The sequence below is a fragment of the Bacillus sp. THAF10 genome (assembly GCF_009363695.1).
GTDB lineage: Bacteria > Bacillota > Bacilli > Bacillales > Bacillaceae_I > Sutcliffiella_A.
Genome location: NZ_CP045403.1, coordinates 3,028,098 through 3,085,768, shown reverse-complemented (window position 1 = coordinate 3,085,768; position 57,671 = coordinate 3,028,098). Strand labels below are relative to the sequence as shown.

46 protein-coding genes, 1 pseudogene and 1 other annotated feature (1 of these 48 only partly in view) are annotated in these 57,671 nt (G+C 37.9%); of the genes and pseudogenes, 31 read left to right on the top strand and 16 right to left on the bottom strand.

Annotated elements, in window-relative coordinates; genetic code table 11:
• Both pulA and FIU87_RS15980 read left to right on the top strand, forming a co-directional pair.
• A protein-coding gene (gene pulA, locus FIU87_RS15985) for a type I pullulanase (protein ID WP_152445504.1) crosses the window boundary here: on the top strand, nt 1-349 show its end. The gene continues 1,793 nt to the left of window position 1, outside the view; the window shows 349 of its 2,142 coding nt (coding positions 1,794-2,142); its start codon lies off the left edge, out of view; it ends in the stop codon at nt 347-349.
• 147 nt (nt 350-496) lie between these two features.
• Nucleotides 497-1,297, top strand: a complete 801-nt coding sequence (locus FIU87_RS15980) for a phosphotransferase family protein (RefSeq protein WP_172971082.1) — start codon at nt 497-499, stop codon at nt 1,295-1,297.
• Here FIU87_RS15980 and FIU87_RS15975 read toward each other — a convergent pair.
• Nucleotides 1,292-1,570 (bottom strand): YtzH-like family protein, encoded by a 279-nt coding sequence (locus FIU87_RS15975; RefSeq protein ID WP_152445503.1) that lies wholly within the window; start codon nt 1,568-1,570, stop codon nt 1,292-1,294. The two genes, FIU87_RS15980 and FIU87_RS15975, sit on opposite strands and share 6 nt — an antisense overlap.
• A 132-nt stretch (nt 1,571-1,702) precedes the next feature.
• Here FIU87_RS15975 and trmB point away from each other — a divergent pair, with 132 nt between their 5' ends.
• Both trmB and FIU87_RS15965 read left to right on the top strand, forming a co-directional pair.
• Nucleotides 1,703-2,344 carry a tRNA (guanosine(46)-N7)-methyltransferase TrmB gene (gene trmB / locus FIU87_RS15970; RefSeq protein WP_152445502.1) on the top strand — a complete coding sequence of 214 codons (642 nt, stop codon included), beginning with the start codon at nt 1,703-1,705 and terminating at the stop codon, nt 2,342-2,344.
• An 89-nt stretch (nt 2,345-2,433) separates the two neighbouring features.
• Nucleotides 2,434-3,282, top strand: coding sequence for a YtnP family quorum-quenching lactonase (locus FIU87_RS15965; protein WP_152446615.1), 849 nt, complete (start codon nt 2,434-2,436; stop codon nt 3,280-3,282).
• Between the two features lie 49 nt (nt 3,283-3,331).
• Here FIU87_RS15965 and FIU87_RS15960 read toward each other — a convergent pair whose 3' ends face one another.
• Nucleotides 3,332-3,673, bottom strand: a complete 342-nt coding sequence (locus FIU87_RS15960) for a PepSY domain-containing protein (protein WP_367643892.1) — start codon at nt 3,671-3,673, stop codon at nt 3,332-3,334.
• 197 nt (nt 3,674-3,870) lie between these two features.
• On the opposite strand from FIU87_RS15960, the gene FIU87_RS15955 reads away from it, so the two are divergent.
• Together FIU87_RS15955 and FIU87_RS15950 are read left to right on the top strand one after the other, a co-directional pair.
• Nucleotides 3,871-4,941: a M42 family metallopeptidase gene (locus FIU87_RS15955; RefSeq protein WP_152445501.1), complete on the top strand. Its 1,071-nt coding sequence runs from the start codon at nt 3,871-3,873 to the stop codon at nt 4,939-4,941.
• A gap of 61 nt (nt 4,942-5,002) precedes the next feature.
• Nucleotides 5,003-5,527 (top strand): DUF84 family protein, encoded by a 525-nt coding sequence (locus tag FIU87_RS15950; protein ID WP_152445500.1) that lies wholly within the window; start codon nt 5,003-5,005, stop codon nt 5,525-5,527.
• Nucleotides 5,528-5,550: 23 nt separating this feature from the next.
• Here FIU87_RS15950 and FIU87_RS15945 read toward each other — a convergent pair whose 3' ends face one another.
• A complete protein-coding gene (locus FIU87_RS15945) occupies nt 5,551-5,991 on the bottom strand; it encodes a YtoQ family protein (RefSeq protein ID WP_152446613.1) in 441 nt (146 codons plus the stop codon).
• Nucleotides 5,992-6,156: 165 nt separating this feature from the next.
• On the opposite strand from FIU87_RS15945, the gene FIU87_RS15940 reads away from it, so the two are divergent.
• Nucleotides 6,157-6,678, top strand: coding sequence for a hypothetical protein (locus tag FIU87_RS15940; RefSeq protein ID WP_152445499.1), 522 nt, complete (start codon nt 6,157-6,159; stop codon nt 6,676-6,678).
• Nucleotides 6,679-6,714: 36 nt separating this feature from the next.
• On the opposite strand, the gene FIU87_RS15935 is transcribed toward FIU87_RS15940, so the two are convergent.
• Entirely contained in the window at nt 6,715-8,871 is a 2,157-nt protein-coding gene (locus FIU87_RS15935) for a methyl-accepting chemotaxis protein (protein WP_152445498.1), read from the bottom strand.
• 216 nt (nt 8,872-9,087) lie between these two features.
• Here FIU87_RS15935 and FIU87_RS15930 point away from each other — a divergent pair, with 216 nt between their 5' ends.
• Both FIU87_RS15930 and FIU87_RS15925 read left to right on the top strand, forming a co-directional pair.
• Nucleotides 9,088-10,101: a PTS sugar transporter subunit IIC gene (locus tag FIU87_RS15930; protein ID WP_152445497.1), complete on the top strand. Its 1,014-nt coding sequence runs from the start codon at nt 9,088-9,090 to the stop codon at nt 10,099-10,101.
• A 4-nt stretch (nt 10,102-10,105) separates the two neighbouring features.
• On the top strand, nt 10,106-10,420 hold the full coding sequence (locus tag FIU87_RS15925) for a thioredoxin family protein (RefSeq protein WP_152445496.1): 315 nt from the start codon (nt 10,106-10,108) through the stop codon (nt 10,418-10,420).
• Between the two features lie 283 nt (nt 10,421-10,703).
• Here the strand turns inward: FIU87_RS15925 and FIU87_RS15920 are convergent, their stop codons facing one another.
• A complete protein-coding gene (locus FIU87_RS15920) occupies nt 10,704-15,110 on the bottom strand; it encodes a S8 family peptidase (protein WP_152445495.1) in 4,407 nt (1,468 codons plus the stop codon).
• A 662-nt stretch (nt 15,111-15,772) separates the two neighbouring features.
• On the opposite strand from FIU87_RS15920, the gene FIU87_RS15915 reads away from it, so the two are divergent.
• From FIU87_RS15915 to murC, 4 genes are all read left to right on the top strand, one after another.
• On the top strand, nt 15,773-16,573 hold the full coding sequence (locus tag FIU87_RS15915) for a DUF1444 domain-containing protein (RefSeq protein WP_172971172.1): 801 nt from the start codon (nt 15,773-15,775) through the stop codon (nt 16,571-16,573).
• Nucleotides 16,574-16,731: 158 nt separating this feature from the next.
• Nucleotides 16,732-19,233: a DNA translocase FtsK gene (locus tag FIU87_RS15910; protein ID WP_253905444.1), complete on the top strand. Its 2,502-nt coding sequence runs from the start codon at nt 16,732-16,734 to the stop codon at nt 19,231-19,233.
• A gap of 325 nt (nt 19,234-19,558) precedes the next feature.
• Nucleotides 19,559-20,644 carry a nicotinate phosphoribosyltransferase gene (locus FIU87_RS15905; protein WP_152445493.1) on the top strand — a complete coding sequence of 362 codons (1,086 nt, stop codon included), beginning with the start codon at nt 19,559-19,561 and terminating at the stop codon, nt 20,642-20,644.
• A 338-nt stretch (nt 20,645-20,982) separates the two neighbouring features.
• Nucleotides 20,983-22,287, top strand: coding sequence for a UDP-N-acetylmuramate--L-alanine ligase (gene murC / locus FIU87_RS15900; protein ID WP_152445492.1), 1,305 nt, complete (start codon nt 20,983-20,985; stop codon nt 22,285-22,287).
• 36 nt (nt 22,288-22,323) lie between these two features.
• Here murC and FIU87_RS15895 read toward each other — a convergent pair whose 3' ends face one another.
• The gene (locus FIU87_RS15895) at nt 22,324-23,439 is read right to left on the bottom strand and encodes an aminopeptidase (protein WP_152445491.1); all 1,116 of its coding nucleotides are present in this window, start codon (nt 23,437-23,439) and stop codon (nt 22,324-22,326) included.
• A gap of 214 nt (nt 23,440-23,653) precedes the next feature.
• Here FIU87_RS15895 and FIU87_RS15890 point away from each other — a divergent pair, with 214 nt between their 5' ends.
• The 3 genes from FIU87_RS15890 to ytxJ all read left to right on the top strand — a co-directional run bounded on the left by FIU87_RS15890 (nt 23,654) and on the right by ytxJ (nt 25,087).
• Complete coding sequence (locus tag FIU87_RS15890) at nt 23,654-24,088, top strand: DUF948 domain-containing protein (protein WP_152445490.1); 435 nt, start codon at nt 23,654-23,656, stop codon at nt 24,086-24,088.
• Nucleotides 24,089-24,101: 13 nt separating this feature from the next.
• Nucleotides 24,102-24,581 (top strand): YtxH domain-containing protein, encoded by a 480-nt coding sequence (locus FIU87_RS15885; RefSeq protein ID WP_152445489.1) that lies wholly within the window; start codon nt 24,102-24,104, stop codon nt 24,579-24,581.
• Between the two features lie 179 nt (nt 24,582-24,760).
• Nucleotides 24,761-25,087 (top strand): bacillithiol system redox-active protein YtxJ, encoded by a 327-nt coding sequence (ytxJ, locus tag FIU87_RS15880; RefSeq protein ID WP_152445488.1) that lies wholly within the window; start codon nt 24,761-24,763, stop codon nt 25,085-25,087.
• Nucleotides 25,088-25,155: 68 nt separating this feature from the next.
• Here the strand turns inward: ytxJ and pilM are convergent, their stop codons facing one another.
• Nucleotides 25,156-27,318: a cell division protein FtsA gene (pilM, locus tag FIU87_RS15875; protein ID WP_152445487.1), complete on the bottom strand. Its 2,163-nt coding sequence runs from the start codon at nt 27,316-27,318 to the stop codon at nt 25,156-25,158.
• A gap of 158 nt (nt 27,319-27,476) precedes the next feature.
• Between pilM and FIU87_RS15870 the strand changes: the two genes are divergently transcribed.
• The 4 genes from FIU87_RS15870 to motS all read left to right on the top strand — a co-directional run bounded on the left by FIU87_RS15870 (nt 27,477) and on the right by motS (nt 31,821).
• Complete coding sequence (locus FIU87_RS15870) at nt 27,477-28,553, top strand: bifunctional 3-deoxy-7-phosphoheptulonate synthase/chorismate mutase (RefSeq protein WP_152445486.1); 1,077 nt, start codon at nt 27,477-27,479, stop codon at nt 28,551-28,553.
• Nucleotides 28,554-28,979: 426 nt separating this feature from the next.
• A complete protein-coding gene (gene ccpA, locus FIU87_RS15865; RefSeq protein WP_152445485.1) occupies nt 28,980-29,978 on the top strand; it encodes a catabolite control protein A in 999 nt (332 codons plus the stop codon).
• 272 nt (nt 29,979-30,250) lie between these two features.
• On the top strand, nt 30,251-31,066 hold the full coding sequence (motP, locus tag FIU87_RS15860; protein ID WP_152445484.1) for a flagellar motor protein MotP: 816 nt from the start codon (nt 30,251-30,253) through the stop codon (nt 31,064-31,066).
• Entirely contained in the window at nt 31,066-31,821 is a 756-nt protein-coding gene (motS, locus tag FIU87_RS15855; RefSeq protein ID WP_152446611.1) for a flagellar motor protein MotS, read from the top strand. Before motP ends, motS begins: the two co-directional genes overlap by 1 nt.
• 44 nt (nt 31,822-31,865) lie before the next feature.
• Here motS and FIU87_RS15850 read toward each other — a convergent pair whose 3' ends face one another.
• From FIU87_RS15850 to FIU87_RS15840, 3 genes are read right to left on the bottom strand one after another with little or no spacing between them, the layout of a single operon-like run.
• Nucleotides 31,866-33,044 carry an acetoin utilization protein AcuC gene (locus FIU87_RS15850; protein WP_301538675.1) on the bottom strand — a complete coding sequence of 393 codons (1,179 nt, stop codon included), beginning with the start codon at nt 33,042-33,044 and terminating at the stop codon, nt 31,866-31,868.
• A complete protein-coding gene (locus tag FIU87_RS15845) occupies nt 33,038-33,682 on the bottom strand; it encodes an acetoin utilization AcuB family protein (RefSeq protein ID WP_152445482.1) in 645 nt (214 codons plus the stop codon). Before FIU87_RS15845 ends, FIU87_RS15850 begins: the two co-directional genes overlap by 7 nt.
• Before the next feature lie 43 nt (nt 33,683-33,725).
• Nucleotides 33,726-34,358, bottom strand: coding sequence for a GNAT family N-acetyltransferase (locus FIU87_RS15840; protein WP_152445481.1), 633 nt, complete (start codon nt 34,356-34,358; stop codon nt 33,726-33,728).
• Nucleotides 34,359-34,537: 179 nt separating this feature from the next.
• Between FIU87_RS15840 and acsA the strand changes: the two genes are divergently transcribed.
• A complete protein-coding gene (gene acsA / locus FIU87_RS15835; protein WP_152445480.1) occupies nt 34,538-36,256 on the top strand; it encodes an acetate--CoA ligase in 1,719 nt (572 codons plus the stop codon).
• A 69-nt stretch (nt 36,257-36,325) separates the two neighbouring features.
• On the opposite strand, the gene FIU87_RS15830 is transcribed toward acsA, so the two are convergent.
• The gene (locus FIU87_RS15830) at nt 36,326-39,274 is read right to left on the bottom strand and encodes a transglycosylase domain-containing protein (protein WP_152445479.1); all 2,949 of its coding nucleotides are present in this window, start codon (nt 39,272-39,274) and stop codon (nt 36,326-36,328) included.
• 154 nt (nt 39,275-39,428) lie between these two features.
• Nucleotides 39,429-39,655: a binding site (T-box leader), on the top strand.
• A gap of 53 nt (nt 39,656-39,708) precedes the next feature.
• Between FIU87_RS15830 and tyrS the strand changes: the two genes are divergently transcribed.
• Together tyrS and FIU87_RS15820 are read left to right on the top strand one after the other, a co-directional pair.
• Nucleotides 39,709-40,968, top strand: a complete 1,260-nt coding sequence (gene tyrS / locus FIU87_RS15825) for a tyrosine--tRNA ligase (protein WP_152445478.1) — start codon at nt 39,709-39,711, stop codon at nt 40,966-40,968.
• Between the two features lie 319 nt (nt 40,969-41,287).
• Nucleotides 41,288-41,956 carry a GNAT family N-acetyltransferase gene (locus FIU87_RS15820; protein ID WP_152445477.1) on the top strand — a complete coding sequence of 223 codons (669 nt, stop codon included), beginning with the start codon at nt 41,288-41,290 and terminating at the stop codon, nt 41,954-41,956.
• 403 nt (nt 41,957-42,359) lie between these two features.
• Here FIU87_RS15820 and FIU87_RS15815 read toward each other — a convergent pair whose 3' ends face one another.
• Complete coding sequence (locus FIU87_RS15815; protein ID WP_152445476.1) at nt 42,360-42,815, bottom strand: hypothetical protein; 456 nt, start codon at nt 42,813-42,815, stop codon at nt 42,360-42,362.
• Nucleotides 42,816-42,899: 84 nt separating this feature from the next.
• Nucleotides 42,900-43,946, bottom strand: a complete 1,047-nt coding sequence (locus FIU87_RS15810) for an amidase domain-containing protein (protein ID WP_152445475.1) — start codon at nt 43,944-43,946, stop codon at nt 42,900-42,902.
• Between the two features lie 493 nt (nt 43,947-44,439).
• Here FIU87_RS15810 and FIU87_RS15805 point away from each other — a divergent pair.
• From FIU87_RS15805 to FIU87_RS15790, 4 genes and pseudogenes are all read left to right on the top strand, one after another.
• A pseudogene (locus FIU87_RS15805) lies at nt 44,440-45,024 on the top strand (phosphomethylpyrimidine synthase ThiC); the annotation flags it as partial.
• Between the two features lie 581 nt (nt 45,025-45,605).
• Nucleotides 45,606-46,316 (top strand): DUF5986 family protein, encoded by a 711-nt coding sequence (locus FIU87_RS15800; RefSeq protein ID WP_152445474.1) that lies wholly within the window; start codon nt 45,606-45,608, stop codon nt 46,314-46,316.
• Between the two features lie 16 nt (nt 46,317-46,332).
• Nucleotides 46,333-47,496 (top strand): XRE family transcriptional regulator, encoded by a 1,164-nt coding sequence (locus FIU87_RS15795; protein ID WP_152445473.1) that lies wholly within the window; start codon nt 46,333-46,335, stop codon nt 47,494-47,496.
• 397 nt (nt 47,497-47,893) lie between these two features.
• Entirely contained in the window at nt 47,894-49,714 is a 1,821-nt protein-coding gene (locus FIU87_RS15790) for a hypothetical protein (RefSeq protein ID WP_152445472.1), read from the top strand.
• 179 nt (nt 49,715-49,893) lie between these two features.
• On the opposite strand, the gene FIU87_RS15785 is transcribed toward FIU87_RS15790, so the two are convergent.
• Together FIU87_RS15785 and FIU87_RS21675 are read right to left on the bottom strand one after the other, a co-directional pair.
• Nucleotides 49,894-50,097: a hypothetical protein gene (locus FIU87_RS15785; protein ID WP_152445471.1), complete on the bottom strand. Its 204-nt coding sequence runs from the start codon at nt 50,095-50,097 to the stop codon at nt 49,894-49,896.
• A 30-nt stretch (nt 50,098-50,127) separates the two neighbouring features.
• Nucleotides 50,128-50,268: a helix-turn-helix transcriptional regulator gene (locus FIU87_RS21675; RefSeq protein ID WP_152445470.1), complete on the bottom strand. Its 141-nt coding sequence runs from the start codon at nt 50,266-50,268 to the stop codon at nt 50,128-50,130.
• Between the two features lie 1,028 nt (nt 50,269-51,296).
• Here FIU87_RS21675 and FIU87_RS15775 point away from each other — a divergent pair.
• A complete protein-coding gene (locus FIU87_RS15775; RefSeq protein WP_152445469.1) occupies nt 51,297-52,208 on the top strand; it encodes a restriction endonuclease in 912 nt (303 codons plus the stop codon).
• Between the two features lie 432 nt (nt 52,209-52,640).
• Here FIU87_RS15775 and rpsD read toward each other — a convergent pair whose 3' ends face one another.
• Entirely contained in the window at nt 52,641-53,243 is a 603-nt protein-coding gene (gene rpsD / locus FIU87_RS15770) for a 30S ribosomal protein S4 (protein WP_152446610.1), read from the bottom strand.
• A gap of 304 nt (nt 53,244-53,547) precedes the next feature.
• Here rpsD and FIU87_RS15765 point away from each other — a divergent pair, with 304 nt between their 5' ends.
• The 3 genes from FIU87_RS15765 to megL all read left to right on the top strand — a co-directional run bounded on the left by FIU87_RS15765 (nt 53,548) and on the right by megL (nt 57,446).
• A complete protein-coding gene (locus tag FIU87_RS15765; RefSeq protein WP_152445468.1) occupies nt 53,548-54,150 on the top strand; it encodes a hypothetical protein in 603 nt (200 codons plus the stop codon).
• 71 nt (nt 54,151-54,221) lie between these two features.
• Nucleotides 54,222-55,991 carry a diguanylate cyclase domain-containing protein gene (locus FIU87_RS15760; protein WP_253905442.1) on the top strand — a complete coding sequence of 590 codons (1,770 nt, stop codon included), beginning with the start codon at nt 54,222-54,224 and terminating at the stop codon, nt 55,989-55,991.
• A 267-nt stretch (nt 55,992-56,258) separates the two neighbouring features.
• Nucleotides 56,259-57,446 carry a methionine gamma-lyase gene (megL, locus tag FIU87_RS15755; RefSeq protein WP_152445467.1) on the top strand — a complete coding sequence of 396 codons (1,188 nt, stop codon included), beginning with the start codon at nt 56,259-56,261 and terminating at the stop codon, nt 57,444-57,446.
• Nucleotides 57,447-57,671: the final 225 nt, after the last annotated feature.

The following is a 57,671-nucleotide window of genomic DNA, read 5'->3' as shown; positions in this document are numbered from 1 at the left end:
TACTTATTCTGACAACGTGAATTACATTAAGGGGTTAATACAGCTCAGAAAAACTCATCAAGCTTTTAGATTTGCAACAGCAAAAGAGATTCAGAGTCATGTTTGTTTTCCATATGAAACAGGCGCATTGCTACAGTATCATCTAAAAGATGTTCAGGAATATGGAAAATGGAAGGATATTTTAGTCATTTTTCATAATGGACTGCAACAAGAAAGTGTTCCTTTATCCAAAAAAGGTGAATGGGAAATGCTCGTAAATGCTACAAGTTCTGGTGTGAAAACCATCTCGAAAGTATCAGAAAAACTGTTAGTAGAGCCACTTAGTACAACGGTTCTTGTGCAATACTAATTGTTACACAAAGACTTGATTTAATATGCAAATAACGATAAAATTTAAAAGATAGCTATTGTGAATTGTTCAATAGCTGTTTTTTTGCTTAAAAATTGGAGCGCTTGCGCTGTTTTTAATATTTGATAACGAAAAGTTGTGTTGAAATTGAAGGTGAAATGGTTGGAACATTTATTAGGTGATGAGTGGAAAATAAGTCCTGCTGGTGGTTTGACGGGTGACGCATATTTCGCTCAAAACGAAGGGAAAAAGCTATTCCTAAAACGAAATTCATCGCCTTTTCTGGCTGTCTTATCAGCGGAGGGAATTGTCCCAAAGCTTGTTTGGACAAAACGCTTAGAAAATGGGGATGTTATTACTGCTCAGCACTGGATTAGTGCAAGAGAACTAAAACCTAATGATATGAACATGGAAGCTGTAGCTCAGCTGCTGCATAAAATCCATCACTCTAAAGAGCTGCTTGATATGCTAACACGACTAGGCAAGGAGCCTGTAGAGCCCTCGGCTATTTTGGATGACATTCGAAATGGTATGCCTCTAGAGTTATTATCCTTAGAGGTCATTCAAAAATCACTGGATTTCTTAACCAAGGAAATGGTCAATGTCGGGTATCGTGAGAAAGTGGTTTGCCATAGTGATCTTAACCATAATAATTGGCTGCTTTCTGACAATCAGCAATTATTTTTAATTGATTGGGATGGGGCGGTTATCGCAGACCCTGCTATAGATTTATGTATGTTATTGTACTGGTATATCCCAGAACATGAGTGGGATGACTGGCTCTCCACCTATGGGATACCATTGACAGACGATTTACGTCATAGAATGCATTGGTATGTAATTGCACAGACCATCCTGTCCATTCAATGGTATCACCATAAGAATATTGAAAAAGAAAAACAAAATTGGCTCAATTATCTTGAGAGACTTTTGCCAGTAGAGCTATGAGTATTGATCCATACTTTCGATCCAATTCGAAAATTGGGCTTGGTGTTGCTGATTGACTTCGTGGTCATTGGCGGAATTAATACCTGCCTGGCTATAAGTGTAAATGTCTTGTAGAATATTTTTTACATTTTGATCAATATGATTATTGACCATTAATGATTTAACCACCCGTTCAAGTTGCTCATATTCTGCAACAGAACCGCAGCAATCTATTTGATGATCCGCCAAAATATCCTTTAAAAGATGTATTTGATCATGATAATTTAACGGCATTTTTCAGCACTCCTTTATTTATTATATGACTAGCCTTTGTTTTTTTATCATTCTTATACACGGGAAAAGAATCGGTCATAATGGCCGATTCTTTTATGTGAAAAAACTGACAACGTATGAGGTGACATGTAAATGAGATTTAGAAATAAGCCCTGGGCGGCAGACTATATTGCTGAACATTCCTATTACTGCATAGAGAAACCTGAAAACCAAAAAGGAAAGTGGCACAGCTTATTTGGTAACAACAATCCTATCCACATTGAAGTAGGAACTGGAAAAGGGACCTTTATTACCGAGATGGCCAAAGCAAATCCTGATATTAATTATATAGGCATTGAACTGTTTGAAAGTGTCATCGTGAAAGCAATTGAAAGAGCAGTGGAAGCAGATATTCCAAATATTAAATTACTTCACGTAAACGCACAAAAGTTAATGGATTATTTTGAAACTGGGGAAGTAGAGAGAGTTTACCTAAACTTTTCTGATCCATGGCCAAAAACACGTCATGCAAAAAGAAGACTAACCTACAAAACGTTTCTAGATTTGTACAAATCAGTGCTTGTCCCAAAAGGGGAAATTCATTTTAAAACCGACAACAGAGGGCTATTCGAATTTTCTCTCATGAGCTTTTCTGAGTATGGTTTGCTGTTAAAATATGTTAGCTTAGATTTGCATAACAGTGGATATGAAGGCAATATCATGACAGAATATGAAGAAAAATTTTCTAGTAAGGGCTTTCCTATTTATCGTTGTGAAGTGCAATATCAAAACTAAGCAGAAACTGCTCCTAACCCAGGGGCAGTTTTTTTTGGTACAATGAAGTGAAGCTAGTCTACAAAACAAAGGGAGAATGGAGAGATGAAATGGAAACGTTAGCGTTTGGGAACTGGAAACTAACCTGGCTTAATGGTGGCGTGACACATCTTGATGGAGGGGCGATGTTTGGAGTAGTTCCGAAAGCCTTATGGTCAAGAAAATATCCTGTCAATGACCTCAACCAAATAGAGCTGCGGACTGACCCCATTCTAATACAAACAGAAACGCAAAATGTTCTAGTTGAGTCAGGTATCGGAAAAGGCAAGCTTTCAGAAAAACAAAAGCGGAACTATGGGGCAACGGAAGAGTCAAGGGTAGAAGAGGATTTGAAAAAATTAGGACTTACACCAGAAGATATTGATACCATTGTAATGACACATCTTCATTTTGATCATGTTTGTGGATTAACAAGATTTGATCAGGAAAAGGGTCAATACGTATCTGTTTTTCCTAATGCCAGCATCCATGTTTCCGAAATAGAGTGGAATGAAATGAGAAATCCTAATATTCGATCAAGAAATACATATTGGGAAATGAATTGGCAGGGAATCGAAGACCAGGTTAAAACGTTTACTTCTGAAACGACAATTATAGAAGGCATGAAGATGATACATACCGGTGGCCACAGTGACGGCCATAGTATATTAGAATTAACGCAAGGAGATGAACTCCTATTGCATATGGCTGACTTGATGCCAACGCATGCGCATCTCCCATCATTGTGGGTGCTCGCCTATGATGATTATCCAATGACCTCCATTGAGGCAAAAGAAAAGTGGATTAAGGAAGGTATCAAGCGCAATGCTTGGTTTACTTTTTATCATGATGCTCATTACCGGGCTGTAAAATGGAGCGAATCTAATGAATTCATGGAAAAGGTAGAACGAAGAAGATAAAAAAAGCCTAGCACAGTTTTTTTCTGTGCTAAGGCTACTGTTTTTTTGTCTACTTTATCTGGTTTACATCCAAGATTACACCTGTATCTTTATCCACAATAAATTCGTATTGTTCTAAAACGTTATCTATTCTTCTGGAAATTCCGCCTCTGTATACAGAATAGGATAGTTCGTTTTTAAGTATAGTCTCTGGGACCATTTGAATCCAAGAACCGTCTACTGGTCCTTTCTTTTTGAAAGCTTCCTTAGCAATTTTAAGCGCTTTCTCAGGTTTTATGGATGGTTGTTTTGTCACTTCTGTTATAAATAACGCAGCTGCGGCACCTATTCCCGCTCCAATCAATAATGCTTTCCACTTCATGTCAGCATCACCCTTTCCATCAATTAACATGATAAATTCATTATTTCACTACTAGTTAATACGATTTCACCTTCTACCTAATAGTATAACTTGTTATCAGAATAAATGTCATGCCAAAGCTGGAAACGAATGAGAAAGTTCGATACAATATAATTATAATATTTCGATAATCTAAACGATATCGAGCATTCATACATAGGAACCACAAGAAAAAGGAGATGACTTTATTGAATCAGGAAACATTGTCACTTTTTAAAACATTAACAGAACTACAAGGTGCACCAGGATTTGAGCATGATGTCCGCCGTTTTATGCGATCTGAACTGGAAAAGTATGCGGACGAAATCGTTCAAGACCGACTTGGTGGCGTTTTTGGTGTGAAAAAAGGGGATGAAACTGGCCCAACTGTCATGGTAGCTGGACATATGGATGAAGTTGGTTTTATGGTCACCTCTATCACGGAAAACGGCATGCTACGTTTTCAACCTTTAGGAGGCTGGTGGAATCAAGTTTTACTTGCACAGCGCGTACAGGTGATGACGGATAATGGTCCAGTTATTGGGGTCATCGGTTCTATCCCACCTCATCTATTAGATGAAGCAAAGCGAGCCAAACCAATGGATATCAAGAACATGCTTATTGACATCGGTGCAGATGATAAAGAAGATGCGTTAAGAATAGGCATTAAGCCTGGTCAGCAAATCGTTCCTATTTGTCCATTCACTCCAATGGCAAACGAGAAAAAAATTCTGGCAAAATCATGGGACAACCGATATGGCTGTGGTCTTTCCATCGAATTGTTAAAAGAGCTTCAAGGGGAAACACTACCGAACATTCTATATTCTGGAGCTACAGTTCAAGAAGAGGTTGGTTTGCGTGGAGCGCAAGCAGCAGCCAATATGATAAAGCCAGATATTTTCTTCGCCTTAGACGCTTCACCTGCCAATGATATGACAGGGGATAAAAAAGAATTCGGTCATCTAGGAAAGGGAGCATTGCTTCGTATTTATGACCGTTCCATGATTACGCATACTGGGATGAGGGATTTTGTTTTAGATACAGCGGAATCTAATCAAATTCCATATCAGTATTTTATTTCTCAAGGGGGAACAGATGCAGGGCGTGTACATACGTCAAATGACGGCGTTCCTTCAGCAGTAGTAGGTATTTGCTCACGCTATATTCATACACATGCTTCAATCGTTCATGTTGATGATTATGCAGCAGCGAAAGAGCTCATCGTAAGACTTGTAAAATCAGCCGATCAATCGACGGTGGATTCCATTAGAAATCGATAATACTAAGAGCAAAGTGATGAGTTCACCACTCATCACTTTGTTATTTAAAGGAGTACATGCAATGAAGATTGTAGTAGGATCTTTAAATCCAGCAAAATATAAAGCAGTGCAAAAAAGTATACAGGACCTTCAAATGAAGGCAGAGACAAGTTTTCGTGATGTTGATTCAGGTGTAAGCCAGCAGCCAAGGAGCGATGATGAAACAATAACCGGTGCATTATATAGAGCAAGGCAAGCCTTAGAATCAGATGAACATGCAGACCTTGCCATTGGTTTAGAGGGTGGTGTAATATTTCCAGCCTCTCACAATCAGGTAATGGTGTGTAATTGGGGTGCCATTGTAGACAGAACGGGCAATGAATTTATCGCAGGAGGGGCAAGAATACCTTTGCCACCTTCATTTAAAGATCCGCTTTTAGACGGAGTAGAGCTTGGGGTGCTAATGGATGAATATTGCCAACGAAAAGATGTTAGAAAGCACGAGGGAGCAGTAGGAGTTTTTACAGCAGGTGCAATAACCAGGCTTGACATGTTTAAGCATGTTACTGATTTATTACTGGGACAATGGCAATATCATAAAAAATAGCAGGCGAAGATGGCCTGCTATTTTTATTCAAGAATATAGGTTAAGACCTTCAAAGCTTGATTCACTGTTTCCACTGTGACATTCGCTTTGTTTGATAGCTCTTTTAAAGGATGATGCAATGTTTGGGGTCGAATCAAAATTAGTGGCTTTTGTAAGGAAATAGCTGCACTTGCGTCCATCGCAGTATTCCATTGTTTGTACTTTTCTCCAAACAACGCAATAACAAGATCTGATTTTTTCATAAGCAATTCTGTACGAAGATTATTGATTTGTGAAGCAGCCTCGTCCTTTGCAATAGCGTTTGGCTGGGTACCAAGTACCATTTCCCCAATATGATCAGAACGATTATGGTCTGTCATAGGACTGACGAACTCTAAGGGAAGATCTAATGATTTCGCTTTATCCATTAACTCTTCTCTCCAGTTCGTATGAATTTCTCCTGCAAGATATACAGTAAATTTCATCATAATCCCTCCAAATAGTACCTCTTGTTATTTCACTAGTATTTAGTCTATCATAAAAAGGATAATAAAGTGATAATTCTAAATAATGCATGTACATAAGAATAAATTATCGGTATGATAGGATTAGTGGTTTTTAGTTCTAAGGTACTAAAAGGAGTGGAAGAGTTGAATTTAGGAAGAGTCTTTATATTTATTATTTCTTTATCCGTTATGGTTGGTTGTTCCGTTTCAGAGGAAGAAGCTTTAGAGAAATCAAAAGAGACCTTTGAACAGGTTTTCCAGGGTGAAACAGTAGAAGCAACAGAAGATACAGAGATGTTTACATATCATCTCCCTGAAAAATTTGAGGTTGAATCAGCTTCTAATAACAATGTCGTTTTACTACATAAAGAGCAGCATTATCTTCTTTTTGTTAATCCAATGGAGGCAAAAGATTCAGATGTTGTTTATGAATCTACCAAATCAAATTATAGTGAGCTGCAACTAGATCATACGTTTTCTCATAATGGCAGACTGGGATATGTATTGGTTGCTCCACTTGAAGAGGAAGAAAATATGAAACACGAAGTAACGGTAGGAATTGGCGGTGTAAAAATGACTACCGTCACAGAAACGAATAACCTAGAAAACAGTACAAAATATATGATGGAGATTGTTTCTTCTGTAAAAGTGAAGGATCAACAATAAAAAAGCTGGACCAGAATTTCCTGGTCCAGCTTTATTTTATTTCTTTTTTTCCTGATCTTCAAAGGATTCTTGTTCTTCTAAACCAATAGCGGCTTCTTCATAAGCATTTCTTTCATCATTCGGATAGTCTGTGAGACTGCTTTCTTCAGTCAGGCTTTCGTTTTCCATTTCTGTTTCTTCCTTCTCTAATTCCAGAGAGGTTTCTTCAAGGTTATCTTCTTCGACAATAAATTGGCTTACTTCTTCTTGAAGCTCTGTAGCAATATTGGAAAGCGAAATGGCGGCTTCATTTACCTGTTCAATAGCGACGATTTGATGCTCACTTGATGCACTAACCTGTTCAGAAGTAGCCGCTGCTTGTTCTGAGATGTAATGTACGTCTGATAGTTTTTCTTCCAATTGTTTGTTTGAGCTGGTTACTTGGATGATGGCATCTTGGACATCTGCTACTCTATTATTGATCTCAAGAACATTTCCTGCAATGTTTTCAAAGGATGTTTTTGTTTTATCGACAGATTGTTGCTGAAGATCACGGTACTCGTTAAATTGAAGCGCGTCCTCAGAGAGCTTGCTCATTTGTGATCCCATTTCAGTTACCAATTTTTTAATCGACAGTGCTTCATGCTTAGAACGTTCAGCAAGTTTTCTTACTTCTTGGGCAACAACTGCAAAGCCGCGACCTGCCTCACCAGCTCTTGCTGATTCAATGGCAGCATTGAGGGCTAGCAAATCAGTATTCTCGGCAATTTCCTGAATGGTTGCAACGATAGAATGAATTTGCTGTGATTGTTTCGTTGCCTGCTGCACACGTTCTGTCAAATGATTGGCAAGCTCTAGGAATTGTTCTGAAGATTGATGAAGATCTTTGACTACCGTTAATCCATCTTCTCCCATTATCCTAGTGTTGTCGGCTTTCGTTTTAATGGTCAAGCTTAACTGCTGAGCAAGCTCAACGGCATCTTTTACTTTTTTCAGAATATCGGTACTTTCATCTAAATGTAAGGCTTGTTCACTGGAGCCAATGGCCACTTGTTTAATGGCTTCATTTACTTCTGTTGATTGTGCAGTGGTTTCTTCAGATATAGCAGCTAGGTTTTGAGAAGAAGCTTGCAACTTGTCTGTTGCGTCCATCACCTTTAAAAGAGAAATCTGCATCTTTTCTGCCATATAGTTGAAGGTAACTGCCAAGTCTGCCATTTCATCTTTCGTAGAAATTGGCACGCGATACGCAAAGTTTCCTTCTCCAATCTTTGTTGCTCCATCTTTTAAAGACCGAATAGACGAGGCGATTTTTCGATTTAAGAAATATCCAGTTGTGCTCAAGAATATGAGTAGAAGCACACTAATAATCAGCGTTAAAAGCATGATAGTTTGAAGCTTAGAGTTGGATTCTGCTTGAAGATTAGCTTGCAGCTCAGTTACAGAACTTTCTACTTGATTGACACTTTCCTCCACTTCTGTACTAATGGTACCGAAATTTCTCACGAAACCATAAGAAGCATTGTAATTATTATATAAAGACTCCATTGCTTGCACATAAGGATTGTAGAGATCTATCAGCCCGCTTTTTTGAGAATCCGTTAATTCCGATTCCTCTATTTGTGTTTTGAAAAGTTTGGCTGTTTTCTCAAAATCACGGTATCTTGCATCCTGTTTTGTAGCGAGATATTGTTGTTCAAAAAGGCGAAGATTTAAAATGGTATTGTTTAAATCCTCATCACTCGAACCTCTCACATTGATTACAAGATTTTTCACATGACTATTCAATTGCCCTTGAAGACCTGTAAATTCTGTGTATCCAATTTCTTTATAAAGTTCTTCAAGTGGGACATACTCATTTAAGTAGTTGGAGGCTGCTGTTTCTATTTGGCTAAATTGGCTGACCAATTCTTCGTATTCAGCAAACTCACTTTGCAGGTCTTTTGATTCCTCCATAATTTTTGCTAAATTTTCTTTTATAACAGTCGATGATTCATCACTAGGAATTCGCAAAAATTCTTGTTCATTTTTTCTTGTATCCGAAAATAAGAACTTTATTTCTTTGCTTCCATTCACAGCTTCATACAATGCAGCTTCCTGTTCTTTGGCATTTGACTGTGTAAGATAAAAGAAAAAATTAAATAAAAGCACAATAACAAGTCCAATAATGGCTGCTAACAAAATAAATCTAACTCTACCCCTGATTGTTTTCATAGGACCCCCCCTAAAAAGCGAAAAACGTTCGAATTTTGTATAATTTACTAAAAATCTGACATTTTAAGTTATTATAGACATAATTCTACATGTTTCTCAATAAAGTTTTTACAAATTTTTCTCCAGATAAAAGAATCTACTAGTATATATCGTCTATTTTTCGCTATTATTAAATTGTAAACGCGACAAAATTTTAAAGAAGAAAGAGAGAGGATTATGAAAGCTTTTTTTGAAAAAAAAGGTGTTTCTTTATCGTTAAAGGTGTATCTAATAGATGGTTTGAGTTATATGGCATTAGGTCTTTTTTCTTCCCTTATTATTGGTCTGATTATAAAAACATTGGGAGACCAGCTAGGCTTTGCCTTTTTTACAGATATGGGAATTCTTGCGATGGGGCTAATGGGACCAGCAATAGGTGCAGCAGTTGCCTATGGCTTAAAGGCCCCGCCACTGGTTCTTTTTGCGACAGTCATTGCTGGGGCAGCGGGTGCACAGCTTGGAGGACCTGCAGGTAGTTTTGTAGCTGCGCTTTTCGCAACAGAGATTGGGAAACTCGTCTCAAAAGAAACGAAGATAGATATTCTTGTGACTCCGTTTGTTACTATTTTTGTTGGTTTTTTGGTTGCTACGTTTATTGGTCCACCGATTAATACTGGAATGAATTCTCTGGGCTCTATCATTATGTGGGCTACGGAGCAACAGCCAATAATCATGGGAATCTTGGTAGCTGTTTTAATGGGATGGGCGTTAACAGCTCCCATTTCAAGTGCGGCGATTGCCATGATGCTCGGGCTAGAAGGAGTTGCTGCAGGTGCTGCTACTATTGGATGTGCAGCCCAAATGGTTGGGTTTGCAGTGAGTAGCTATCGTGAAAACAAAGTATCTGGATTGTTAGCTTTAGGAATAGGGACATCGATGCTACAAGTGCCAAATGTGATAAGAAACCCATGGATTATTGTCCCTCCAACAGTTGCAGGAGTTTTGTTTGCTCCGCTTGGTACCACTCTGTTTCAAATGACCAATGTGAAGGAAGGAGCAGGTATGGGAACTAGTGGATTTGTCGGGCAAATTATGACCTTTGCCGCTATGGGTTTCTCTGTTTCTGTTTTGCTGAAAATCTTATTGCTTCACATTGTTGGGCCTGCTGTGGTAAGTTTAGCGATATCGGAATGGTTAAGAAAAAAATCACTTATCAAAGCTGGCGATATGAAAATAAATATTGGAGGTTAGGGTAATGGAAAAATTACAATCTTTGGAGCAATTTGAGGCATTGAAAGCAGAAGGGAATGTAGTGTTTATGTTCTCTGCGGACTGGTGTCCGGACTGTCGTGTTATCGAGCCTGTGTTGCCTGAAATTATGGAAAAGTTTAAAGAGTACACATTCATTTATGTGGACAGAGATAAATTCATTGACCTTTGTGCAGAATTGAGTGTCTTCGGAATTCCTAGCTTTGTTGGCTATCGAAATGGTGAAGAGGCAGGAAGATTTGTAAGCAAGGATCGTAAAACACAAGATGAAATTGAGGCGTTTGTTGCGTCACTTGGTTAATTTTTGTTTTTGGGAAAGCCGGTCATCTGTGGGGTGGCTGGTTTTTTTTGTGGTGATTTTTGGTGGAGTGGGGGAAAAGGGAGGCGATTGCGAAATTTGTGGTTTTGTGTCGAATGGCCTTTATCTTGCCTCAAGTGGACGATAAAATGAAAAAGTCGCTCATAAAATCAAAAGTTTGACGATAAATTAATTCCACTCCCATAAATGCAAGGTCCACCACATCAACACCCAAAAAAAAACAGGCAATCACCCGAAAGTGACTGCCCCTTCACAAAAACTCTACTTAGTTTTTCTTCTTTTTTGGCTTTTTAGGCTTCTTTTTCCCTTTTCCATTATCCTCTTCTGGTTCATTAATATACAGTTTCCCATCTGCGATAGCGCGCGTTACATTTTCAAAGTCATCGACTACCTTTACTTCAATTTCCGCTCCACTTGCGACCACGCTTGAAGTGGCCGTCCAGTAACCAACATAGTAACCAGGAGATTGTTCCATTAAAGGAAGCTCAACAGCGTTACTTACATTGTAATTCACATCGTTTCCTTGCATCATGGTCGCTGTATTTGTCAGCGGCATGCGGATGGAGAATGTTGCACGTAAGTCTTCTTCACTATTAAACTCAATCTTCACTGATTCACCGGCACGTAAATGCTTATCCTCTGTTGGTTGAAGATTAGAAATTTCTGGTGCGTTATATTTAGCATAAATCGTCACATTTTCACGCACTCGATTTCCTGCTAAATCTACTGCCACAACGCGAATGTTATTTTCCCCATTCTCAAGCATGACACGGTGAGAATAAGTGCCATCCGTTACCGTTGCTTTTTGACCATTAACTTTTACAAACTTAAGGTTTGCATCTGCAACCGTTCCAGTAACCGTTACTGTTTCACGATTGGTTTTGGATTTATCAGCTGGGCTTGTAATCGCAAGCTCAGGAGCGTCTTGATCAAGGACAATGGTTACTGGAACAGATTCCTCAGTTTCGCCAGTTTCTGTTGAAGATTTAGCAGTTAGGACGTTTTCGCCTTCACCAAGCTCAATGTCTACTGTAAATGTTCCTTCGTCCGTGGCTGTAGCAGTGGCAACTTCCTCTCCATTGTTTAACACATGAACGGTTGTAGTAGGAGACGCGTTCCCTTCTACTGTGACTGAAGATTCATTTGTGTAAGAACCATCAGCAGGAGAAGTGATTGTTGGTGGTGTTACTTCAAAGTTCACAAGTGCTCGGATCATATAGTTGCCTTCTTCTTCTGGAGATGGTGACCATGCTCCGCCAACGTATTGCCAGCTGCGTCCAGCAAATTCTCCATCTTCATCCGTTCCAAGACCAGGTGTATTCGGGTTAGGGTGAGACTGGATGTAAACCATATAGAAGTCTTGTTCTACAATGATCCCATGTGCAGCCAAATCAACAGTTGTCCATTCTCCTGTACGAAGTGCCGTTCCGTCAAATGGACCAGCAAGCTTCGAACCAGGTGCTCCGTCTGTGCCAGTAGCATCCCAAACCTCTACTTGAAAGTCTGTTCCACCAGGATCTGGCCATGATGTATCCCAGAAGCGGAACAATCCGCCAGTGACGAGGGCACTATTTTGACCTTCTGGTAGCGACATTTTCACTGCCCACCCGTTACCTGCGTCAAAGAAGGCACGTGCATTTTCAGCGGTACCATCGTCATATCCTAGTTCACCTGGATATCCAATGAATGGGCGTAATTCAAGGTCAAGCTCGGTAGTTTCATCCCCAGTAATGCTAACTTCTACATTTTCGCTGTAATACGAAGGCGCCATCACACGAAGCGTGTAGTCTCCTTCATATGCTGTGATGGAGAAGTTTCCATTTTCATCTGTAGTAACAGGAGCAATGGCCGCATCTTCGACTAACATTAAGGTTGCGTTTGACACAGGCTCACCTGTTGCGCTGTTAAGGACCGTACCTGTTAATGTCCCTTGTGCGATTTCTTCTAGCACAAAGTTTGCAACTGCTTCCCCGTCTGGTGCAATTTCCACTGTTTGCTCAGCTGGGTGGAACCCATAAGCTTCTGCTTTTACCGTAAATGTTCCTGCTGCATGTAAAAGCTCATATTGCCCATTTGCAGGGTTCGTGTTTGCAGAGCGGTTTGTTTCTACAACGGTAACTTGTGCATGTAATGGGAGGACCGCTGGATTTACATCCTCTGTCACTGCTTCTGCTTTTTCAGGAGTGGCAATAGGATGAATTTTATCCGGATTTACTTTCTCTTCTTTTACTGCTACTTTCTCTTCTTTTTCCACTTCCAATTGAGTGGAAGCAGACTCACTCGCATTAGATTCAGCAGATAATGCGACATCATCAAGATACCAGCCTGATCGAACAACACTTCCATCTGTTGTTACGTTAAAGCCGATGTAGATACGTTGACCAGCGTACTCTGATAAGTCTACTTCTCTTGCCGTCCAGTTTTCGCTGATTCCGTCAAAGCGGAGAAGCTGTGTCCAGTTTTCTTGGTCAGTGGAAACAAATACATGAGCAAAGTCATACCGTGTTTCAAGGTTGAACCAGTTCATGAATTGTAAATATGCTGCACTATCAGCTGGCAGGTCGATAGGAGGCATCACAAGAGTCATGTTTGCACGGTTTCCGTAGTTGCCTTCTAGGTTAGTAGCATATACTTTTTCACCAGAGTTGGCACCGTTTGGCCCACTTGTAGGGGCCCCCCATTGCCAAGTATTCTCTGCACCAAAGGAGTACCAACCAATTGGGTCTGTTTCAAAATCGGTAGAGTATCCAATGGTGATTCCTGGTTGAACGCTTACTTCATACGTATCTGTGGATACATCATTTCCACCAAAGTCCACTATGCGCCAGCGATACGATACAGAAGGCTCTGCAATGTCGTCGCCAGGTATAGTTGCAGTGTAAGTTGCATCATTGTAAGATCCAGAAGCACGCTCTGCGTCAAGGTTTACCCAATCACCAGTAGTGTTTTGGTATTGAAGGGTGACAGACGAGATACTCACGTTGTCTTGAACATGAATGCTTAATGGAAGACTCATGCCAGAATAAGTTTCTGCTGGAGCAGAATGTTCATACGTAGGAGCATCGTTATCTTCACCGTCTTTCGCTACTTGCCCTTTTATTTTTCCTAGCCCGGAGATAATGGAGGATACTGCATCAAACGCATTGATGATTCCATGTCCATATCCGTTGTTTGGAGATTCAGGGAAGTTTGTATCCGTTCTTGGAGTTGCAGTTGTCATTAAAATTTCTTCAATGTCAGCAACGGTTAAGTTAGCGTTAACCTGCTTTAATAGTGCTACAACCCCAGCCACATGCGGACTTGCCATCGAGGTTCCACTTGCAGCACCATAGCTGCTTCCAGGAAAGGAAGATCGAATACCAACGCCTGGTGCAGAAACTTCGGGCTTCGTTTCATCATAAGGAGAAGGACCTTGCAAAGAAAAGCTAGCCAGATTCATGTTTACATCGGTTGCCCCTGTTGCAAAGGACTCTGGATAGTTACCAGGTGTGGATACAGATCCAGGACCGCCTGGGTTTCCGATTCTTGTATTTCCAGCTGCAAAAGCAGGGAAGATGTCAGCAGCAACCCAAGCTTGCACCATCGGACGATACCACTCGTCTAATCCAGGTCCACCACCCCAAGAGTTGTTGACAACATCTGGCGCCATCGCTGGATTAGGTGTTCCGTTTGCATCTTTTGGAGCAAGTATCCATTCCCCAGCTGCTAGTAAGGCTACATCGGTCCCGCCTGAAGGGGTAAATGCTTTAACACCGATCCATTTAGCACCAGGTGCAACTCCAACCTGGTTCGATCCATTAGGCTCAGAACCAACCATCGTACCAGTTACGTGCGTTCCATGTCCGTCATCATCATATGGAGTAGATTGGTTTGCTGGGGTAGCATCAAACCAGTTGTACTCATGACTTGCACTACCATTTCCTGCATTGTAGCCGCGATATTTTTCCATTAATGCTGGATGATCCCACTGCACACCAGTATCAATGCTGGCCACCACAGTTCCTTGACCATCCACACCCATTTCCCAAGCCTGTGGAGCACCAATTTGGGCTACACCCCACTCGATATTTGCAAGTCCAGCAGCTGGTTTTTCCTCCACTGCAACTCCAGTGGTGTTAGCTGCTTCTGCTGAAGGGTCTAGCTGACGTGTTTCATTTGGTAATAGTTTTTCAATTTCAGGGAATTTCGCAAGTTCTTCCATTACTTCTTTTGTAGCTGTAACGGCCATCCCGTTTACTACATAGAAGGACTGGATGTCTTTTGCTTTCCCTTCTGCTTGTACCTTTTCAAGATATTCTTTTACATTTCCCTGCGTTTCAATGGCAGTTGCCCTTAATTCGGAGACAACAGCGTTGCGTTTCATAAGTTTTTGTTGACCTGCAGAGGCTTTTTGGATTTTCGCTGACTTTTCAGCTTTGGCCGCTACTGCCAGCGTATCCACTTGGTCCTTAAATTTAATTAGGAATGTAACTTTTTCATCATTCTTACTAAATTGTGTAGTTAATCTTTCAGGTATTTTATTTGCCATCACTTCTTTTGATTCCCCTAAAGAGATGGATGCTTTTTTTCCTTGTGCTGCTGCATTTTGCGGAATAAAGCTTGGGACGATCAGTAACAAACACATAATGATACTAAACACTTTAGCAAAATTACGATTTCTTTTCCTGGTCATTTCATATCCCCCTTTAAAATAAATGTCAAAAAACCGATGAACGCTCCCCCTTTCGTTAAAGTTCCTCTACTAAACTAGTAGGTATTTAACTTATGTAAGGATATCTCGGTGACAAGTTCAGATTAATAAAGCGTGTAGAAGAATGATGTCGAAATTGACAGAAAAGTATCAGAAAATTCAAAAAATAATCCAATAGATTCAGACATAAATTTTCATCTAGTCTTTTGGTAGAGGTTGGATAATAAATAGTAAAACAAAGTAATAATGTTAAAAAATTCTATTTATAAGCAAGGATAGAGGATATATTTACCATTAATAACGTACAAAAAAATAGATGGGAGGAAATTCCCATTACTGACTTTAAAACAAGTAATCCAAATAAAAACATGTGTTTGTACCTAGAGACTGTATTCCTAAAAGAATAAAGGAGGTAAAGAGGACGGTTGTTTTTTATCAAAAAAAGGAGAATGGTCAGTGCTTAAGAAGGTATCGGAAAAAAGTACAGGAGAAATATCCTAGTTGGAGACAAATGTTTGTGGATAGCCTTGGAGATATTTGTCAAGCTTAGGATACAAGAATCTCGACTATTACACTCTTTTGTCGTTTTGTTGTACAATAAAGATTGATTAATACAGAGAAAGGAATTGTTTCTCATGGAAAATATGACAGTACTGAAAATGAAACGCATTCTAGAAGAAAAGCTTTCCCATCCTAACTGGACGTTGACATATGATCGCGATAAAGAGTCCTTAAGAATAGAAGATAAAGATACGCATAAAGGTATTACTATTGCTCTTCAAGGGGTAGTTTCTAAATATGAACAAACAAATGACATAAAGGCTGTCGATGAGTATGTATATTACATCAAAGAGGCTTTAACGAGCATGAAGATGCCTATTCGGTTAAACGGAGCGGAGAGGCTTATTTATCCTGTGATTAGGTCCACGTCGTTTCCAAAAGCAAGCAACGATATTCCGCTTGTATATGATGAGCATACTGCAGAAACTCGAATTTACTATGCAGTAGACCTTGGAAAATCATATAAGCTAATTGATGAAAAGCTCTTAGAAAGGGAAGGACTTTCTAAAAATACAGTTAAAGAAATGGCAATGTTTAATGTTCGGTCTCTTACTGAAAATGTAAAAGAAGATCATGTTGCCGGGAACATATTCTATTTTGTTCGTTCCAACGATGGCTATGATGCTAGCAGAATTCTTAATGATTCATTTCTTGATTCTTTTAAAAAGAAAATTACCGGATCTATGACCGTAGCAGTCCCACACCAAGATGTGTTAATTATCGCTGACATTCAGAATGAAGTCGGTTATGACATATTGGCTGAATTAACAATGAGCTTCTTCGTAAATGGAAAAATTCCTATAACCGCATTATCCTTTCTATATGAAGAAGGGGAGCTTGAGCCAATCTTTATTTTAGGAAAAGATAATAAAAAGCAGCAATAAAGGGCTGGCAAAAAAAAGCCCAAAGTTTCGAATTATCTTCTAAAGTACTTGAACATGTAAGTAGGACAACCTTATGATACCACTAGTTTTCTAGTGGTTTTTTGCAACCAGTCTGATTTAGAGCAAAAAGCTAAAAAGGTAGAAAGAGTGTGATAGCGGTGAATTGGATAAAAAAACTGTTTAATCAGATTGAGGGAGAAGAAAAAGTCATAGAGCTTAAAAGGGAGCAGGAAAGAGGAACAAGTGGTAAGGATCCTCATGCTAAAGTTGCTTATCAATATCCTACAGGGAAATTCCGTTTTCCTCTCATCCCAGATGAAGAGCAACAAAGGCAGCAAGCTAGACGAACAAAAAGGGAAAAAGCACAGCGAAGTCCAGAGCCGGATGTTACTTTAAATGACGAAGAAAAAAAGGAAAACAACATAAATGAAGATCCTCCACAGAAAAAAGATGAGGGTGCAAAATGGCAAAAGGAAAAAAAGTTTGAAAAGGTTACAAAAGTAGACAGTCAGCCCTTTCATCCAACAGAGGTACCATCGCCAATTTATGGAAATAATCCTCGTCCGCCAAAGAAACTAGAGGGTTATGTGCCTGAAATTGAACTAACAGAAGAATTTGAATTTGCACGAACAGAACGAGATGACACAAGCTCGCAAGAAGAAGTAATGGTAAATGAAGAAGTAATGGATATATCTCCTTTAGAGGAGAAAGCGGAGATATCCGATATTCAACCGGATGAAACTGATGTTCAAGAAGAAGTTGTTATACAGGGAGAAGCTGTAATACAAGAAGAAGCTGTAATACAAGAAGAAGCTGTAATACAAGAAGATGCTGTAATACAAGAAGAAGCTGTAATACAAGAAGAAGCTGTTATACGGGAAGAAGCTGTAATACAAGAAGAACCTGTTATACAGGAAGAAGCTGTAATACAAGAAGAACCGATGAAACAAGACGAATCTATTAATCAGGAAGGCTATCTTTCCGCCAAAGAAGCAGCAGCTACTGCAGAAACAGACATCAAACAAGAACAAAATGAAAAGCCAAAAAGAAAACGACAGCATGTTCCGTTTAATGTAATAATGCTGAAGCAAGATAAACGTTCCCTAGAGCAGAGAAGGCAAAGAGATTCACAGCTTTCGCAAACATCTGATTACTCTCAAAAACAACCTAGCGCAAAGGTACAAAATATTCAAGAGCCAGTAGAGCATCTAGAAGAACAAGTGTCGTTGGATGGAGAACCACAACCCTATTATCAAACACCACCTCTTCACTTTTTAACATTACCACCGCAGCATTCCGAGAATGATCAGGAATGGGTATTGGAACAAAAGAGGCTTCTTGATGAAACACTTCACCATTTTAAAGTAGGTGCGAGAGTGGTGAAAGCAACGCAAGGACCATCTGTCACACAATTTGAGGTGCAGCCAGAACCAGGGGTGAAAGTGAATAAAATTACGAACCTTAGTGATGATATAAAACTAAGCTTGTCTGCAAGAGATATTCGGATGGAGGCGCCGATACCAGGGAAGAACACCATTGGGATAGAAGTGCCTAACCGAGTAAGTAAGCCAGTTTTTATCCGTGAAATAATTCAGGATCCAATGTTTATCCAACATAGTTCTCCACTTACCGTTGCTATGGGACTTGATATTTCAGGTAAGCCGGTTGTGCTTGATTTGCAAAAAATGCCACATGGATTAATTGCAGGTGCCACAGGATCTGGTAAGAGTGTGTGTGTCAATTCCATCATTATGAGTTTGCTATATAAAAGTACACCAGATGAAGTTAAGCTACTATTGATTGATCCTAAAATGGTAGAGCTGACGCCATACAATCATATTCCTCATCTTGTGAGCCCTGTGATTACAGATGTCAAAGCAGCCACCGCCGCATTAAAATGGGCAGTGGAGGAGATGGAGAGAAGGTATGAACTTTTCGTTCATGCCGGAGTTAGAGATATCACCAAATTTAATGAGCTTGCTAAAAAGCATCACCAAGAAACGCTCCCTTATATGGTCATCATCATAGATGAACTGGCTGATTTAATGATGGTAGCACCAAGCGATGTGGAAGAAGCGATATGCCGTATCGCCCAAAAAGCTCGTGCTTGTGGTATGCATCTGTTAATTGCCACACAGCGACCATCAGTAGATGTCATCACAGGGCTAATTAAAGCAAACATTCCTACACGTATTGCTTTTTCCGTTTCATCCCAAGTGGATTCTCGAACCATTATTGATATTGGGGGAGCTGAGAGATTACTAGGAAGAGGAGATATGTTGCTGCTCGAAAACGGAGCCCCCAAGCCGATTAGAGTGCAAGGGAACTTTGTAGCCGATGAGGAAATTGAAAGAGCTGTTGCACATGTCAGGCAGGAACAAAAGCCAAACTATCTTTTTGAACAAAGTGAGCTGTTAAAAGAAAACACAAGCAATGAGGAAGACGAATTGTTTGTGGAAGCCTGTCAATTTGTCATTGAACAAGGTGGTGCTTCTACCTCTAGCTTACAAAGAAAATTTCGGATAGGCTATAATCGTGCAGCCCGCCTAATGGAAATGATGGAGAACCAAGGTGTCATCTCCGCATCAAAGGGAAGCAAACCAAGGGATGTACTCGTCTCAGAAGAAGACTTCATGGAATGGAAGGATTCTGACTATTGAGCCTAGTATCAGGAAATGTTGTAAATGGATAGATTCTTCTATTATTATAAATACTAGAAAGCAACTAATGCATATTGTTATTAAAGGATTCATTTTTTTAGATGATGGTGGAAAGTGAGTAGTTTCTAGCTGTTGATTGAGCAAAAGACGTAGACGCTTCTCTGGAATGAAGCGGTAATCTTGAGACCCAACAGGCGAAGCCGAGGAGTCTCAAGGTCGCCTCGCGGAAAGCCTACCCTTTGGCGGAAATCAATAGCTGCATATAACAAAGCTTTAAATGAAAATAATAACTGGTTATACAGGGCTATAAGGAGCTTTATGTAGAATGAAAGAAATTGAATTGAAACTACAAGGGAAAATTAATAGGCTGACAAACAATACCTTCAAGTTTGATGAACGTGTAAAAGAAGGCTGGTTTTCAGCTGTCTATTTTTTAAAAACAAGGGAAATCGTAAAAGAATTTAAGCCAGACAATATTGTTACCATGCAATTTTTTCAAAAGGACCATGCGGTTTTGTGTGGGACAGATGAAGTAATAGCCTTAATAAAAGCCTTTGCTGATAATCCCGATGAACTTGAAATTTATTCATTAAAAGATGGAGATAAAATTGCGCCATTTGAAACGGTGATGACCATTACAGGTCCTTATCAGAGCTTTGGTTACCTTGAAGGAGTAATTGATGGCATACTGGCCAGAAGAACATCCGTTGCTACGAATGTCTATAATGTCGTGAAAGCAGCGGGGCAAAAGCCTGTTATTTTTATGGGAGATCGAGATGATCACTATACACAGCAGGCCGGAGATGGTTATGCAGCTCATATTGGAGGTTCTACTGCACAAGCCACTCATGCTATGAATGAATGGTGGGGAAAAAAAGGGATGGGTACGATGCCTCACGCATTAATCCAGCTTTTCAATGGAGATGTAGTGGAAGCATCCAAAGCATATCATTCCAAATTCCCTGAGGATGACCTGGTAGTGTTAGTTGATTACAATAATGATGTCATAACGGATGCCCTGCGTGTTGCAAGAGAATTTGGTGACAAACTAAAGGGTGTTCGTGTGGACACTTCCCGGACGATGATTGATCAATATTTTATTCGTAACCAGGATGTGTTAGGAACCTTTGATCCAAGGGGCGTAAATGCTCCACTTGTGTTTGCACTTCGTGAGGCCCTTGATAAAGAAGGCTACCAGCATGTGAAAATTGTGGTAAGTGGAGGCTTCAGTGAGCAGCGAATTAAAGAGTTTGAGGAACAAAATGTCCCAGTTAATATTTATGGAGTTGGCGGAAGCTTATTGAAAATTCATATTGGTTTTACAGGAGACAATGTAGTGCTCAATGGTGAATTGCAAGCCAAGGCTGGCAGAAGATACAGATTTAACGAACGACTTGAAAAGGTAGAGTAGGAACGTATATACATTATAAAAAGATGGGAAACTGATAGTACTTTTCCTGCTATCAGTTTTTCTTTTTGCCTTGTTTATCTTCTCATGAGGTGGAGGAAAACACGGATAAATGCTATAATAGGTCGATGCATGCAAATAGTGCATGAAAGAGAAAAGTACATATGGTTTGTATGTAGGTAATTAGGGGAATTAGCAATTTTAGACGCATATCATATAATGGCAATATCAAATTATGATAGGGCGATGACTGACACAAAATAACTATAAAAACATTCGTTTATCCTAATATTTAGTGGAAGAAGCCGAATGTTTTAGAGATAAATGTTGGAGGTTTTTTCATGACCATTTATCATTTCGTTGGTATAAAAGGTTCAGGAATGAGCGCACTTGCAGGCATTTTAGATGATATGCACTATCAAGTTCAAGGCTCAGATATTGAAAAGAGATTCTTTACCCAAAAAGGACTAGAAGAAAAGGGCATCACCATTCTTCCTTTTGCTAAAGAAAATGTGAAAGACAATATGACTGTTATTGCAGGTAATGCTTTTCCTGATACGCATGAGGAAATCGTAGCTGCAAGAGAGCTCAATATTCCCGTGATCCGTTATCCACAATTTCTCGGACAATTTATGGATAAATACACTAGTATTGCCGTAACAGGTGCCCATGGGAAAACATCAACAACCGGGCTATTGGCTCATGTTGTACAGGGTGCGAAACCCACCTCCTATCTTATAGGTGATGGTACAGGGAAGGGTGTGGAAGGAAGCGAGTATTTCGTGTTTGAAGCATGTGAATATAAGCGTCATTTCTTGTCCTATTTCCCGGATTACACCATTATGACCAATATCGATTTTGATCATCCTGATTATTTTGGGAGTATTGATGATGTGTTTTCTGCTTTTCAAGAGATGGCATTGCAGGTTAAAAAGGGAATTATAGCGTTCGGTGATGATGAATACCTCCAAAAAATCCAAGCAAAGGTACCTGTAATATACTATGGTTTTGGAGAGGAAAATGACTTCCAGGCCCGTCATGTAGAGAAATCTACCGAAGGAACGACTTTTGATGTATTCGTTCGTAACAATTATTATGCTACCTTTAAAATTAATGGCTATGGAGATCACAACATTATGAATGCCTTGGCTGTAATTGCTTTATGCCACTATGAGGAGATTTCCGTTGATGTAATCCAACAGCAGCTTTTAACCTTTGAAGGAGTAAAGCGACGTTTTTCTGAAAAAGTAGTGGGATCTCAAGTATTAATAGATGACTACGCTCATCATCCAACGGAGATTCGCGCTACCATTGACGCTGCCAAACAAAAATATCCTGATCGAGAAGTGGTAGCCGTGTTCCAACCACATACCTTCACTAGAACGCAAACCTTCTTGAATGAATTTGCAGAAAGTCTTAGTGGGGCAGACTGTGTGTATCTTTGTGACATATTTGGCTCAGCGCGGGAGAACCAAGGTAAACTGACAATCAATGATTTGTTAAACAAAATTCCTCAGGCGAATATCTTAACGGAGGAAGGTACAGAAGTGCTCGCCAAGCATGAAAGTAGCGTTATTATTTTCATGGGTGCTGGAGATATTACAAAGTTCCAAGAAGCATATGAAAATTCCAAACAAGTTCAATAAAATAGAGCCTCCCAGCTGTGGGAGGCTCTTAATCATTTATTTAAGATTTTCAGGATTTAAAGCTTCTAATTCTGAAACAACAAATTTACCGTCTTTTCGAATTAAGACATCGTCAAAATATATTTCTCCTCCACCATACTCTGGGCGTTGAATCATCACCATATCCCAGTGAATATCAGAGCTATTTCCATTCCAAGTATCCTCATAAGCTTGTCCTGGTGTGAAGTGGAAGCTGCCATCGATTTTTTCATCGAACAAAATATCTTGCATTGGATGTTGAATGTAAGGATTTACGCCAATCGCAAACTCCCCAATATAGCGCGCGCCTTCATCTGTATCAAAAATCTTATTGATTCGTTCAGAATCGTTTGCAGTAGCCTCGACAATTTTTCCATCACGGAAAGTGAGCTTAACATTTTCATAGGTAAATCCTTGGTAAGGAGATGGCGTGTTATACGTAATAGTTCCATTTACAGAGTCCTTAACAGGAGCTGTGTATACTTCTCCATCAGGAATGTTCATTTCACCTGCACATTTGACAGATGGAATGTCTTTAATAGAAAACGTTAAATCTGTTCCCTCTCCTGTAATACGAACCTTGTCTGTTCTGTTCATAAGCTCGACAAGCGCATCCATTGCATTACTCATTTTCGCATAATCCAAATTACAAACATCAAAATAGAAATTCTCAAAGCCTTCTGTGCTCATTTTTGCAAGCTGTGCCATAGAGGCGTTAGGATAGCGAAGTACCACCCATTTTGTTTTAGGAACTCGAATATCTCTGTGCACTTTCTTTCCTACCGTGCTGCCTTGAATTTTTTGTTTTTCATCAGGTACATCTGACAGTTCATTGATATTGTCACCTGAACGAAGTCCAATGTATGCATCCATTTTGCTCATCACATTTGCTTCAAAATCAGCAATCATATTGAATTGTTCTTCTTGTGCTCCAAGAAGCAACGAACGATCTACTTGAACATCTTTTAAGGATACAAATGGATATCCACCAGCTTTGTAGGCTTCTTCTACTAGCGCAGTAACAAGTTCTCTTTGTAGTCCAAAGTTTTCAATAAGGACTTTTTCCCCTTTTTGAAGACGAACAGAATAGTTGATTAAATTTTTTGCAAGTGTTTGAATACGAGGATCTTTCATGTTTCTTCCCCCTAATAGTTTATTATGTACTAGTATTATTGTAACCGATTACGCAGATTTTGTTGAATTTTAAGGGACGATTATTTACAAAAAAATTAACTTTTTTGAAGGGATTTCTTTTTTGTCCTAGAATAAAAGTGTATAGTATGTTTAAACTTTACAATGAAGGGTAAAGTGTTTATAAGTCATGGAACAGCAGGAGGTGTCACTTTTTTTGGTGGAATTGCTTTATGTTAGTGCAATTATTGTAGCTATTGCTTTTTTAATACTAGTCATATTCGTTTCGAAAACTCTACGATCTGTGCAAGGCACACTTGATCAAGTAGCCGGCACACTCGGGAGCATTGAAAAGCAAATGCAGGGGATTACATCCGAGACAGAGCAGATATTACATAAAACCAATGTATTAATGGATGACATTCAAGATAAGTCTCAGCAGCTTAATACAGTTGTAACTGCAGTCAAGGATGTTGGTACTTCCATTCAAGGATTTAATCATTCCGTTACACGTTTATCTAATAATGTGTCACAGCAATTAGATCAAAATCAAGACAAAGTATCACAGGTTGTCCAATGGTCTAATGTGGCGATGGAGCTTGTGGATAAATGGAATGAAAGAAAAAAGAAAAATAACATTAACAAAGTTTGAGGAGGAATCGGGAATGAGCAAAGAAGAGATGAACAAAGATGGCATTAACACAAAAGATTTTCTTATTGGAACACTGATTGGTGGAATTGTGGGAGCTACAACAGCACTTTTCCTAGCTCCAAAATCCGGTAGAGAACTTCGCGAAGATATTACAGATCAAGCTACTCAGCTGAAAGAAAAAACGGATAATTGGAAGCTTCAGGCAACTGAATTCTCCAACGATTTAGCTGAAACGGCAAGAGATAAAACAAATCAACTTTCAAAAGCGATTACTGATCAAACGCAACAGGTGATGGATAGAGTAAAACAAATGCGTGCAAAGAACGAAGATGTTTCTCTTGAATTGCAGGAGCAGGTTCAGGACATCATTTCTGAAGCGGCAACTGCGATTGAATCTGGTTCTGAGGATATGACAGATGAAGTGAGACAAAAGCTTGAAGATACAAAAGCGGCATTAGAGGACGTAGAAAAAAAGCTATCTGAAAACGAATAACTTGAGAGTGAAACGGCGAAGTGGTATGATTGCTTCGCCGTTTCATTATGATGGCGTAGTAAAAATAGCTGGTTTCTACAATATGAATCTTGCTGTTGATTGTAGCAAAGGCGTAGACTCCTGCGGGACGAAGCTATTTGCGGAATTCATCAGCGTAGTTTATCAGAAGGGTGAAAATTATGGCGAAAATTAATATCAACACAATGGAAGAGTTTCAGAAACTGAATAGTGAAAAGGATGTTTTCTTATTCTTTAAAAACAGCACTACCTGTCCTATTTCACAGGCTGCATTTGAGGAATTTGACCATTTTGCAGCCGACGAAAGTGAGATTCCTTGCTATTATTTAAATGTGCAGGAAGCAAGACCTCTATCTAACCAGATTGCAGAAGAGTATGCCATTAAGCATGAATCTCCACAAGCACTGTTTTTCAAAAATGGAAAAGTGGTGTGGAATGCTTCACACTGGAAAATTACCTACTCTGCATTACAAGAGAATGTAAAATAAGGCTGTTTTTGAAAACTTTGTTGCTTAAGCAACAATCTTTTAGAAACCAGCTTAAAAAAAGAACGTGCTCAAGAGGGCACGTTCTTTTTTTGCCAATGAATCTCTAGCACATCTCCATTTTCAATGAAATCGTAAAAGGAAGCTTCCTCGCCGTTCTTTTTCAATTCAAATATCCCTGCTCCTTTTGGCTTTTCAATATCTACAAAACGGAAAATGTCCTGGAAGATAAACGGTTCTTTCCTCTTGACCATAACCTGTAAATGGTCACCCTTTTCAATGAAATCGTCCTCTGATAATTTTGTCCCATTTCGGTAAAATTCAAGAAGCATCTTTTCAAGGACTACCTTTTTCTGATGATAAGTGACGCTTATTTCTTGTTTTATCTCGTATTGTTTATGAATGGCAAGCATTTTTACGGAAGGGGTTTGGTGCGTGATCACTTCTATTTCGTCATTATTTTCAAAAGAACTCATAATCGGAACGGTTACGCCATTCTTTTTCACCTGTAAAGAGAAATGATCGATGATTGCCTTCTCACCATTAATATAGACATAAAAAGGTTCTAAATCTCCTTCTACAAACCCAGAATCTGTTTGAAGGAGCACCTCCTTTATAGAGGTCGGGATTGTATAGCGGACGCTATCACGATCAGAAAGAACAGTGTCTAAACTTGCGATGTTGTCATTTACCAGAATGGAAGGAGATAATTCTACTTTCTCATCGTTTAAGACCATGGTTTTTGTTTCAGGTTGGTCCGATCCTATCATTTGTGCTACTGTTACGGATGGAGAATCTCCATCTTTCCCTTTCTGTACGATAATCTCGTCTCCATTTTTGATGGAATCAAGGCTTTGAGCAGCAATGCCGTTCTTAAATAGTAAAGGTGCTTCTCCAAAAGTACCTGGTACTGTAATATTTTTTCCATTTAGGTTGACCATTAATGCTAAACCAGGCTTTCCTACAAGCTTATGAATGTTTACCCCAGCTGCGAGTAAGCTGTCTCCGACGGTTAATTTTTTCACATCAAATAATCGTACTGGAACCTCATTGACCGTAACGGATACATATTCAATTGGTTTTTGTTTACTTGCGATGGCTATTCCAATCGGGGTGATGAATTCAGGCCCTTTCAGTGGCACCTCGGACGGCTGAAGGGAGGTGATTGCGTCTACACCGCGAATGGCTACCCGGTTTTCTGGAAGGCCAAGCTTAGCTGCTATTGTTGCGGGAAGGGTAGGGGTAAGACTACCTCCACCTACAAGCATGACAGCTTTAGGTGACTTGTTATTGTTTTGTTTGAAGATTTCTCCAGTAATCGCAGTAGCTAGTTTTTCTATAGATGGTGATATCTCATTGACCATCTCTTCTCTATGTAGTGTTTGTTCAAAACCAAGAATATCGGTAAATCTGATTTCATCTTCTGTCATTAACTGTCTTTTTACCTTTTCAGCCTGTGGAAAATCTAGCAGATAAGCATCACTTAATGCTTCTGTTATTTCATCTCCAGCATTTGGCACCATCCCGTATGCTGTGATGGTACCATCTAAGGATATGGCTATATCAGATGTACCTGCTCCTATATCGACCAATGCAAGATTCAATCTTCTCATGGAAGGTGGAATCAGAACATTTATGGCAGCGATTGGCTCTAGTGTTAATGCTTCCAATTGAAGATTTGCACGTTGTAGAGCTGAAATTAATGATTCTACGACGATCTTTGGAAGAAAGGTCGATATCACTTCTACTGAGGCTTGTTCACCACGTTGGTCAAGCAGACTCCCAATTTCATCTTCATCCAAATAATAACGTAGAACAGAGTAGCCCACACAAAAGTATTGATCTGCATGTATGCTGTCTTTTTCATTGGTCAATAACTTTCTTTGTGCCTCTTGTACTGCAGAGAGCTCCAGCAAGAAAATATCCTCTTCATTGAATAATGTTTTTCCTTTAATATTTTGTACAGCAAACGCTGTTTGGGTTTTTAATGCTCGTCCAGCAGCAGCAACACATACTTTTGATAAGGGGCCATGCTTTTTCTCTAATTCTTTTTTTACATATGTGATGACCTTTGAGACTGCAAAAATATCATGAATTTGTCCATCTAGCATCGCTCTTTCATCATGCTCTTTGACGACAAAATCAATGATACGAAACTGCTGCTGTTCTTCTTCTAGCAAAAGCCCAACAACAGATCTTGTTCCTATATCAAGTGCAAAAATCAAATTGTTCACCTTCCTTATCAAACATCATATAATACTTTATCACTTAAAAGCGTTTAATTAATAAAGAGAAAATCCGTGACTTTCTAGAAAGCTTCGTATATAATAACTAATTAATAGAAATGTACCATAACTCGGTACAGTTATAAATATAGAAAGGATGAAAAGATATGAGTCATAACGAACTAGATGCCTTGCGAAGACAAGTCGAAGAATTAAATCTACAACTATTGGAAGTAATCAACAAACGTGGTGAGCTCGTCAAGGAGATTGGCAAGCTTAAGGAAGCGCAAGGTGTAAATCGATATGACCCAGTCCGTGAACGTAAAATGCTAGATTTAATCACGGAGCATAACGATGGACCTTTCGAGACTTCTACTTTACAGCACTTATTCAAAGAAATTTTCAAAGCAGGCCTTGAACTTCAAAAGGATGATCATAGAAAAGCATTATTGGTTTCAAGAAAGAAAAAGCCGGAAAATACGATTGTCAATGTAAAAGGGGTAAAAATAGGCGATGGCTCTCAGAATTTCATCGTTGGTCCTTGCGCAGTAGAGAGCTATGAACAGGTTGCTCAGGTTGCTCAGGCTGCAAAAGCACAAGGAATCAAACTTCTTCGCGGAGGTGCGTTCAAACCAAGAACCTCTCCTTACGATTTCCAAGGCCTTGGCCTAGAAGGATTAAAGATTCTTAAAAAGGTTGGCGACGAATTTGACATGGCAATCATCAGTGAAATCGTCAACCCAGCAGATATTGAGGTAGCGTGTGAGTATGTCGATGTAATTCAAATTGGCGCAAGAAACATGCAGAATTTCGAATTACTAAAAGCTGCAGGAGCTGTTAAAAAGCCTGTCCTGTTAAAACGTGGATTAGCAGCAACGATTGACGAATTCATCAATGCTGCAGAATACATTATCTCTCAAGGAAACGACCAGATTATCCTTTGTGAGCGAGGAATTAGAACCTACGAAAAAGCAACAAGAAATACGTTAGATATTTCAGCAGTTCCAATTCTGAAAAAAGAAACACATTTACCTGTATTTGTGGATGTCACTCACTCTACAGGAAGAAAAGACTTGTTATTACCAACAGCCAAAGCTGCACTTGCCATTGATGCGGATGGTGTCATGGCGGAGGTTCATCCGGATCCAGCAGTTGCGCTATCCGATTCAGCTCAACAAATGGACATCGAAGAATTCAATGCATTCATTACAGAACTACGCAGTCATTACGCATACAAAGCTTAAGCTTACTCATCAAAGACGAGCGCAACATCGCTCGTCTTTTATCTGTTTTCAGCCTCTAACAGTAGGCTCTTTTCTAAAAGATTGTTTGCTAAAAACCAAAGAGAAAGTCGGCTTTAGGACTTTTTCCAATCAGTATGCGAATAAAAATTTCCACATGTTTAGATCGTCCTCCACGATAAGAGCACGACAGCAACGTTGATAACGGGAGTCTTAACAATACCAAGTAGCAACAATATATACGAAAACAGTCTTTCATAAAATAGTTAGATTTAGTAAAAGATATAGTAACGAGTATAGTAAATTCGTTGCTTGAATGAAAAGAATGACGTATGATTATTAGATAAATCCGTTATTTTGCTAATTTAACACATGAAAGCGATTGCCCTACATAGATGGATAGTGAAAAGACGAAGGAGAGTGTTCCAAATGAATGTAACAATTTATGATGTTGCCAGAGAAGCGAATGTTTCCATGGCCACGGTTTCCCGTGTAGTGAATGGAAACCCTAATGTAAAGCCAACCACGCGTAAGAAAGTTTTAGAAGCCATAGAGCGACTTGGTTATCGTCCAAATGCGGTGGCAAGAGGACTTGCAAGTAAAAAAACAACCACAGTTGGGGTAATTATCCCTGACATCTCAAGCATTTTCTATGCGGAGCTTGCACGAGGTATTGAGGATATTGCTACGATGTATAAATACAATATCATTTTAAGTAACTCGGATCAGAATGTGGACAAAGAGCTGCATTTATTAAATACCATGCTTGGTAAACAAGTAGATGGAATTGTTTTCATGAGTGGAAATATTACCGAAGAACTAGCTGCGGAATTCGAAAGGTCGCCAGTTCCGATAGTCTTAGCGGCATCTGTTGAAAAAAACAACAAGGTTCCATCTGTTACTATTGATTATGTACAGGCTTCCCTTGACGCTGTAACAGCATTGATTGAAAAGGGACATAAAAGAGTAGGATATGTTTCTGGACTATTTGATGAGCCTATCAATGGTGAAATGAAGCTAGCTGGGTATAAAAAAGCTTTAGACAATGCAGGTCTTGCGTATGATGAAGAGCTTGTTGTGGAAGGTGATTATACCTATGATTCCGGAATGGAAGCAATAGAGAAGCTAATCAGCTTGGATGATAAACCAACAGCAGTATTTGTAGGAACAGATGAAATGGCGCTTGGAGTAATTCATGGAGCGCAAGATAATGGCGTGTCTATTCCAGAGGACATTGAAGTCATTGGTTTTGACAATACGCGCCTTGCGACCATGGTGCGACCACAGCTTACCACTGTAGTACAGCCAATGTACGATATTGGCGCGGTTGCGATGAGATTACTGACAAAATACATGAACAAAGAGAAAGTTGAAGATCACACGGTCGTACTTCCCCACAGAATTGAATTTAGACGCTCAACAAAATAAAAAAGCTGTCGATATAGATAGTAAAAGAGGACAAAATGCAAATTCTTTGTCCTCTTTTTTTATTAAAAGGGCTCTTTTCTAAAACAGATAGTTGATAATAATCAGCATTATGCTAGCTGTAGATTGGAGCAAAAGGCGGATACTCTCGCGGAAATAAAGCGGCAAGGAAACCACACAGGCGAAGCCTTAGAGGCTCATGGCCGCCCCTTCAGGACGCGAAAATCTACAGCAATTTATCAAAGACTATTTCAAAGTTAGTCAGGGGAGAAAGTATGAAAAAGAAGGATCTATTAACACCAATCGGACTTGTCTTAGGCTTTGCAATGATTATGTTTGGAATAATTAATAACTCTGGAATCATGGGAGCGACTAGCTTTATTGACTTCCCTTCACTTTTAATTGTGCTTGGAGGAACAATAGGTGCATTACTCATTACCTTTAACATGAAAGAAATGCAAGTTCTCCCAGGTGTTATGAAACAAGTATTTTCAAAGCAGGAAAATGAACTGTCTGAATTAATTCACACCTTTGTCAAACTCTCAGACAGAGCCCGCAGAGAAGGGTTGCTAGCTCTTGAGGCAGAGCTTGATGATGTAAATAATGATTTTCTAAAAAAAGGTGTCCTCCTTGCAGTAGATGGAGTGGAACCAGAAGTAATCAATGATATTATGAATGCTGAAATTGCCGCTATGGAAGAACGACATAGAAAAGGCCGCAGTATTTTGGAAAAGGCTGGAGATTATGCTCCTTCATGGGGGATGATCGGAACGTTAATTGGACTTGTGCTCATGCTAAAAAACTTAAATGATCCATCCACACTTGGACCAAATATGGCCATTGCCATTTTAACAACCTTGTATGGAACGCTTTTGGCAAATCTAGTATTTATTCCGATGGCTAACAAGCTAGGAAATAAAACGGAACGAGAAGTATTTATCAAGCAAATAATTATTGAAGGAGTAATTGGCGTACAATCTGGCCAGAACCCAAAAATATTGGAGGAGAAGCTTTCAGCCTTTCTTTCTAATCAGGATCGTGAAAAAAGTGAAGAAGAAGTGGCAGAAGCACTAGAGGAGAATTTCCAATGATGCAACGCAGAAAGCACGAGGAGGATAAAGGTGCACCAAAATGGATGGTGACATTTTCCGATTTGTTCATGCTTGTTCTTGTTTTCTTTATCCTGCTTTTTTCCATGTCGCAAATTGATTTGGTAAAATTCAAAGCAGTAGCGGAGTCTTTTAAACAAGTGAACTTCTTAGACTATCACCCATCAGCTGTTCCTTTTGAGCATCCCACTGATTTTTCTGTAGAAACAGAAACCACCAACAACCAAAAGGAAGAGACAGTCTCCATGGATGCAGCAGAAAGTGAAAAAAAACTACAGGAGCTGTTATCCGAAGTTCAGGACTTCCTAGAAGCAAACGATTTAGAGGACGTTGTGGTTGCTAACCGAACAGAACGGGGGATTGTATTGGTGTTGGAGGAAAAAGTGCTTTTTGAGACAGCGGAAGCAAGAATTCTTCCCATTGCTCATCCTTTCCTTGATAAGGTAGGAATGCTACTAGCAAAATTACCTAATCTCGTTAAAATTGAAGGGCATACAGATAATCGCCCGATCTCAACAGAAAAATATCCTTCCAACTGGGAACTATCAGCTGCCCGAGCAAGCAGTGTCATCCGTTATCTAATAGAAGAGCATAGTCTCGATCCTGAAAGATTCGTGGCAGTTGGCTATGGAGATACTAGACCTATTGTCCAGAACTCATCTAATGAAAATTATCAAAAAAATAGAAGAGTAGAAATTGTTATTTCAGATCCGCAGTATGAGGAAAAATTAAATTAAAGGCAAAATAAAACCAGTTCAGGATACCTTGAACTGGTTTTATTTTAGCCAATATGTGTGTTGCCATTTCTTAAATGACTGATCGGATAGAGTGCTTTTAATAACACTTGTTTGTTTTTTTCTGAGATTTCTTGTTTTCTCGGGATAGGCTGATAGATATCCTCTCTGTCCTCCCAAGTTTGCGGAAGTTCCACTGGAGATTGCGCTTTCCATGAACTGAGCCAAGTTTCTGGTAATGCCCCTAGTACGTTATTTTTGTCCATCATCTCTAACCAGATGTGTGACCAGGCTCTAGGAACCACTCGCCAAATATCATAGCCACCGCCACCCACACCAATCCAACGCCCTCTACAATATTGATGGGCTATTTTGTGGGCAAGTTTTGGAATCTCCCGAAAGATTCTAATTGAACTCGACAAATGTGTCAGAGGATCGTAATGATGGGCATCTGCACCGTTTTGCGTGATAATTACATCAGGCTTAAAAAATGCCGCAATCTCTGTTAATGCTTGTTCGTAAACTTCAAGAAAGGAATCATCCTCTGTAAAAGCGTCAATAGGAATATTAAAGGAATACCCATACCCCTCTCCTTGGCCACGTTCATTGATATTGCCCGTTCCAGGGAATAAATATCGTCCTGTCTCATGAATGGAAAGCGTACAAACATCTGGATCCTCATAAAATGCCCATTGAACACCATCACCATGATGAGCATCTGTATCAACATACAGGACACGGGCATTGTATTTTTCCTGTAAATATTTGATAGCTACTGCCGTATCATTATAAATACAAAAACCCGAAGCCTTGCCACGAAACCCATGGTGTAGCCCTCCACCTAAATTTAGGGCATGCTCCGACCTACCTGTCATCACCTCATCTACGGCCGTGAGTGTGCCTCCAACAAGTAAGGCACTAGCCTCGTGCATGTTCTCAAATATCGGTGTATCTTCTGTTCCAAGTCCGTAACTGCTTGCCTTTTCTTTTGGCAGCATTCCTTTTCCAGCAAGCTTAACAGCCTCCACATAACGAGAATCATGAATGAGTGATAATTCCTCATCAGTAGCCATTCTCGGAGGGACAATATCCTTTAACGAAAGGTGACCGCTTTTTTGCAGCAAATCCATTGTAAGTTTCACTCGTAATTGATTAAAGGGATGATTTTCACTAAATTTATAAGTTTGAAAGTCATCCGAATAAATGAAAGCTGCTTTTTTCATGATGTCACTCCAGGAAGGTTTGGCCATAAAACTTCATATCCGTTCCCTTGAAGGTCCTGAATGACACTTGTGGGATTCATGGTTTGGACTCGGAATACCAGAATCTTATACTGCTCATCTTGATGAGGGTAGACAAGTACACTGAGAATGTTTAATTTTCGTTTGCTTAAAATGGCGGTTACCTCTGCAAGCTTACCGGAGATGTTTTCTACCTTCACCTCAAACTGAGATGCAGGCTGATTCGCTCCTGTTAATTGTACAAATGTATAAAGCAGATCCGTTTCGGTGACTATCCCGACAAGCTTGGAGTCTTGAATAATAGGAAGACAGCTTATCTTGTAATCATAAAAAGTTGCTGCAACCTCCTCCACAAAATCTAAAGGATGACCTGTCAAAAGATTGGTTTTCATGACCCTAGAGAGTGGCTGCTTCATATCCTCCTGTGCGCTATTTCCATAAAGCGCTGCCTGAAGACCATTCCGGATATCTCTATCAGATACAATTCCGACCAACTGCTGTTTGTCATTCACAATAGGAATGTGACGAATACTTTTTTCTTCCATTAATAACAGAGCTTGCTCAACCGTATCAGAAGGAAGAAGGGTTAGGACATTTTTTTTCATTATTCTTTCCACAATCATACTCATTCCTCCTTATCTGAAGAATTGTGTAATATAGTATATGCTAGTACATAAAACGGTTGTGAAAGCGGAGTTGATCAAATTTTTGAATAGAATCAGGGTCTATATTTTTTCCGATTCTTGCCATCAAGCAATTGGCAGGGTGTGAGCTGATTTCTGGGTCGTCTGTTGCGTAATATTCCAGCCCTCCAGCATTCATCATTTTTTCCATCACTTTGCGATACTCCCAAACATTCAAACCGGTACCTTTTAAATCCCAATGCCAATAATATTCCGTTGTTATAACAATATAATTCTCCATCATCGTATCCATCATAGAAACTTTTAAGAGAGATTTTCCAACGGAGCTACCTCTATAATCCGGAATGACTTCAATTGCCCCCAACTCAATAAGGTTTGCCATTTTTCCTTCTGACCATCTTTCCATCGGATCTGGATACAGATAGGTGACATAACCAACAATGGTATCTTCATTTCTTGCAATGATGATTCTGCCTTCAGGAAGACCTGCAATTTCAATCAAGGCTTTCCGTTGCTGTTCAGGAGGTCTAAATGCAACAAGGTCTTTATGAAAATCATAGCCTGCCAGCACTTCAGGTGTTACAGGACCTTCAATAAACAAGCGTCCATTTCTAGTTTTTAATTCCTTCGCATTATACGTTTTTCGATGTTCCATTTTAGCTCCACCTACTTTTACCTACAAGAATATATTAAAACGCTTTCATGGTGCTTCACTACTAGTCTACTAAAAATCAGAAAAATAATCATGTTTTACAGAGAATTTTTAAAAAATTGAGAAAAAATATTTTCTGTACTATAATAGAAGCGTAGAAAAGAGATAAGGGGTGTTTGTGCATGAAAGTGGAAGCGTTACCAGTAACGAAGGGGAACTACAATCTAGAAGACTATGAACAAACCTATCAGAATTTCAATTGGGCAGATGTGGAAACAAACTTCAGCTTTGCCCAGACAGGAAGAGTGAATGTAGCGCACGAAGCTATTGACCGTCACGCAGAGTCATCACGAAAAAACAAAGTGGCACTTTACTATCGTGATCCTGAGCGTGAGGAAAAGTATACGTATAAAGAAATGAAGGATCTGTCCAATAAGGCAGGAAACATATTAAAGCAAACCTGTGATGTAGAAAAAGGAGATCGTGTGTTTATCTTTATGCCGCGATCACCAGAATTGTATTTTGCAGCACTTGGAGCTATTAAGCTAGGTGCAATTATAGGCCCTTTATTTGAAGCGTTTATGGAAGGTGCTGTAAAAGACAGACTAGAAGACAGTGAAGCAAAGGTAATTATTACAACACCTGAGCTTTTAAAGCGAATTCCTTTAGATCAACTCCCATCACTAAAGCATGTGGTGTTAGTTGGAGAAAACATCACCGAAGAGGGACCATTCATTGATTTTAATAACAGGATGAAATCTGCCAGTAAAAAGCTACAGGTGGAATGGGTTGAAAAAACGGATGGACTTGTACTTCACTATACTAGTGGTTCAACAGGAAAGCCAAAGGGTGTGCTTCATGTTCACAACGCCATGATGCAGCATTATCAAACGGCTAAATGGGTGCTTGACCTGAAAGAGGAAGATGTATACTGGTGCACTGCAGATCCTGGCTGGGTAACTGGAACTGCCTATGGAATCTTTGGTCCATGGCTAGTAGGTGCTTCCAATGTTATTGTAGGTGGTCGTTTCCGTCCAGAAGCATGGTATGAGACGATTGAAGACTTCGGTGTATCTGTATGGTACAGTGCTCCAACGGCCTTCCGAATGCTAATGGGTGCAGGGGATGAAGTAGTAAAGAAATATGACCTGTCCTCCTTACGTCATATTCTCAGTGTTGGAGAGCCATTAAATCCTGAAGTTATTCGCTGGGGCGTGAAGGTATTTAATCTGCGAGTGCATGACACTTGGTGGATGACAGAAACCGGAGCACAGTTAATTTGTAACTATCCTTGCATGGAGATTAAACCAGGCTCCATGGGGAAACCAATCCCAGGTGTGGAAGCTGCTATTGTAGACGATCAAGGAAATGAATTACCGCCATACCGAATGGGGAACTTGGCAATCAAAAAAGGCTGGCCATCGATGATGCACACTATTTGGAACAATGAGGCGAAGTATGAATCATACTTCATGCCAGGTGACTGGTATGTTTCTGGTGATTCTGCCTACATGGATGAGGAAGGCTATTTCTGGTTCCAAGGCCGTATTGATGATGTAATTATGACATCTGGGGAGCGGGTTGGACCGTTTGAAGTGGAAAGTAAGCTTGTAGAGCATCCAGCCGTAGCAGAGGCAGGAGTAATCGGAAAGCCCGATCCTGTTCGCGGAGAAATCATAAAAGCGTTTGTGGCACTCCGTGACGGTCACACGGCAAGTGATGAATTGAAAGAGGAAATTCGTCAATTCGTGAAACGCGGTCTTGCAGCACATGCAGCCCCACGAGAAATTGAATTCCGTGACAAGCTTCCTAAAACCCGCAGTGGAAAAATCATGCGTCGCGTTTTAAAGGCTTGGGAGCTTGATTTACCTACAGGTGATTTATCAACAATGGAAGACTAAAAAAATAAAGGCACGCAGCCCTGTTTAGAGGGCCGCGTGCCTTTTTGATTTAGCTAGGGGAGAAACGGATTAATCTCCGCCGTTATCTCCACCATCATTTCCACTGTCGTCTCCACCGTTATCTCCGCTATCATCTGGTGGAGGATCTGTAGAGTTGTCATCTCCATTGCCATCACCGCCACCATTGTCTCCACCATTTGTAGGTGGTTTTGGCTTTGGTTTCGGCTTCGGCTTTTCTTCTTTTTTGTCTGGTTCCCCTCGTTTTACAGTAGAGGAAGGAGCTGATTGTTTTCCGCTTGCATTCACAGCAGTAACATAGAAAACACCGCTATTTTGCGAAATCTTTGTATTTAAATCTTTTCCAGCCTGCACTGCTGCAATTTTACTTGGAGTGCTAGAGCTGTTTTTTGCATAATACACATAGTAGCCAATAACATCTTTTTCAGAGCTTGCCGCCCATTTCAAGGTAGAGCCACTCAAGCTTACACCGTTTACTTTACCTGGTGCTGAGTTGTTAGCAGGGAGTGGGTCTTCAGAGAGGACTGTTAATCCTTTGAAGATATCCTTATCCATATGTTCTGCAAGCTCTTCTAAGCTGTCAACCTGTAATTTTTTCAGAAAATCAGGTTTTACCATTGGTCCTTCTTTTATGAACTCAGAAGGGGTTGAACTTAGAGGTGCGTATGCTACTTCGCCTATTTGTACATATTTTCCGGTTGTTAAACTGTCATCCACTTTTGTTGGAGCATATTTGGCGTTGAAAAGGTCTTCTCCAACTAGTCCAGCTTTACTGCAAAGATCAGATGGAAGCATCCCAGAAAGCTTACAATAGCTACGGCGGACAATTCCACCTGGCATTTGGAAATTATTAGAGGGTCCAATTAACTCAGGGTTAATGTCATGGGCACCATTTAAAAGCTGAGCCCACAGTAACTGACTTCTTTGTGTTGGAGTACGACCATTAATAGTTTTCAATACATGTCGCTCATCGTAACCCATCCATAGTCCAAATGTAATATTAGGGTTGGTACCCATCATCCAAATATCATGGGTATCTTGTGTAGTACCTGTTTTTCCAGCCCAGTCTGCACTAAATTGTAAATAGTCTCTTGCTGGACCTGCTGTACCTCTTTTGAAAGTATCACGCATCGTATCAATCATCAGGTAAGCAGTTTGTGGGGAATAAATCTCCACAGGTTCTACTTTATGTTCATAAATTACTTTCCCGTCTTTTGTTTTAATACTTTCAATTAGATATGGCTTTATATAATTTCCACCGTTTGCAAAAGTCGCATAGCCAGCTGTATTTTCTTCTACACTAACTCCTATAGCAGGTGATCCTAAGACAGCTGACTTATTTTCCGCATCTTCAGCTGTAAGTTTGGTAAAGTTTTGTTTGAATAGAAAATCCATTGGGCGACGAGGAAGAATTTCCATGTACCCTCGAATAGCAGCTAAGTTATGAGATAGTGCGACCGATTGTCGAACAGTCTGCAATCCATTGAATTTATTATTCCAGTTCATTGGAGACCAATCTTCTTGTCCAGGAATTTTAACAGTCAGTGGAAGGTCAGCGAGTACACTTCCTGGTTGTAATGTTCCATATTCATAGGCAGGTGCATATCCAAGTAAAGGCTTCATCGTAGATCCGTTATGACGCCAAGTATTGGTGGAGAAATTTAGGTCTTTCAGCTTAAAATCTCTTCCGCCAACAAAACTGATTATGGCACCGGTCTTATTGTCCATTAACAATGCACCGACCTGTTCAGCATTTCTAGCAACCAATTTTTTTGTATCTGGGTCTATTTCTTCTTCATATGAGTAAACTCTGGTGCCATCAAAATACTTAAATTCGTCCGTGATTTGGCGCATTTTAGAATAAATTTCTTTATTAATAGTAGTTTGAATAACATATCCGTTTTGCCTTAAAGCGAGATCTGCTAGGTTTTTGTATTCACTATACAATTCCTCGTTTGTTTCCAATTCCTCTAGTTCATAGCCATCTTCTATTGCTAACTGCTCAGCAATAATCTCTTGTGCACGTTCTTCAATTTCAAATGTTACGTATGGAAATTCATCAATTGCACTGTTTGTAGGCTTTGTTAAATCCTTTGTAATATCGTATGCAAGAGCTTCCTTGTACTGTTTGCTATCAATATGCCCCATTTCATGCATTCTGTTAAGAACATATTTCATTCTTGATAATCCAGGTTCTAACCCTTCCGCAGTTTTTACTTCTGCAGAGCGAGTGAAAGGAGTGTAAGCAAAAGGACTTTGAGGTAATCCGGCAATAAATGCCGCCTGTGGTATGTTTAGCTCACTAATATCCACTCCAAATATTCCTTCAGCTGCTGTTTGTGCTCCAGCTATATTCCTGCCGTTTGCATCTCTTCCAAACGGAGAAACATTCAAATATGCTTCCAGTATCTCTTCTTTCGAAAAGTAATTTTCTAGTCGAAGTGCAAGCAGGATTTCTTTTGCTTTACGATCAAAAGAAACTTCATTGGTTAAGACCTGGTTCTTAATTAGCTGTTGTGTTAACGTACTACCACCTGTTTGGTTAGCAGAGTTAGTGACTTCTTGAACAATGGCACGAAGAATTGCTTTTGGAACTACTCCTTCATGCTCATAGAAGTATTCATCTTCTGTGGAGATGAGGGCATTGATTAAATGCTCAGATACATCCTTGAGTGATGTCTCTTCTCGTAGCAGGTCTGCTCGGTACTTCCCTAAGTACACATTATCTGCAAAATACATTTCTGTAGATTCTTCGTAGTTGTAAATGTTCTTTCTCATATCATCAACAGAACGAATCGGTTCTTCTCTAACAAGCGCTGCAAAATATCCAGCTCCCGCTCCACCTGCAAAGGATGCTCCTATTAGTCCGATAACAAGAAAGATCAGAATTAAATTCCACACTACTAAATATGTAATGTTGGCGCCTTTTTTCGTCTTATTATTCACTAATAACTGAAAAAAGGACTGTGTTTTCTCTTTAAACTTGTCGTAGTTTGACATATTTTCTACCCCCCGGCAAATCATACTAATTATAGCATATTGAGTTTTTAGTGAGAGATAAATTTTTAAGCTTGCCAAAATTTTCTTCCAAAAATAATTGACAAGCAATTTGAAATTGTGGTAAAAAGATTCTATATTTAATTTTGTATGTATAGCATGTGCAAAGACAGGAATTAGTAGTACGTTAAGGCATGTTTTCAGAGAACTGATGGTTGGTGAAAATCAGTACACCTTATAGTATGAATTACCTCCTAGAGCATCCATTGGGAAAAGTCCGTTGACTTAGTAGCAGTGGACGGTGAAAACCGTTACTTTTTTGAGTGGGAAGGCAATATTTTGCTTTCCAATTAGGGTGGTACCGCGTATAAACTCGTCCCTTCTTTTTAGGAGGGATGGGTTTTTTTGTTTATTTTAGAATTAAAGGAGAATGAAGGATGAATTTATTAGAGGATTTACAATTTAGAGGACTTATTAATCAAGTAACAGATGAAGAAGGCTTACAAAAGCTTTTAAGCGAAGAAAAAGTAAAACTGTACTCAGGTTTTGACCCAACAGGAGATAGCCTGCATATTGGACACTTGTTGCCAATTTTAACGTTAGTGCGTTTTCAACAGGATGGCCATCATCCGATTGCTTTAGTAGGTGGAGCGACTGGACTTATCGGAGATCCGAGTGGAAAAAAGGCGGAGCGTACGTTAAACACAGAAGATATCGTTGTCGAATGGTCCAACCGTATTAAGGATCAGCTTTCAAGATTCCTAAACTTTGAAGCAAAAGAAAACCCAGCGCAGATTGCCAACAATCATGATTGGATCGGTGAAATGAATGTCATCAGCTTTTTACGTGATGTTGGGAAAAACTTTGGAATCAACTATATGATGGCAAAGGATTCTGTGCAATCTCGTATTGAGTCTGGAATTTCCTACACGGAATTTAGTTATATGATATTGCAGTCCTTAGATTTCCTTCACCTATACCAAGAGCAAAACTGTAAGCTTCAAATTGGTGGGAGCGACCAGTGGGGCAATATCACTGCAGGGTTAGAGCTTATTCGTAAATCTGAAGAAAATGCCAAAGCATTTGGATTAACGATTCCGCTTGTGACAAAAGCAGATGGATCGAAATTTGGAAAAACAGAAGGTGGAGCGGTATGGTTAGACCGAGAAAAAACGTCTCCTTACGAGTTCTATCAGTTCTGGATTAACGCAGATGATCGCGATGTTGTGAAATACTTAAAGTACTTTACCTTCTTATCTCATGATGAAATTGTGGCTTTGGAGGCAGAATTACAAGATGCACCAGAAAAGCGTTCTGCACATAAACGTCTTGCAGAAGAAGTAACAAAAATGGTACACGGAGAAGCTGCACTTGATCAGGCGATTCGTATTTCAAAAGCTCTTTTTAGCGGCTCTATTTCCGAATTAACTGCAGATGAAATAAAGCAAGGCTTTGCAGATGTTCCGTCGTTTACGGTAGAAAACGAAGAACAACTTGCATTAGTAGAGCTACTAGTAGCCAGCAAAATTGCACCTTCTAAGCGTCAAGCGCGTGAGGACATCACAAACGGTGCTATTTCCATTAATGGTGAAAAAGTTCAGGACGTTGCCTATGTGTTAGTTGAAAATGACCGTATTGAAGGTCAATTCACAGTGGTAAGAAGAGGGAAGAAGAAATACTTTTTAATTAAATACTAATAATTAGATTGGTCGCCATGTTTTGTGGCGGCCGTTTTTTATAACTCACCAGGAAAACAGAAAAGCTTTTAAGGAAAAAAGCAAAACTTCGATGCAAAAGTGCTCACCTTTCGAGATATTAGCAAAACCTTTGATGCAAAAGTGCACAACTTTCGAGACATTTACATAACCTTCAAAGCAAAAAGGCACCCCTTTAGAGATTAAACATTTTCCACTCAAAGGTAATCGATCACACTAAACCAATTCATCACATATTTTCAGAAAATATGGTAATCTTTAAATAATTCAACTCAATATGCTGATTTAAGGAGGGATAGTGTTGTATCGAAAAGACCTTTATGTTTTTGATCAAGATCAGCCGAAAAAAGCCGTTATTAGAAACTATGGAACACAGGATTTTAAGGACTTAATTCTCGTCCAGCAGGAGAGCTTCCCACCGCCATTTCCATCTGATCTATGGTGGAACGAGGAACAACTGCAAAACCACGTGACATTGTTTCCAGAAGGAGCCTTGTGCGTGGAAATAGACGGCAAAATTGCTGGCTCCATGACGGGGCTGCTCGTAAATCATGATCCGCACAAACCAGATCACACCTGGGAAGAAATCACAGACAATGGCTATATTCGTAACCACCAGCCCCAAGGCAACACTTTATATGTAGTAGACATTAGCGTAAGCCCAAGTTTCAGAAAGCTTGGGCTTGGGAAATGGCTTATGCAATCTATGTATGAGGTAGTCATTCAACTCCAGCTTGACCGTTTACTTGGGGGCGGTAGAATGCCGGGCTATCACAAACATGCCGAAACGATGTCTGCTCAAACGTATTTGGAAAAGGTACTTAACGGCGAGATAAAAGACCCAGTCATCACTTTTCTCCTACGCTGTGGCCGCACCCCGGTTAAAATAATCGAAAATTACCTTGAAGACGAAGACTCTAAGAACTACGGTACCCTTATGGAATGGAAGAATCCCTTTAAAGAAAAATAAACATACAAAAAAACAGGACGGAATATATCCGTCCTGTTTTAAGGTTAGTTTCTTTATAAAATTCTTCTCATAGAATACATGATGGTATTTTCAGTCATTGGTGTCCAGGTTGATAGGAGATAAAAATATAATCATCTTTGTTTTAACTTTTGGCTAAGGATAACTTCAATCTCAACTGGCTCAAGGAAATTTAAAAACTGTTAGTATTGTCGATTACTTCGGTTAATCAAGACTCATCTTTTGCTAATCGTGTTAAGTTGGCCAAACTACACGGAGTTAAGTACTACATTGGTACTACAGCACAGAATACAAATTTTTTGAATAAGTTGCGCAAGTAATAAAAAGCCCTTCCTTAGCCTAAAGGGAGTATATTCTACTATCTAGAGAAAATCTAACAGTGATTTTAATTTGATAGTGTATAAAATATTCGTGGAATAACAAAAAAGCTGTTCTTGTATTTCAATTGAATCTCTTCGTTAAAGGTTTCACCATTCACTTCCCAAAAAATCACCAGTTTATATTCAGAACCCTTAATGGGAGGTTCACCTATTGAAGCAAATGAATGAATACCCTTAGAAGCCATATTAATTGACTTATTATCCTCTAGAGTAGACATTATTTGGCCATCTTTAATAAATTCATATTTTGTGATTTTACCTTCTTGCTGTTCCCAAGTTAGGTCTCCTCTCCAAATTTCTTTTACAGATTTATCTGGAATGTATGAGGCAGTCCAATTTGTAGCACCCGTATTACCCTCACCTCTTAATTCTCCATATTGAGAATACGAATATAAACCCCAGGCTAAAACAATTATAAAAATAACAGAAACAGTCAATAATATTTTCTTTATTTTTTTCATATTAACCATCCTCGCCTACTGTGTAAATAATCTAATTATAAATATAATCATAATTGAAACTTTTGTAATGAGGAAATAGTAGTATCATCTAAATTTGATAACTCTGAATGATTGCGCGCTTATATCTGTGAGCGGTTTATCATAAGTATCGTTGGTATTTCCTGCGAGATAAATTGTTCCGTTAGCTTTTCTATTCACTATCATTGAATGGAACCACCTTCCATCCGATGCTCTTTTAAGTTGAACAACATCTCCTACTAAGGAGTTGCTGACAATAGTAGATTTAGTGCTTGATATTGTCACATTTTTTGTTTTACTCCAATATGAGTAAAAGTCAACTACCCTAATCCAAGATGTAGCTTCATGATAATGGTATCGGCAACTATTAGATCCTACACACTCGTGTGTACGGTCTGAATACCAATATGAAGTAGTATCATAAATATGTCTAGGTAAAGGAGATAGTTTTTTCTCACTCATTCCACCAGCGTGAATAGCTTGTGATACAAAGTTTGTACAATTTAATGTGTGACTATCGTATTGAGAATTACGTTTTTTGTACCAGTCATAAGCATAACTAGCAGCAGCGGCACCATTCCAACCAGAACCACCTATGTCTTGTATTCCAATTTTCCCCCCATTATTTACATTTTCCATTAGTTTGATGGGTTGAATACTAGTTTCTCTAAAACTTTTTATATCTTCTTCGATTTGGTTTTCTTCTTGAGCTATTTCATGTTTTATTTCTTTTAAGGTACTATCTAATTTATCACCAAGATCAAAATTCTCGATTTCATCCAATACTTCAGGATTTGTTATAGCTGCTGTTTGTAACTTCTCTAACTCATAAATGTACTCAGCAGCATAATACAAAATCTGTTCATAATTAGGATGGTTAGCTAAAATAGGATCTGCATCTTCTATTAGTAATGACATTAAATATTCTGTGTAAGTTTCAACAGATAGATGATGATTGAGCTGATTTTCTTCTAAATGACTTTTTACTAAGTTCTCTAGATCCACCAACATAATATTTTCGTTGATAGTTGATGCGTTAATAGATGGCTGAAATGGAACCAATGTGAAAATTAAACCCATACAAAGTAAAATTTTTAAAATTTTCTTTTTCATTAAATCTCTCTCCCTATTAAAATCTAATATTTTCTAAAAGTTCTCTGTCTATTAATCCACCCTCCTTAATTTACATAATATTACTTTAAATTTTTATATTTGATATGTAAATAAAATTAAGTATTCTTCTAGGCATATAGTTTTAGTCCTTTTGTTGTGGTACAATTTAATCTTTCTTTACTAATTTAATTTAATACTTGTCTGAAATATGGCAAAAAATTTATTTTTTTCTAATTGGAAGTATCTAATTACGATTTTTAAATAACTAATAACTAAATCTCTCTATAAAAGAATATTAAAATGAAGACTTGCAAAATCCTTGTTTAAGATCACGCAAGATTTATAAATTTTTCTTCTGAGCTTTTAGTTCTCTAAAACCAGATAACTTCTTAGTAAACATTACGATATTATTAAACTTCAACTCTATCATCTAACTTCATTCAAATTCGTTCAATTAGTCGATCTAATTTTTTTCAGACCAAATGACTCTTAAGATGGATTACGTCCTGGGACAATTGCAGATGTGAATGATGAAGCACAGTTTGCAGAAATAGAGACTCTTGGAGAGTTAACAATAATTGCTTGGTAGCATGATTTTCAGGTAATTATTGAGGGATTAGGGCACGTACCACTGCACCCGTTTAAAGAAAATATGGATAAACAAATGGAAGTGTGTCAAGAAGCGCCATTCTACACACTTGGACTTTTTACGACTGATGTTGTTCCTGGCTATGATCACATTACATCTGCTATTGGAGTTGCGATAATTGGTTGGTATAGAACAGCGATGCTTTGTTATGTAACATCAAAAATACATTTAGGTTTACCTAATAGAGATGATGACTTATCATAAGACCGCTTTGTATTCCGATGGAGGGATTAATTTAATTTATCTTTAGATCCTGAAAGTGCTATTGAATATCATGATGAAACTTTACCTGCTGAACGTGCAAAAACAGTTCTTTTCTCTTCTGTGTGTGGACCTAAATTTTGCAGTATGAAAATCTCTCAAGATATTCTTAATTTTGCAAAAGTAAAAGAATTGGTTACGAAGGAAGCTATTGAAATAGGTATGTAGGAAAATGCTGCACAGTATAAGCAATCTGGTGGTAACATATATAGTAACTTTCTTAGGGGGATATTTGGGTGAATGTAGAAAAAAATTGAAGTGTAAATTAATTAACTCAAGACTCACCGGGCATTTTTTGAGAAAAGTTAAAAAGAGATCCTACAAAATTGTAATCATAATTTTGTAGGAAATAACCATCATGAAAAATGTATCAATTGTAATAAAATAAATGTTTCATTTTACTAGTAATTAGAAAGCCTCATAAGAAAAAATGACAAGAAGTTCTACAAGATCCCTTGCCTCAATTATTTAGTTGAGGCAAGGGATCTTGTTTTTTTGTAACAAAGATTCATATTTAATCAAGGCCTAATTACAACATCATATTATATATACAATAATCGCCTTAAAGCGTCTTTCCACGATTTTAACCAGTTCCAATCCAGCCCCAAATCATGATAGTAGCCACATCAAATAGAAATAACAAAATGGATCTTATGATGTTGAAAATATAATTTTTATCAATATATATCAAAAATGGTTGACTTTTTAACAAAAAAATCTAAAATAGTAGATAGAATAGGAGGTATTAAATGATTAACTTACATAATGACATTGTAAAAGCCATAGTAAATGCTCTTGTAATGGATGATCCAGAAGCACGACAACTATACTTACAATCTATAAATAATGAGTCTGGGGAAGGCACTCAGAATAGTAGTTCAAAACAAAAATGGGATTATAGGTATAACACATTAATCGAAATAGCAAAAAGGTTTGGGTTAGGGTACATAAAGATTGATAGAGGTAGATTATGGGAAGCTGTTTTGATTTTAGGGCAGGATAATGAACTATTTGTTTTCTTTAGTCACAAAAATATGAGACAAATTATTAAAAAAGGTAAGAATAATCATTATTTAAAACTTCTCAATTTATTCAATGAGTATTTTGATGAATTGCTCCCAATTGATTCGCAAATAGCACTTCCTATTTTAGACAGTGAAGATGAAAGTATAGAAATTTTAAAAGAGCAAGCGAGGGAAATGCTAAGTAAGATGGAAGGAGACCCATCAAAAGTGTTCATATTTACTTTTGACCATTCTTTTGTTTCGACTGTTAAAGCTTTTGCCTTTAATACTAGACAGGAAGTTGTATGGGAAAGTGACTTTACTGATCTTATAGAAAGCAATTATAGATTGGTCCTTAAAGATGATAATATTAAACCTGAGAAACGAGAAAGTAAAAATGCTCCTGAGACCAAGAAGGAGAAAAAACAAATTGTTAGTTTGAAAAATATAAAGTAAGTTTGGAGATAGTAATATGAAAAAGATATTTAATGGAAGCAGGCTAAAGGAAGCTAGACTATACAATAAACTTACCATAACCGAATTAGCTGAGAAGTTAAATGTCACTAAGCAAATGGTTTCAAAATATGAAAGTGGAAAGAGTGAACCAAGTTTCGAAAAATCTCTACAGTTAATTGATATTTTAGGATATCCACGTGAATTTTTCTATACTGTTGATAAGCACCTAATTGACAATGAAGGAACTTTTTTTAGATCTAGGTTAACAACAACCCAGAAATCAAAAGAACCTGCCTCCATTGCACTAAAATATTCAGTTATTGTAAGAGACTTTCTGGAACAGTATATTGATTTCCCTGTTTTGCATAATAGGGAAATTTATGAGGGAAAAGATGATCCTGAAGAAATTGCTTTAAACATCCGAAAGTCTATGAGTTTAGGGTTAAAACCAATTCATGACATTATTGAAGTTGCAGAATTAATGGGATTCACGGTTATAAGTATGGAATATCAAGAAGATAAAGTTGATGCCTTTAGTAGTATGAACACTATTAATGGAAATAGTTATTTTGTAATTACTACAGGTGAGTCAGGATCGTTTTATAGACAGCAATTTAGTATTGCTCATGAGATAGGTCACTGGGTTCTTCATCAAAGTATTAATCCCCAAGAATTAGATAAAGATGAGTATAAGGTAATTGAAGATGAGGCTAATAAAATTGCCTCAATATTTCTTTTGCCAAAGGAATCCTTTGGAGAAGAATTAAAGTCAAAAATAGTAGATGAGATAGACACATATTATAATTTGAAAAGAAGATGGAACGTTTCTATGGCAGCTATGATTAAACGAGCTAGAGATTTGGATATAATTTCAGTTGAACAAGAAGTGAAATTATATAAACAAATGCATTATAGAAAATGGAGGAATCCAGAACCGTTTGATACAGAAACAAAAGTAACTTTACCCGTTGCATTAAAACAATCTTTAGAATTGTTAATTGATGAAAATATTTTACAAGGACATGAAATACCGTTGAAAATTGCTGAGCAATATAATCTATATCTTACGCCGAAAATGTTAGCAATGATTTGTGGAGTTGACCCAGCTCTGTTCATGGATAATAGTCAATCTAAAGTGGTCTTAAAAATAAAAGATTTTAAACAAAAACAAAGTAGTTAATTATTTTGTCTAAAAGCATATATATATGAGAGTGCGAAAATTATCATTATCGCACTCTTATTATTGAAAAATTATATTAAGGAGTTATCAATTGTGTTTTAATATTCAAAAACTATAAGTAAATAATGGATAGGTGATTAGAGAAGAATCATCTGAAGAGTATTTTTGTTTTAAACGTTTTACTTTCGTTATTGGTAAAATTTATAATAGTAAGTATAAAAAAAAACCTCTCCTAAAAATATTAAAGAGCATAAACACCTCGGGGGAACTGCTCATGCAGCCCGTTTCGTAAGTGATATGCTCAGTATTTGCATAATTATTATATGTTACTTTGGTTTTGTTTATGAATTAATTATAATACTCTTATAGGAGTTAGTCAATATCTGGGGGTGAAAAAATGAGTCGGGTTATAAATACAGAAAAAAATAATAGCAAGTATTATTTTATCTATAAGATACAAGAATTCTTTAATGATCATCATAATTCACTAAAGAAGAAACGCTTAGATTCTTTGGTATTCTTATTTGAAGAATGTAACGAATTATTGGAAGAGATAGCAGCTAGTGCAGGAAATAAGGATCGATTGGAAAAAATATTGCTTAATTTATACGATAATATAGAACATGTTATTAACTATAATCCGATTTATAAACATGAGTTTTTTAAAAAAGATATTCAAAAATTATTATCTAGGATTAAAGGTACTGAAACTAATCCTGCTTTACATCATACAGTAAGTTCGTTTACTAAGAGGTTAAAAAATTATGATTTTATGGAACTCTATATCGATCTATTAAAAAATAAGAATCTAAGCTTTGGAGAAGTTGATAGGTTGATAGAGTGCATCGTTAGTGACCTAGTTAATAGAGGATTTTCATTGAAATACTTGAGTGATTGGTGGATTTCAAATATAAAAAGCTCATTAACAGGCATAGAAAAATCGGCAGAGGAGTTAGAGGGAATTTTAGATAACTTCAAAAAAATTCATCTAACTAAAAGTTGCTTTAAAGTAATTATCCGTACATGGTTACCTAATGGGGTAAGAAGAGACCTCGAAGATAATGGGTATATAAACACACAAGACATTACTTATAAAAGTGTGGGTTCAGATTTAAAAAGTATAGTACAGGACAATTTTACTGGTTTAAATGATAATAAAAAACAACTTTTACAAACAGAAATATATGAATTGGATGAATATAAAGCAATTAATAATCTATCAAAGATTTTTATTGAATATATTCAAATATACAAACATATAGAAAAGTTCCCAAATAATATATTTGATAATACATATTTGCTTTATGTAGGTGAAAAGTGGGAAAAGAAACGTTTAGATATTTCATTAGATAATGATATATTTAAACTTAATGAAAGGTTTAAGGAAGATATTAAAGATTTTATCGAGTTACGGAAGCTTTCCACTTCTAAAAGCAATCAATTTGATATAATTACTATAGAAAGAGCTTTAAATACTATAAATTCATTTGAAGGTTCTTCGGAAGAAAATAAATTGCTTAACTTTTGGTATTCAACAGAGTATATAGTGGGTATTTTGCCAAAGAGTTCAATCATTGAAAAAGTCAGAAATATAATCCCTAAAGTAATCTGTCTATACTTGTTAAAGGATAAAATAAATATCTTATGGGATAGAATAGAGGGAAGATACTATAAAAAAAGGGAAAAGGGAAATTTACACGAAGAACTTCCTGCGATGAGCCTCTTTTTTGAACGTTGCAGTTATACTGATGAAAGCGGGAAAGTCAAATATAAAAAAAATAATATCCTAGACTTTTTGTCTGACAAAACTTTATCAACTTGTTTGTATTATGAATCAAAGGATAATATTATTATTCAAAGAGAAATTGCAGATATAAATTTTTTATTAAAAGATGCAACAAATATATTAGAGTTTATGACGTACACTGAGAAATCTATCAAATTCGATTTGAACAGAATTTATCGTATTCGAAATAAGTTAGTCCATTCTGGGGGACTTATGCCACCGAATTTAAATATAATTACTGCAAGGTTATTTGCGTATGTGAATTCGTTGTTAGGCACATTAATTTATCATATGAAAAGAAATCCAGAATTAACAATAATAGAGATACTTTATTCTATACAAGATACATATGAATGGTACACCCGTCATCTAGCTTCAGATGTTGGAGATAGTAAAATGGAAGTAGCTATGCCTAAATATCTTTTTTTATAATATTACTTATAGCAAGAGTGCGAAAATAGCCATTATCACACTCAAGTTGTTAATTATAATAATTATGACTAAATAGCTTACTGAATAATGACAATCCATAGAAATTGCACTTCATTTTAGAGGAAAAAAGCGACAGGTATAGTGCAGTTTCTAAGAAGGTAAAGCATTAAAAAGACAACTCAGACGTAACGTAAGCAGGTAAGAAAATATTGCATAGGATTTCTAATGTCATAACGGATTGCCTTTTTTTCAGATTGTCCTTTGATTAGCAGCTCGTTTACATGGTCCTGAAGGTGTCCGTAAATCTCTTCCGTCAATTCCTCTTTTTCATCTTCGGGCAGGTCCTTCGTTATCTCCTTCACATACCGCTCAAGCTTCTTCATGATAATCCTTCCACTGTATTTTCGATTAACTTATTGATTTGTTTCCAATTCTTTAGTTTTGTCTGCCAATACAGTACTCCCGGTTTCAGTGATTGAATAATATTTTCTCCTTCCGCCTTCCGATTCCTGACTCCAGTATGAAGTCACACATTCCTTATTCAATGTAAGCATTGTAAAGATAAAATAGAGTCTAAAGATCAACACGACTTTCAGAGGTGTAGTTGTGGTCGGTGTGGTATAGATGGCGGGCTGGTATATGGAAAACGATCATTTCCATCCTATCCACCGGATTTATCTGAATATGAGTAATAGTAGACGAGAATAAAACTGAGTAAATAAAACCTCTTCCTATTTTTAACGGGGGAAGACGGGAGTAACATATACACACTTAGCTGTCAGCTGCCCTGTTTGTGGACTACTATTTACTATCATTGTTTAATAAACTGAGTAATTCATCCACTTGATCCTCAATTTTTTTAATTTTCTCTTCGCGAATTTTTCTTCTTTTTTCAGTTATATGATTCATTGAAAAAATAAACTTAAAAGTGCAGCGATTGAGTTTGATACTGAAGAAGGATTGTGGAAATATAGGGATAAGTATCCAGAGAAATCCTTGGGTAGAATTATTACTAATAAGATTCTTGTTCTAAAAAAAGATAAAAAGTTTGTTAGTAGAGATCAAAAGAGATTAAAAAAGAAACCTGTTCAAAAGGATCTGGAATTAGAGCTTATGAAAGAATATTTATATCTAGATCATTCAAAGTTATTAAACAAAAAATCCTTTTTCTTGGATGATGAGATTTATTCTACAATTTAGAAATAATATAAAAACCCCAGATACTTTAGGTAACAAATGTTTCTAGGATTTTTTGATTGCTCTTTAATAAGTAAACAAATTATCAATAGTAGGAGTATTGAATAAAATAATCCTCATTTTTGTAGGAGCAAACTATAAAACGCTGTCCTGTTTTAAGATGTTTTCCAGTGTGATTACACCCAATGACATGAATGTACCACCTCCGACGTAATATTTCCATATTTATAGAAAAACAAAATAATAATTTTTGTCTTCTGATATGATTTAAGTATGGATATCTATAATATTTTGAGTTCGTTCACTTAACAAACGTGCAGTTCTATTTAATATCTACCATAAAAACTTGCAATAAATGGTATAATAAGTAAAAAGGAGAGTTGAAATGAGTAAAGAAATAGATACTATTTACAATGAAAATATTGCAGAGGAAAAATTAAAACAAGGTACAAAGTATGAAAAACTTGCAGCAGTAGTATTTAAAATACTAAACCAGAATGATGTTGTTATTCATGATTTAACACTTCGTGGAGATGGAAAGAAAACAGGACATCAAATAGATGTCACAGTCCAAAGCCCAAGCTCAAATGTATCTAAGCGAATCTTAATTGAATGTAAAGACTATGACTCCAAAGTTGGGATAAGTATAGTAAGAGATTTCTTTGGTGCGGTTCACCAAATTAACCCTAATGAAGCTTTTGTTGTTACTACTGAAGGATATACAAGAGGTGCCAGAACCTTTGCAGAAGATGAAGGAATAATATTAGCAATACTTAGAGGTTTTAAAGAAGAGGATTGGGAAGGCAGAATAAAAGCTATAAATTTAAAAGGGACGATTACCTTTATGAACCAACCGACATTATCTTGGGTTGCAGCTAATGAACAGGAAATTGAAAAATTTCATGCTAATGCTAATGAAGAAATTAATACAACTCAAAACACTAGTACAATAGAAACATTCATTTATGATCAAGCAGGAAAACCTCAAGAAAATCTACAAACAGTTTTAAAACCTATATTCAATAGTCTACCCAGAGACCCGGATTCTCCAACTACTGGTCGTTATGAATTTGATACAATTAAATATGTTAAACTGGCAGGGGTATTAGTGGGAGTCAGAGGATTTGACTATGAATTCACAAGTAGCCAAAACGTAACTGAAACTATTATTGACCAAGGAAGTAAAGTTGCCTTATTGGTATTTAAAGTTCTTGATGAGGACTTTGACCAAATTATATTTGACCAAGATTTAGATAAATGGACTTTTAATGATAATGGTGAAGTCATTTCAAAGTAAATAAAGTACAACGAATAAAGGTAAAGTCTAAGTTATAAACAAAACAGCAAAGGAAATGTCTTATTCCATATAAGGGGCTTTAATGGAATAAGATAATTTATAGAATAAGGCTAAGAGGAAACCCCCTCTTAGCTTTTTACATGTGATATACACCGTGAAATTTCAAAATGCAAATGGTGTATATCACCTTGCAGATTGGTCTGGATTTTTTATGTTTGCTTCTCGTAAGTATCCTCTTAATATTCATTATATAACTTGCTTCTTTCTATTCATTCACCCATGTATTATTTTATTGGTCCCACTTTGGCCTCAGCTGGCCCCAAATCAATTCATTATCTTGCATTATTTTGCAAATTAAATAAAAAACCCTTGAAACATTGATATATCAACGTTTCAAGGGTTTTTTGTGTGTTATCCTGCAAATTACAAAGATTAACGAGAGTAGAACTCAACGATTAGTGCTTCATTAATTTCAGCAGCTAATTCAGAGCGCTCAGGTAGACGAGTGAACGTACCTTCTAAAGCGTCAGCACTGAACGTTAGGTATTCTGGTACGAAGTTGTTTACTTCTACAGATTCCTTAACAGAGCTTAGGTTGCGAGATTTTTCGCGAAGGCCGATTACTTGACCAGGTTTAACGCGGAAAGATGGGATATCTACGCGAGATCCATCAACCGTGATGTGACCGTGGTTAACTAATTGACGAGCTCCACGACGAGTGCGAGCAAGACCTAAACGGTAAACAACGTTGTCTAAACGAGATTCTAAAAGAATCATGAAGTTTTCACCGTGCTTACCTTGCATTTTACCAGCAGCATCGAAAAGACTGCGGAATTGACGCTCGTTTACGCCGTACATGTGACGTAATTTTTGTTTCTCCTGTAATTGTAAGCCGTACTCAGAGATTTTTTTGCGTTGGTTTGGACCGTGTTGTCCAGGAGCGTAAGGACGCTTTTCCAACTCTTTACCAGTACCGCTTAAAGAAATGCCTAAACGGCGAGAAAGTTTCCAACTTGGACCTGTATAGCGAGCCATGAATGACTCCTCCTTTGTGTTATTATTTGTTGTAAAATAATAACAGATGTGACTCATCTACTTGAGCATTTTGTTTTCATGTATCCTCGCTCTGCAGCAAAGAGTTACACGATACACCTCCGTTAATTGTAACGGGGAACAAAATGATTCAACATAGCATACCACATAGGCTGCAATATTTTACACAAAGGCTATTATATAAGAAAAACGGAAGAAAAGTCAAGGGAAGTTTTTAAAGAGGATGCTAGACGATGGTAAAGCTGTGGTATAATTTTTGCAAGAAAAGAATCAAGGTGGAATGAAGATGTACAAGGAAACGCAAAAAGAAAAGATAATTCGTTTTACAATCATAGCATTGATCGGCATCTTCATTATGTATTTATTTATGAACCAATATGCCTCAGAACAAATCACAGTAGATACAAAACCAATAAAACAATTGGCATTAACTCTGCAAGAGAGTAATCAGCATCAGGACACCCCAAAGCTTGCTATGATTAGGGAATATGACGGAAAGCCTACCCTCATTATCTATCGTGTAAATAAAGAAAAGAATTACCTTTTTGAAACCATTAGTGCAGTGACACTTGACACTGTACCACAAAAACTAAAAAAAGATAAGAGCTCAGACGGAGTATGGGTAGAAACCTCTGGTAGTTGGACTTATTATAATGAAAGCTTAGAAACAGAAGCAAGAGAAGAGCATAACATTTTAGATGAAAGGAATAAATTTTCGTATTCTGTTGAGAAAAGTGATGATAAGTATTCGGTATCAGTAGAGAATGATCAAGGAGTGTTACTGGAAAAAACCTTAAATCACGAGCCGAAATCTATCATTAGACTCTCAGAAAATAATGATCTCTGGTTTGTTTTATTCGAAAAAGAATCAATCTTGTTAGTTCCATAAAAAAAAACTAGGAAAAAGTTCCTTATTACAGGTATAATAATAGGTAATAAGTAATGTAAAAGGTGAAAAAAATGGATTCGAATAAAAAAGTGCTAGAAATAAAAAGCAGAATATTTGATTTTTTTCTTTCCTCTACTGATCTTACACAAACAACGTTTATCATACACCTTCAAAAACTTTTGAAAGAGGAACTCCAAGCTATAGAGGCGAAAGTGACGTTAGAAAGTAGCTTGAATCATCATCGTGCTGCATTTGTGTATGAGCCTTCAGTTTCCTACATCAGCAATAGTCTGGAAAATGTGGTATTACCTCTATTTGACAGAATTGAAGCGATTGGAAGAATTGATCTTCAATTTCGTTCTCCTGGACCACTATCGCTAAATCATTTTGCTGACATCTCACAAGAACTCTCCACCATTTTTCAACATTATAATCAATACATATTAAAAAGACACGAGGAAAAGCAATTTGAAGCTTTATACAAAATAACGTCAAAATTTCATTCAGCCATGAAAATTGACATGATTTTAAGCGAGGTTATAAGGCTTCTTCAACAGCTCTATGAAGATTTCTCATATCAATTACTTCTCACAGCGGATTATGATAATTTAGACCATTTGCCAATAAAAAAACTGGAATTTGATGATTCAAATATTTGTGCAATGAACGCCTATGTTACTGGAGATGTTCAGTATGAAAACTCCATAAAAGATAGAAGGACAAACATCTATATCCCAGTTAAAGGGGCACAAGGTGTTTATGGTGTTTTGCAAATTATCTCACTTGATGCAGCCATTCTTCCAGAGGCAGAGATAAAATTCATCAAATTGGTAGCAGATGCTACTGGCTCGGCTTTAGAAAATACCCATTTATACGAACAATCCAAAAAGGTTATTTCTGATTTGCAAATCATTAATGAAACCTCTCATCAATTAAATACCAATCTTCGCTTGTCAGAGGTTACATCCTTTATGGTGCAGGAAATTCTTGATGCATTCCAAGCAAAGGAAGCAGGATTTATTCTTTTTAAGGGAAGTGGAACAGAAGTGCTACCAGGATCAACTCCTTTCTTCCACAATCCGAATATAAAAGAGCATTTATTACACACTAAAAATTATTTGTACAAGGATGGAGAGCCTCTTTTCTTGGGAGATTTACGAGTGCACGAAAACCTTTCTAACCTCCCATTTTGTTCGTGCATGATTATCCCGGTGCTTGCCACAAATGGAGTGAAGGGAGCCTGTGTAGTCGCTCATCCACTGCCGTATTTTTTTAGCTTTGAACAGTTTAAATTGCTGCAGTCCTTGATTCATCATTCTACTCTAGCATTTAACAATTCTATGCTGAGGGAAGAACTAGAGCAGTACGTTATCACCGACTATTTAACGAAACTTTATTCTAGAAAGTACTTGGATGAAAAAATCGGAAAATCCATGCAGCGTGACACCTATGGAACCTTCATTCTCGTGGATATCGATGATTTTAAAATTGTCAATGATACATATGGGCATCAGATTGGTGATACCATTCTTGTTCAGGTAGCTAATATTATCAAAGAAAATATTAGGGACACCGATATTGGAGCTAGGTGGGGAGGCGAAGAACTTGCAATCTACCTGCCGAAAATTGATTTGCAAACAGGAGAAAGCATTATCAACAGAATAATAGAAAAAATTAGAGAAGCTACCAACCCAGCTGTAACTGTATCCTGTGGATTGTCATTTTGGAGTAAAGAAACAAAAGATACCCCAAAAGAGCTGTTTCATCGTGCGGACTATGCCTTATATCAAGCAAAAGACAGAGGCAAAAATCAACACTGCTCTGATTTAACTTTTTGTTAACACTATTTTTGAGCAACTTTTCCTATCTTCTGAGGAGTTGTTCTTTTTTTATTGTTTAGGAGATTATAAAAAATATGTCTGTGGATATCTGGAACAAAAGAAGCAGCGTCCATCTCCATTCGCTAGCGACTAGCATAACGGGCGCATTGCGCTTTTGTTCTTGCAAGGAATAATGTCAAAATATTTCCACAAAAAGAAAACGCTTTCATTTTCTCCTTCTTTGCCATATGCTATTAATGGATGGGAAAATTGAAGGGAGAAATTTTTATGGAGAAGCAATCAAAGCAGCAGTTTGAAACAGAGGTTATTCACCACGGTTATGATGGTACGTTGTATCAGGGAAGCTTGGCACCGCCAATCTTTCAAACTTCTACTTTTTCCTTTCAAACAGCACAACAAGGGGAAAACAGATTTGCTGGTGAAGAGGAAGGATATATTTACTCAAGACTTGGTAATCCAACGGTGAAAATGCTAGAAGATAGAATCGCAGCACTGGAAAATGCGGATGCTGGGCTGGCATTTGGCTCAGGAATGGCAGCAGTTTCTGCTGTATTGATTGGCTTAACGAAAAGTAATGACCATATTCTATGTTCACAAGGAATTTATGGTTGTACTTTTGGATTACTTCAACTAATGAAGAAAAAATATGATGTATCACATAGCTTTTGTACGATGCAAACGGAAGAAGAACTTAGAGAGGCAATTCGTCCAGAAACGACTTGCATTTATGTGGAGACTCCGATTAACCCAACCATGGCATTAATCGATTTAGAAATGGTCGTTTCTATAGCAAAAGAGCACAACATAAAAGTAGTCGTCGACAACACGTTCTGTTCCCCGTACCTCCAAAAGCCAATCGATCTTGGGTGTGATCTTGTCATACACAGTGCAACGAAATATATCGGTGGGCATGGTGATGTGATTGCAGGTTTAATTGCCGGAGATCAAGAAACAATAAGCGAAATTGCGATGACAACCCTAAAGGATATCGGTGGTGTCATGTCGCCATTTGATGCCTGGTTATTAATTCGCGGCTTGAAAACTTTACATGTTCGCCTTGATCGTCATTGTGATAATGCAGAATACATGTTTGAGCAATTAAAAGCGCATGAGGCTGTAGAAAAGGTTTTCTACCCTGGAGACACGAGCAGTAACTCATTCATGATTGCAAAGAAACAGATGAAACGAGGCGGGGGATTAATTTCCTTTACAGTAAAAGGTGGAAAAGAAGAAGCTCAACGTATTCTAAATGAGCTTAAGCTTTTGAAAATAGCAGTGAGCTTAGGAGATGCCGAAACCTTAATTCAGCACCCTGCTACCATGACACACGCGGTGGTACCTCAAGAAAACAGAGAGCAAATGGGGATTACCGACAATCTTCTTCGCTTGTCAGTAGGACTTGAGGCAAAAGAGGATATTTGGCATGACTTAAAACAAGCACTTGATAAAGTGTGATAAAAAATGAAAAGAGACTTCCTTTCATTAAAAAGGAAGTCTCTTACTTATTGGCTGTTTTCGTAAACTTTGTTGCTACTGCGAATAGATAAGACAAACGTAATCAACGTTGCTGTCGAGCTCTTTTCGTGGAAGAAGATTTAAACATGCTTAGGATAAAGATTGAAAAAAGTCTTAAAGCCGACTTTTTTCAGGTTAATAGCAACAATCTTTTAGAAAAGAGCT

Coding starts and splice junctions, on each gene's coding strand:
- FIU87_RS15975 (WP_152445503.1), bottom strand. CDS start 1,570: ATGCCGTTAAATTATCATGATCAAATACATCTTTTAAAGGATATTTTG.
- trmB (WP_152445502.1), top strand. CDS start 1,703: ATGAGATTTAGAAATAAGCCCTGGGCGGCAGACTATATTGCTGAACAT.
- FIU87_RS15965 (WP_152446615.1), top strand. CDS start 2,434: ATGGAAACGTTAGCGTTTGGGAACTGGAAACTAACCTGGCTTAATGGT.
- FIU87_RS15960 (WP_367643892.1), bottom strand. CDS start 3,673: ATGTTAATTGATGGAAAGGGTGATGCTGACATGAAGTGGAAAGCATTA.
- FIU87_RS15950 (WP_152445500.1), top strand. CDS start 5,003: ATGAAGATTGTAGTAGGATCTTTAAATCCAGCAAAATATAAAGCAGTG.
- FIU87_RS15945 (WP_152446613.1), bottom strand. CDS start 5,991: ATGAAATTTACTGTATATCTTGCAGGAGAAATTCATACGAACTGGAGA.
- FIU87_RS15935 (WP_152445498.1), bottom strand. CDS start 8,871: ATGAAAACAATCAGGGGTAGAGTTAGATTTATTTTGTTAGCAGCCATT.
- FIU87_RS15930 (WP_152445497.1), top strand. CDS start 9,088: ATGAAAGCTTTTTTTGAAAAAAAAGGTGTTTCTTTATCGTTAAAGGTG.
- FIU87_RS15925 (WP_152445496.1), top strand. CDS start 10,106: ATGGAAAAATTACAATCTTTGGAGCAATTTGAGGCATTGAAAGCAGAA.
- FIU87_RS15920 (WP_152445495.1), bottom strand. CDS start 15,110: ATGACCAGGAAAAGAAATCGTAATTTTGCTAAAGTGTTTAGTATCATT.
- FIU87_RS15915 (WP_172971172.1), top strand. CDS start 15,773: ATGACAGTACTGAAAATGAAACGCATTCTAGAAGAAAAGCTTTCCCAT.
- FIU87_RS15905 (WP_152445493.1), top strand. CDS start 19,559: ATGAAAGAAATTGAATTGAAACTACAAGGGAAAATTAATAGGCTGACA.
- murC (WP_152445492.1), top strand. CDS start 20,983: ATGACCATTTATCATTTCGTTGGTATAAAAGGTTCAGGAATGAGCGCA.
- FIU87_RS15895 (WP_152445491.1), bottom strand. CDS start 23,439: ATGAAAGATCCTCGTATTCAAACACTTGCAAAAAATTTAATCAACTAT.
- FIU87_RS15885 (WP_152445489.1), top strand. CDS start 24,102: ATGAGCAAAGAAGAGATGAACAAAGATGGCATTAACACAAAAGATTTT.
- ytxJ (WP_152445488.1), top strand. CDS start 24,761: ATGGCGAAAATTAATATCAACACAATGGAAGAGTTTCAGAAACTGAAT.
- FIU87_RS15870 (WP_152445486.1), top strand. CDS start 27,477: ATGAGTCATAACGAACTAGATGCCTTGCGAAGACAAGTCGAAGAATTA.
- ccpA (WP_152445485.1), top strand. CDS start 28,980: ATGAATGTAACAATTTATGATGTTGCCAGAGAAGCGAATGTTTCCATG.
- motP (WP_152445484.1), top strand. CDS start 30,251: ATGAAAAAGAAGGATCTATTAACACCAATCGGACTTGTCTTAGGCTTT.
- motS (WP_152446611.1), top strand. CDS start 31,066: ATGCAACGCAGAAAGCACGAGGAGGATAAAGGTGCACCAAAATGGATG.
- FIU87_RS15845 (WP_152445482.1), bottom strand. CDS start 33,682: ATGATTGTGGAAAGAATAATGAAAAAAAATGTCCTAACCCTTCTTCCT.
- FIU87_RS15840 (WP_152445481.1), bottom strand. CDS start 34,358: ATGGAACATCGAAAAACGTATAATGCGAAGGAATTAAAAACTAGAAAT.
- acsA (WP_152445480.1), top strand. CDS start 34,538: ATGAAAGTGGAAGCGTTACCAGTAACGAAGGGGAACTACAATCTAGAA.
- FIU87_RS15830 (WP_152445479.1), bottom strand. CDS start 39,274: ATGTCAAACTACGACAAGTTTAAAGAGAAAACACAGTCCTTTTTTCAG.
- tyrS (WP_152445478.1), top strand. CDS start 39,709: ATGAATTTATTAGAGGATTTACAATTTAGAGGACTTATTAATCAAGTA.
- FIU87_RS15815 (WP_152445476.1), bottom strand. CDS start 42,815: ATGAAAAAAATAAAGAAAATATTATTGACTGTTTCTGTTATTTTTATA.
- FIU87_RS15810 (WP_152445475.1), bottom strand. CDS start 43,946: ATGAAAAAGAAAATTTTAAAAATTTTACTTTGTATGGGTTTAATTTTC.
- FIU87_RS15800 (WP_152445474.1), top strand. CDS start 45,606: ATGATTAACTTACATAATGACATTGTAAAAGCCATAGTAAATGCTCTT.
- FIU87_RS15795 (WP_152445473.1), top strand. CDS start 46,333: ATGAAAAAGATATTTAATGGAAGCAGGCTAAAGGAAGCTAGACTATAC.
- FIU87_RS15790 (WP_152445472.1), top strand. CDS start 47,894: ATGAGTCGGGTTATAAATACAGAAAAAAATAATAGCAAGTATTATTTT.
- FIU87_RS15785 (WP_152445471.1), bottom strand. CDS start 50,097: ATGAAGAAGCTTGAGCGGTATGTGAAGGAGATAACGAAGGACCTGCCC.
- FIU87_RS21675 (WP_152445470.1), bottom strand. CDS start 50,268: ATGCTTACATTGAATAAGGAATGTGTGACTTCATACTGGAGTCAGGAA.
- FIU87_RS15775 (WP_152445469.1), top strand. CDS start 51,297: ATGAGTAAAGAAATAGATACTATTTACAATGAAAATATTGCAGAGGAA.
- rpsD (WP_152446610.1), bottom strand. CDS start 53,243: ATGGCTCGCTATACAGGTCCAAGTTGGAAACTTTCTCGCCGTTTAGGC.
- FIU87_RS15765 (WP_152445468.1), top strand. CDS start 53,548: ATGTACAAGGAAACGCAAAAAGAAAAGATAATTCGTTTTACAATCATA.
- FIU87_RS15760 (WP_253905442.1), top strand. CDS start 54,222: ATGGATTCGAATAAAAAAGTGCTAGAAATAAAAAGCAGAATATTTGAT.
- megL (WP_152445467.1), top strand. CDS start 56,259: ATGGAGAAGCAATCAAAGCAGCAGTTTGAAACAGAGGTTATTCACCAC.